The organism is Nonomuraea sp. NPDC048881 (genome assembly GCF_040649795.1).
In the GTDB taxonomy this organism is placed as follows: domain Bacteria; phylum Actinomycetota; class Actinomycetes; order Streptosporangiales; family Streptosporangiaceae; genus Nonomuraea.
The window spans coordinates 441,747-496,824 of sequence record NZ_JBEZGC010000005.1; the positions used below are offsets into that span (position 1 = coordinate 441,747).

General features: G+C 70.9%; 59 protein-coding genes and 1 pseudogene (2 of these 60 only partly in view). 26 read left to right on the forward strand and 34 right to left on the reverse strand.

The genetic code is table 11. The features are described 5' to 3' along the window. The 4 genes from AB0C33_RS20815 to AB0C33_RS20830 form a co-directional block, all read right to left on the reverse strand. Positions 1-1,008, reverse strand: the 5' portion of a protein-coding gene (locus AB0C33_RS20815; RefSeq protein ID WP_358290270.1) for a cytochrome c biogenesis protein ResB. 555 nt of this gene lie to the left of the window's left edge; 1,008 of the gene's 1,563 nt are visible here — the first part of the coding sequence; the start codon lies at positions 1,006-1,008; its stop codon lies beyond the left edge, outside the window. Continuing rightward, the gene (locus AB0C33_RS20820; RefSeq protein ID WP_352322524.1) at positions 1,008-1,730 is read right to left on the reverse strand and encodes a cytochrome c biogenesis protein CcdA; all 723 of its coding nucleotides are present in this window, start codon (positions 1,728-1,730) and stop codon (positions 1,008-1,010) included. Before AB0C33_RS20820 ends, AB0C33_RS20815 begins: the two co-directional genes overlap by 1 nt. Beyond that, complete coding sequence (locus AB0C33_RS20825; protein WP_352322525.1) at positions 1,723-2,286, reverse strand: TlpA disulfide reductase family protein; 564 nt, start codon at positions 2,284-2,286, stop codon at positions 1,723-1,725. The genes AB0C33_RS20820 and AB0C33_RS20825 overlap by 8 nt, the downstream gene beginning before the upstream one ends. Before the next feature lie 71 nt (positions 2,287-2,357). Then, positions 2,358-2,996 carry a histidine phosphatase family protein gene (locus AB0C33_RS20830; RefSeq protein WP_358290273.1) on the reverse strand — a complete coding sequence of 213 codons (639 nt, stop codon included), beginning with the start codon at positions 2,994-2,996 and terminating at the stop codon, positions 2,358-2,360. 241 nt (positions 2,997-3,237) lie between these two features. Here AB0C33_RS20830 and AB0C33_RS20835 point away from each other — a divergent pair, with 241 nt between their 5' ends. Beyond that, on the forward strand, positions 3,238-4,098 hold the full coding sequence (locus AB0C33_RS20835; protein WP_358290276.1) for a DMT family transporter: 861 nt from the start codon (positions 3,238-3,240) through the stop codon (positions 4,096-4,098). Between the two features lie 31 nt (positions 4,099-4,129). On the opposite strand, the gene AB0C33_RS20840 is transcribed toward AB0C33_RS20835, so the two are convergent. Then, positions 4,130-5,050, reverse strand: a complete 921-nt coding sequence (locus AB0C33_RS20840) for a LysR family transcriptional regulator (protein WP_352357281.1) — start codon at positions 5,048-5,050, stop codon at positions 4,130-4,132. 183 nt (positions 5,051-5,233) lie between these two features. Here AB0C33_RS20840 and AB0C33_RS20845 point away from each other — a divergent pair, with 183 nt between their 5' ends. Further along, a complete protein-coding gene (locus AB0C33_RS20845; RefSeq protein ID WP_358290279.1) occupies positions 5,234-6,133 on the forward strand; it encodes an EamA family transporter in 900 nt (299 codons plus the stop codon). Here AB0C33_RS20845 and hemL read toward each other — a convergent pair. From hemL to AB0C33_RS20880, 7 genes are all read right to left on the reverse strand, one after another. Then, on the reverse strand, positions 6,075-7,364 hold the full coding sequence (gene hemL / locus AB0C33_RS20850; RefSeq protein WP_358290282.1) for a glutamate-1-semialdehyde 2,1-aminomutase: 1,290 nt from the start codon (positions 7,362-7,364) through the stop codon (positions 6,075-6,077). The two genes, AB0C33_RS20845 and hemL, sit on opposite strands and share 59 nt — an antisense overlap. A gap of 48 nt (positions 7,365-7,412) precedes the next feature. Next, positions 7,413-8,042, reverse strand: a complete 630-nt coding sequence (locus AB0C33_RS20855; protein ID WP_352357287.1) for a bifunctional DNA primase/polymerase — start codon at positions 8,040-8,042, stop codon at positions 7,413-7,415. A 128-nt stretch (positions 8,043-8,170) separates the two neighbouring features. Beyond that, positions 8,171-9,154, reverse strand: a complete 984-nt coding sequence (hemB, locus tag AB0C33_RS20860) for a porphobilinogen synthase (RefSeq protein ID WP_358290285.1) — start codon at positions 9,152-9,154, stop codon at positions 8,171-8,173. Beyond that, on the reverse strand, positions 9,151-10,656 hold the full coding sequence (locus AB0C33_RS20865; RefSeq protein ID WP_358290288.1) for a bifunctional uroporphyrinogen-III C-methyltransferase/uroporphyrinogen-III synthase: 1,506 nt from the start codon (positions 10,654-10,656) through the stop codon (positions 9,151-9,153). The genes hemB and AB0C33_RS20865 overlap by 4 nt, the downstream gene beginning before the upstream one ends. A 35-nt stretch (positions 10,657-10,691) precedes the next feature. Next, the gene (gene hemC, locus AB0C33_RS20870) at positions 10,692-11,597 is read right to left on the reverse strand and encodes a hydroxymethylbilane synthase (RefSeq protein WP_358290291.1); all 906 of its coding nucleotides are present in this window, start codon (positions 11,595-11,597) and stop codon (positions 10,692-10,694) included. Beyond that, complete coding sequence (locus tag AB0C33_RS20875; RefSeq protein ID WP_358290294.1) at positions 11,594-12,850, reverse strand: glutamyl-tRNA reductase; 1,257 nt, start codon at positions 12,848-12,850, stop codon at positions 11,594-11,596. Before AB0C33_RS20875 ends, hemC begins: the two co-directional genes overlap by 4 nt. Beyond that, positions 12,847-13,524 carry a redox-sensing transcriptional repressor Rex gene (locus tag AB0C33_RS20880; protein ID WP_352322536.1) on the reverse strand — a complete coding sequence of 226 codons (678 nt, stop codon included), beginning with the start codon at positions 13,522-13,524 and terminating at the stop codon, positions 12,847-12,849. Before AB0C33_RS20880 ends, AB0C33_RS20875 begins: the two co-directional genes overlap by 4 nt. A 113-nt stretch (positions 13,525-13,637) precedes the next feature. On the opposite strand from AB0C33_RS20880, the gene AB0C33_RS20885 reads away from it, so the two are divergent. Next, the gene (locus AB0C33_RS20885; protein ID WP_352322537.1) at positions 13,638-13,871 is read left to right on the forward strand and encodes a glutaredoxin family protein; all 234 of its coding nucleotides are present in this window, start codon (positions 13,638-13,640) and stop codon (positions 13,869-13,871) included. 10 nt (positions 13,872-13,881) lie between these two features. Here the strand turns inward: AB0C33_RS20885 and AB0C33_RS20890 are convergent, their stop codons facing one another. Then, a complete protein-coding gene (locus AB0C33_RS20890; RefSeq protein WP_358290298.1) occupies positions 13,882-15,276 on the reverse strand; it encodes an antibiotic biosynthesis monooxygenase in 1,395 nt (464 codons plus the stop codon). Between the two features lie 288 nt (positions 15,277-15,564). Here AB0C33_RS20890 and AB0C33_RS20895 point away from each other — a divergent pair, with 288 nt between their 5' ends. Genes AB0C33_RS20895 through AB0C33_RS20905 form a run of 3 tightly spaced genes read left to right on the forward strand, consistent with a single transcriptional unit; the run spans position 15,565 to position 17,731 of the window. Beyond that, on the forward strand, positions 15,565-16,128 hold the full coding sequence (locus AB0C33_RS20895; protein ID WP_357966288.1) for a sigma-70 family RNA polymerase sigma factor: 564 nt from the start codon (positions 15,565-15,567) through the stop codon (positions 16,126-16,128). Between the two features lie 60 nt (positions 16,129-16,188). Continuing rightward, positions 16,189-16,839, forward strand: a complete 651-nt coding sequence (locus AB0C33_RS20900; RefSeq protein ID WP_358290301.1) for a DUF5667 domain-containing protein — start codon at positions 16,189-16,191, stop codon at positions 16,837-16,839. 22 nt (positions 16,840-16,861) lie between these two features. Further along, the gene (locus AB0C33_RS20905; RefSeq protein WP_358290304.1) at positions 16,862-17,731 is read left to right on the forward strand and encodes an HAD-IB family hydrolase; all 870 of its coding nucleotides are present in this window, start codon (positions 16,862-16,864) and stop codon (positions 17,729-17,731) included. 83 nt (positions 17,732-17,814) lie between these two features. Here AB0C33_RS20905 and AB0C33_RS20910 read toward each other — a convergent pair whose 3' ends face one another. The 9 genes from AB0C33_RS20910 to AB0C33_RS20950 form a co-directional block, all read right to left on the reverse strand. Next, positions 17,815-18,828 carry an LCP family protein gene (locus tag AB0C33_RS20910; protein ID WP_358290307.1) on the reverse strand — a complete coding sequence of 338 codons (1,014 nt, stop codon included), beginning with the start codon at positions 18,826-18,828 and terminating at the stop codon, positions 17,815-17,817. A gap of 2 nt (positions 18,829-18,830) precedes the next feature. Continuing rightward, complete coding sequence (locus tag AB0C33_RS20915) at positions 18,831-19,412, reverse strand: sigma-70 family RNA polymerase sigma factor (protein ID WP_358290310.1); 582 nt, start codon at positions 19,410-19,412, stop codon at positions 18,831-18,833. Between the two features lie 58 nt (positions 19,413-19,470). Continuing rightward, on the reverse strand, positions 19,471-20,256 hold the full coding sequence (locus tag AB0C33_RS20920) for an SDR family NAD(P)-dependent oxidoreductase (RefSeq protein ID WP_358290313.1): 786 nt from the start codon (positions 20,254-20,256) through the stop codon (positions 19,471-19,473). Positions 20,257-20,328: 72 nt separating this feature from the next. Continuing rightward, positions 20,329-21,198, reverse strand: coding sequence for a lysophospholipid acyltransferase family protein (locus AB0C33_RS20925; RefSeq protein WP_358290771.1), 870 nt, complete (start codon positions 21,196-21,198; stop codon positions 20,329-20,331). A 26-nt stretch (positions 21,199-21,224) separates the two neighbouring features. Further along, positions 21,225-22,220, reverse strand: a complete 996-nt coding sequence (locus AB0C33_RS20930) for an NAD-dependent epimerase/dehydratase family protein (RefSeq protein WP_358290316.1) — start codon at positions 22,218-22,220, stop codon at positions 21,225-21,227. A gap of 22 nt (positions 22,221-22,242) precedes the next feature. Beyond that, positions 22,243-22,341, reverse strand: a complete 99-nt coding sequence (locus AB0C33_RS20935; protein ID WP_018654693.1) for an AURKAIP1/COX24 domain-containing protein — start codon at positions 22,339-22,341, stop codon at positions 22,243-22,245. A gap of 175 nt (positions 22,342-22,516) precedes the next feature. Further along, on the reverse strand, positions 22,517-22,720 hold the full coding sequence (locus AB0C33_RS20940; RefSeq protein ID WP_026214222.1) for a helix-turn-helix domain-containing protein: 204 nt from the start codon (positions 22,718-22,720) through the stop codon (positions 22,517-22,519). A gap of 312 nt (positions 22,721-23,032) precedes the next feature. Next, the gene (locus AB0C33_RS20945) at positions 23,033-23,815 is read right to left on the reverse strand and encodes a phosphatase (RefSeq protein WP_358290319.1); all 783 of its coding nucleotides are present in this window, start codon (positions 23,813-23,815) and stop codon (positions 23,033-23,035) included. A gap of 52 nt (positions 23,816-23,867) precedes the next feature. Next, on the reverse strand, positions 23,868-25,031 hold the full coding sequence (locus AB0C33_RS20950; protein WP_358290323.1) for an acetoin utilization protein AcuC: 1,164 nt from the start codon (positions 25,029-25,031) through the stop codon (positions 23,868-23,870). Positions 25,032-25,236: 205 nt separating this feature from the next. On the opposite strand from AB0C33_RS20950, the gene AB0C33_RS20955 reads away from it, so the two are divergent. From AB0C33_RS20955 to AB0C33_RS20970, 4 genes are all read left to right on the forward strand, one after another. Beyond that, positions 25,237-26,286: a histidine kinase gene (locus AB0C33_RS20955; protein WP_358290326.1), complete on the forward strand. Its 1,050-nt coding sequence runs from the start codon at positions 25,237-25,239 to the stop codon at positions 26,284-26,286. Beyond that, a complete protein-coding gene (locus AB0C33_RS20960; RefSeq protein ID WP_358290329.1) occupies positions 26,283-26,942 on the forward strand; it encodes a response regulator transcription factor in 660 nt (219 codons plus the stop codon). Before AB0C33_RS20955 ends, AB0C33_RS20960 begins: the two co-directional genes overlap by 4 nt. 82 nt (positions 26,943-27,024) lie before the next feature. Further along, on the forward strand, positions 27,025-27,915 hold the full coding sequence (locus AB0C33_RS20965) for an ABC transporter ATP-binding protein (protein ID WP_352325260.1): 891 nt from the start codon (positions 27,025-27,027) through the stop codon (positions 27,913-27,915). Next, complete coding sequence (locus AB0C33_RS20970; RefSeq protein ID WP_358290332.1) at positions 27,912-28,655, forward strand: ABC transporter permease; 744 nt, start codon at positions 27,912-27,914, stop codon at positions 28,653-28,655. Before AB0C33_RS20965 ends, AB0C33_RS20970 begins: the two co-directional genes overlap by 4 nt. Positions 28,656-28,689: 34 nt before the next feature. On the opposite strand, the gene proC is transcribed toward AB0C33_RS20970, so the two are convergent. Together proC and AB0C33_RS20980 are read right to left on the reverse strand one after the other, a co-directional pair. Continuing rightward, on the reverse strand, positions 28,690-29,484 hold the full coding sequence (gene proC / locus AB0C33_RS20975; RefSeq protein ID WP_352357328.1) for a pyrroline-5-carboxylate reductase: 795 nt from the start codon (positions 29,482-29,484) through the stop codon (positions 28,690-28,692). A 39-nt stretch (positions 29,485-29,523) separates the two neighbouring features. After that, positions 29,524-30,405, reverse strand: coding sequence for a proline dehydrogenase family protein (locus AB0C33_RS20980; RefSeq protein ID WP_358290335.1), 882 nt, complete (start codon positions 30,403-30,405; stop codon positions 29,524-29,526). Positions 30,406-30,486: 81 nt separating this feature from the next. Here AB0C33_RS20980 and AB0C33_RS20985 point away from each other — a divergent pair, with 81 nt between their 5' ends. From AB0C33_RS20985 to AB0C33_RS21015, 7 genes and pseudogenes are all read left to right on the forward strand, one after another. After that, positions 30,487-30,930 carry a hypothetical protein gene (locus tag AB0C33_RS20985; protein ID WP_358290338.1) on the forward strand — a complete coding sequence of 148 codons (444 nt, stop codon included), beginning with the start codon at positions 30,487-30,489 and terminating at the stop codon, positions 30,928-30,930. 482 nt (positions 30,931-31,412) lie between these two features. Then, complete coding sequence (dnaK, locus tag AB0C33_RS20990; protein WP_358290341.1) at positions 31,413-33,284, forward strand: molecular chaperone DnaK; 1,872 nt, start codon at positions 31,413-31,415, stop codon at positions 33,282-33,284. After that, positions 33,284-33,883 (forward strand): nucleotide exchange factor GrpE, encoded by a 600-nt coding sequence (gene grpE / locus AB0C33_RS20995; protein WP_357966251.1) that lies wholly within the window; start codon positions 33,284-33,286, stop codon positions 33,881-33,883. Before dnaK ends, grpE begins: the two co-directional genes overlap by 1 nt. 21 nt (positions 33,884-33,904) lie before the next feature. Beyond that, positions 33,905-35,086: a molecular chaperone DnaJ gene (gene dnaJ / locus AB0C33_RS21000; protein WP_358290344.1), complete on the forward strand. Its 1,182-nt coding sequence runs from the start codon at positions 33,905-33,907 to the stop codon at positions 35,084-35,086. A gap of 3 nt (positions 35,087-35,089) precedes the next feature. Continuing rightward, a pseudogene (locus tag AB0C33_RS21005) lies at positions 35,090-35,371 on the forward strand (helix-turn-helix transcriptional regulator); the annotation flags it as partial. A gap of 72 nt (positions 35,372-35,443) precedes the next feature. Beyond that, positions 35,444-38,014: an ATP-dependent chaperone ClpB gene (clpB, locus tag AB0C33_RS21010; RefSeq protein WP_358290347.1), complete on the forward strand. Its 2,571-nt coding sequence runs from the start codon at positions 35,444-35,446 to the stop codon at positions 38,012-38,014. 218 nt (positions 38,015-38,232) lie between these two features. Continuing rightward, positions 38,233-38,886 (forward strand): hypothetical protein, encoded by a 654-nt coding sequence (locus tag AB0C33_RS21015; protein WP_358290350.1) that lies wholly within the window; start codon positions 38,233-38,235, stop codon positions 38,884-38,886. A 153-nt stretch (positions 38,887-39,039) separates the two neighbouring features. On the opposite strand, the gene AB0C33_RS21020 is transcribed toward AB0C33_RS21015, so the two are convergent. Beyond that, positions 39,040-39,570: a tetratricopeptide repeat protein gene (locus AB0C33_RS21020; protein WP_352357346.1), complete on the reverse strand. Its 531-nt coding sequence runs from the start codon at positions 39,568-39,570 to the stop codon at positions 39,040-39,042. A gap of 173 nt (positions 39,571-39,743) precedes the next feature. On the opposite strand from AB0C33_RS21020, the gene AB0C33_RS21025 reads away from it, so the two are divergent. Next, positions 39,744-40,037: a hypothetical protein gene (locus AB0C33_RS21025; RefSeq protein ID WP_358290353.1), complete on the forward strand. Its 294-nt coding sequence runs from the start codon at positions 39,744-39,746 to the stop codon at positions 40,035-40,037. A 190-nt stretch (positions 40,038-40,227) separates the two neighbouring features. Here the strand turns inward: AB0C33_RS21025 and AB0C33_RS21030 are convergent, their stop codons facing one another. The 4 genes from AB0C33_RS21030 to AB0C33_RS21045 form a co-directional block, all read right to left on the reverse strand. Continuing rightward, a complete protein-coding gene (locus AB0C33_RS21030; protein ID WP_358290356.1) occupies positions 40,228-40,896 on the reverse strand; it encodes a TetR family transcriptional regulator in 669 nt (222 codons plus the stop codon). 338 nt (positions 40,897-41,234) lie between these two features. Next, entirely contained in the window at positions 41,235-41,390 is a 156-nt protein-coding gene (locus AB0C33_RS21035) for a hypothetical protein (RefSeq protein ID WP_358290359.1), read from the reverse strand. 41 nt (positions 41,391-41,431) lie between these two features. After that, positions 41,432-42,505: a CapA family protein gene (locus tag AB0C33_RS21040; RefSeq protein ID WP_358290361.1), complete on the reverse strand. Its 1,074-nt coding sequence runs from the start codon at positions 42,503-42,505 to the stop codon at positions 41,432-41,434. 59 nt (positions 42,506-42,564) lie between these two features. Next, on the reverse strand, positions 42,565-43,392 hold the full coding sequence (locus AB0C33_RS21045) for a helix-turn-helix transcriptional regulator (protein ID WP_358290363.1): 828 nt from the start codon (positions 43,390-43,392) through the stop codon (positions 42,565-42,567). 109 nt (positions 43,393-43,501) lie between these two features. Here AB0C33_RS21045 and AB0C33_RS21050 point away from each other — a divergent pair, with 109 nt between their 5' ends. Continuing rightward, a complete protein-coding gene (locus tag AB0C33_RS21050) occupies positions 43,502-44,911 on the forward strand; it encodes an MFS transporter (RefSeq protein ID WP_358290366.1) in 1,410 nt (469 codons plus the stop codon). Positions 44,912-45,165: 254 nt separating this feature from the next. Here AB0C33_RS21050 and AB0C33_RS21055 read toward each other — a convergent pair whose 3' ends face one another. After that, positions 45,166-45,387, reverse strand: coding sequence for a DUF397 domain-containing protein (locus AB0C33_RS21055; protein WP_358290369.1), 222 nt, complete (start codon positions 45,385-45,387; stop codon positions 45,166-45,168). 55 nt (positions 45,388-45,442) lie between these two features. Beyond that, positions 45,443-46,306, reverse strand: a complete 864-nt coding sequence (locus AB0C33_RS21060) for a helix-turn-helix transcriptional regulator (RefSeq protein ID WP_352319091.1) — start codon at positions 46,304-46,306, stop codon at positions 45,443-45,445. 667 nt (positions 46,307-46,973) lie between these two features. On the opposite strand from AB0C33_RS21060, the gene AB0C33_RS21065 reads away from it, so the two are divergent. The 6 genes from AB0C33_RS21065 (at position 46,974) to AB0C33_RS21090 (ending at position 52,601) form a co-directional block, all read left to right on the forward strand. Then, positions 46,974-47,189 (forward strand): hypothetical protein, encoded by a 216-nt coding sequence (locus AB0C33_RS21065; protein WP_358290371.1) that lies wholly within the window; start codon positions 46,974-46,976, stop codon positions 47,187-47,189. 1 nt (position 47,190) lies between these two features. Next, entirely contained in the window at positions 47,191-47,841 is a 651-nt protein-coding gene (locus AB0C33_RS21070) for a hypothetical protein (protein ID WP_358290374.1), read from the forward strand. A 119-nt stretch (positions 47,842-47,960) separates the two neighbouring features. Next, positions 47,961-50,177 (forward strand): molybdopterin-dependent oxidoreductase, encoded by a 2,217-nt coding sequence (locus AB0C33_RS21075; protein ID WP_358290377.1) that lies wholly within the window; start codon positions 47,961-47,963, stop codon positions 50,175-50,177. A 1-nt stretch (position 50,178) separates the two neighbouring features. Further along, positions 50,179-50,790 carry an HD domain-containing protein gene (locus tag AB0C33_RS21080; protein WP_358290380.1) on the forward strand — a complete coding sequence of 204 codons (612 nt, stop codon included), beginning with the start codon at positions 50,179-50,181 and terminating at the stop codon, positions 50,788-50,790. A 120-nt stretch (positions 50,791-50,910) separates the two neighbouring features. Next, on the forward strand, positions 50,911-51,732 hold the full coding sequence (locus AB0C33_RS21085) for a Rieske 2Fe-2S domain-containing protein (RefSeq protein ID WP_358290383.1): 822 nt from the start codon (positions 50,911-50,913) through the stop codon (positions 51,730-51,732). Positions 51,733-51,761: 29 nt separating this feature from the next. Then, positions 51,762-52,601, forward strand: a complete 840-nt coding sequence (locus tag AB0C33_RS21090; RefSeq protein WP_358290386.1) for an NAD(P)H-binding protein — start codon at positions 51,762-51,764, stop codon at positions 52,599-52,601. On the opposite strand, the gene AB0C33_RS21095 is transcribed toward AB0C33_RS21090, so the two are convergent. The 3 genes from AB0C33_RS21095 to AB0C33_RS21105 all read right to left on the reverse strand — a co-directional run bounded on the left by AB0C33_RS21095 (position 52,598) and on the right by AB0C33_RS21105 (position 54,690). Next, the gene (locus AB0C33_RS21095; RefSeq protein WP_352319104.1) at positions 52,598-52,828 is read right to left on the reverse strand and encodes a hypothetical protein; all 231 of its coding nucleotides are present in this window, start codon (positions 52,826-52,828) and stop codon (positions 52,598-52,600) included. The genes AB0C33_RS21090 and AB0C33_RS21095 overlap by 4 nt on opposite strands. A gap of 51 nt (positions 52,829-52,879) precedes the next feature. Then, positions 52,880-53,806, reverse strand: coding sequence for an SPFH domain-containing protein (locus AB0C33_RS21100; protein WP_358290389.1), 927 nt, complete (start codon positions 53,804-53,806; stop codon positions 52,880-52,882). Positions 53,807-53,901: 95 nt separating this feature from the next. Next, positions 53,902-54,690, reverse strand: a complete 789-nt coding sequence (locus AB0C33_RS21105) for an ABC transporter ATP-binding protein (protein WP_358290392.1) — start codon at positions 54,688-54,690, stop codon at positions 53,902-53,904. An 89-nt stretch (positions 54,691-54,779) separates the two neighbouring features. Here AB0C33_RS21105 and AB0C33_RS21110 point away from each other — a divergent pair, with 89 nt between their 5' ends. Continuing rightward, a protein-coding gene (locus AB0C33_RS21110) for a hypothetical protein (RefSeq protein WP_358290394.1) crosses the window boundary here: on the forward strand, positions 54,780-55,078 show its 5' portion. The gene runs 418 nt beyond the window's last position; only the first 299 of its 717 coding nucleotides appear in the window; the start codon lies at positions 54,780-54,782; its stop codon lies off the right edge, out of view.

Consider the following 55,078-nt stretch of genomic DNA (forward strand, 5'->3'; position numbering starts at 1 on the left):
GGGCGCCTTGACGACGCACGACGAGGTCAGCGTGGCCTTCTGGTCGATCAGGCAGGCCACGGGCCCTTCGTAGGCGACCTGGCCCTTGCCGTCGGTGACCTTGAAGACGGGCGCGTAGCCGTGGCCGATCAGGTACGTCTGCGTCCCGTCGACCTCCAGCGGGTCGTTGACCTTGAGCTCGTAGTCGCGGGCGGGCGCGCCGGGCTCGTCGTGCACCTTCAGGTAGGCGGAGTAGTCGAGCTCCTGGCCCTTCTTGTCGCCCTCGACCTGGTAGGTGGCCTTGAAGTCGGTCAGCTCGAACGAGAACGGCTGGAGCGACTCGGCCGAGACCCGGCTGCCGGGGATGAACCTGTCGTAGGCGGCCACGGTGTTGGCGAAGCCGTCGCCCTCGACGACCAGGACGTTGCCGCGGTAGCCGTACAGGGAGCCGAAGCCGACCGCGAGCAGGATGCCGATCAGCGCGACGTGGAAGAACAGGTTGCCGGTCTCGCGCAGGTAACCCTTCTCGGCGGCCACCCAGCCGTCGCCGGTGACGACGCGGAAGCGCATCTTGCGCAGCCGCCCTGCGGCCTCTTCCACCGTGAGGTCGCCCTCGAAGGAGTCGGAGTGGGGCAGCCGGGACAGGTTCTTGGGCGCGGCGGGCGGCTTGCGGCGCAGCTCGCGCAGGTAGGTGGCGGTGCGCGGGATGATGCAGCCGACGAGCGAGGTGAACAGCAGCAGGTAGACGGCGGCGAACCAGACCGAGGTGAACACCTCGAAGAGCTGGAAGCGGTCGTACCACTCGGCCAGGGTGGGGTTCTGCTGGTAGAGCTGGGCCACCTTGTCGGGTTCGACGCTGCGCTGGGGCACCAGCGAGCCCGGGATGGAGCCGAGCGCCAGCAGGAAGAGCAGGATCAGCGCGGTCTTCATCGAGGTGAGGGTGCGCCAGCCCCACCGGAGCCAGCCGAGCGGCCCCATCCCGGCCTGCCGCGGCTCGCGCTCCTCGCGCACCAGCTCGTCGACGCTCATCAGATCACCGGCTCGAACGCGCCGATGAGCCCCTGCATGGCCGCGATCATCGCACCCCACAGTCCGGTGACGAGCAGCAGCCCGACGGCCACCATCATGCCCCCGCCGATCCTGGTGATCAGCCGGGTGTGCCGGCGCACGGCCTGGAACGTGCGCAGGGCCTTGCTGTAGGCCAGGGCGGCGGCCACGAACGGCAGCCCGAGGCCCAGCGCGTAGGCCACGGCCAGCAGCGCGCCGCGCGAGGCGCTGCCCTCGTTGAGCCCGAGGGTGAGCACGACGGCCAGCGTGGGGCCGATGCACGGCGTCCAGCCGAGGCCGAACACCACGCCGAGCAGCGGCGCGCCGGCCAGGCCCGCGGCCGGCAGCTTGTGGATGCGCACGTCGCGCATCAGGCCGGGCAGCACGCCGAGGAAGGCCAGCCCAAGCAGGATCGTCAGGACGCCGAGCACCCGCGTGATGACCTGGGCGTTGCCCAGCATGATCGAGCCGAGCCCGCCGAACAGCGCGCCGCTGAGCACGAACACCAGCGCGAACCCGGCCACGAACAGCACCGTGCCGAGCACCAGCCGCCCCCGCTTGGGGTCGGCGCTCATGCCCGTCACGTACGACAGATAGCCCGGCACCAGCGGCAGCACGCACGGCGACAGGAACGACACCACCCCGGCCAGCAGCGCGATCGGCACCGCGAGCAGCAACGAGCCCGAGGCGACGACGTCACTCATCGCGCACCTTGGTCACCGTGTTCATCAGGTCGGTGTACTTGACCGCCCCGAGCGCCCTGGCCGCGATGCGGCCCTGCTTGTCGATGACCAGCGTGGACGGGATCGCCGCGGGCGGCACGGTGCCCTGGAAGGACAGCGCGACCTTGCCGGGCTGGTCGAAGATGTGGGAGTAGCCGGTCTGCTCGGTGCGCTCGAAGGCGAGGGCGTCGGCCTGGCGGTCCTTGAAGTCGATGCCGAGGAACTGCACGTCGCCCTTGGTCTTGGCGGCGACCTCCTTGAGCACCGGCGCCTCGGCCCGGCACGGGCCGCACCACGAGGCCCAGAAGTTGATCACCACGACCTTGCCCTTGTGGGCGGCCAGCGACGCCGTGCCGCCGTCGAGCGTGGGGCCCTCGACCGGCGGGGCCGCCTTGCGGTCGGCGGCGTCGAAGACCTGCATCTTGCCGTCGCCCGCGACGAACCGGGTGTCGCCCACCTGGGGCTGCCCGCTCTGGTTTGCCGCGCAGCCCGCGGCCAGCGCGGCCAGGAGAACGAGGGAGATGGACGTCGCGCGCACGGAGGATGATCTCCTTGTACTACAACCGGTAGAGCTTGCAACTCTACCGGCGGGCAGACATGGCCCGGACATCAGGCCCCTGGTATCGACGGCCCCGAACTCAGCGACCCGGCCGGCTCGCTGTAGCCGACGCTGACCAGGCGGTCGCCCTCGAAGGTGAAGGTGGTGAGGCTGGCCAGCGCGCACTGCCTGCGGCGCGGGTCGTGCCACAGCCGGCGGCCCTCGGCGGCCATCCTGATCGTCCAGATCGGGAGCTGGTGGCTGACCAGCACGGCCTCGTGCCCGCGCGCGGCCGCCCTGGCGTCGTCGACGGCCGCCTTCATGCGCGCCACGATCGCCGGGTACGCCTCGCCCCACGACGGGCGCAGCGGGTTCCAGAAATAGCGGTAGTTGCGCGGGTTGCGAAGGATGGCCAGGCCCTGGCCGACCGGACGGCCCTGCAGCATGTTCGCCGCTTCGAGCAGGCGGTCGTCCTTGGTCACGTCGAGGCCGAGCTTGTCGGCGAGCGGTGCCGCGGTCTCCAGCGCGCGTTCGAGCGGCGAGCTGTGGACGGCGACGATGTCGCGGCCGCCGACGGCCTTGGCGACCGTCTCGGCCATGAGCCTGCCGGTGTCGGACAGGTGGTAGCCGGGCAGCCTGCCGTACAGGATGCCGCCGGGATTGTGCACCTCACCGTGGCGCAAAAGGTGGACGACGGTGGTTTCAGCCATGGTGTGCCACAGCCTATCCGTTTCGATGCCGGTCATAGTCAGGGGCTGCCTGGTCCGGCATTTCGCGCGGAGGTATGGTCGGGACGACTGCGCCTAGGGTTCCGCGTCCGGTCCGCCTCCCCCGTCACACAACCAGGGCCGGAAGACAGGTCCGAGCGGCGCCGCGGCCCGCCGGGCCGTACAGCTGACGGGACAAAAGCCTGGAGGCTCCTCTCCGTCACCCCTGGAAGGAGTCGCCCGGATGAGCCCTTGGGCGCTGGTCCTCATTCTCGTCGCCGCCGTCGCGCACGCCACCTGGAACCTGCTGAGCAAGAAGGCGTCCCAGGCGGACGGCATCGTCTTCCTCTGGCTGGTCGGGGTCGTGGCCACGGTGGTGTGGAGCCCGCTGTTCGCCGGGTTCCTGCTGGTCACGGGCGCCCGGCTGTCGTGGGGCGACCTGGCGGTGATCTGCGGCAGCACGGCCCTGCACCTGGGGTACTTCGTGCTGCTCCAGCGCGGCTACGGCGCGGGCGACCTGTCGCTGGTCTACCCCGTCGCCCGCGGGACGGGGCCGATGCTGGCCAGCCTGGTCGCCGTGTTGTTCCTGGACGAGCACCCGGCGCCGGCCGGCGTGGCCGGGATCGTGCTCGTCGGGGTCGGGGTGTTCATGATGAGCGGCGGCGCGGCCGGGCGGGGCGACCTGCGGGGGCTGGTGTCGGGGCTGGTCGTGGGGCTGTTCATCGCCGGGTACACGGTGTGGGACTCGCAGGTGGTCAGCGCGTTCGCGGTGGCGCCGATCATGCTCAACTACCTCGGGGAGGTCGGGCGGGCGCTGGCGCTCACGCCGTTCGTCGCCGGGGCCAGGCGGCGGCTGGTCGGGTCCGTGTGGCGGGAGCACCGGTCGCGGATCGTGGGGGCGGCGTTCCTGATCTTCCTGTCGTATTTGCTGGTCCTGATCGCGTTCACGATGGCGCCGGTGAGCGTGGTGGCGCCGGCGCGCGAGGTGAGCGTGCTGATCGCGGTGCTGCTCGGCGGGCGGCTGCTGGCCGAGGGCGACCTGCGGCGGCGGCTGCTGGCGGCGGGCGTGATCCTCGGCGGCGTGGTGGCGATCGCGCTCAGCTGAGCGCGGCCCGGCCGGGTGCGCGGCCGGGTGCTCAGCTGACCGCCCAGGCGTTCTCCTGCTCGCGGCTGACGCCGATCAGGGCCTCGACCGTGGCCCTGATCGCCGGACGGCGGGCCGCGTCGGTGCGCCACACCGCGTAGATGCGGCGCGTCTGCCGCGGCATGATCGGGACCAGCCGCACGCCGTCGGGCACGCAGTCGCGGCCCAGGCGCGGCACGATCGCGCAGCCGAGCCCGGCGGCGACCAGCGCGAGCTGCGTGGGGTACTCGTCGGCCATGCAGGCGATCTCCGGCTCCAGCGAGGCGTTGCGCAACGTGAAGACCAGCCAGTCGTGGCAGACCGTGCCGGGCGACGAGCTGATCCATCGCTCGCCGTGCAGCTCGGCCAGCCCCACCTCCCTGCGCCCGGCCAGCGGATGGTCGGCGGGGATGGCGACGTCGGCCACGTCGTCGAGCAGCGTGGCCCTGGACAGGCCCTCGGGCATGGCGATGGGCCGGTTGAGCCAGTCCTGCATCACGCCCAGGTCCAGCTCGCCCCTGGCCACCTCGCGCAGCACCCGCTCGGGCTCGCGCTCGTAGAGCTGCACGTGCAGGTCGGGGTGGTGCCTCTTGAGCTGGACGAGCGCGCCGGGCATCAGGCCGCGGGTCGCGGTGGCGAAGGCGGCGATGCTGAGCCGGCCGACGACCTCGCCGCGCAGCGCCTCGAAGTCCGCCTCCGCGGTCTCGACCAGGGCCAGGATGCGCTCGGCGTGCTCGGCGAGCAGCCCGGCGGCGTCGGTCAGCCGGACGCCCCGGCCGCTGCGCTCCATGAGCCGGGCGCCCGTCTCCCGCTCCAGCTTGGCGATCTGCTGGCTGACGGCCGACGGGGTGACCATGAGCGCGTCGGCCGCGGCGCCGACCGACCCGTACACGTGCACGGCGTGAAGTGCCTTGAGCCGGTTCAGGTCCAACATGTAAGCCAGACTAAAGGGTTTAGCGTAGAAAGTCTCGCTTGTCCTTGTATCTGAAGCAGATGAAAATATATGCATGCGAATCATTAAGAGCAGGAAGCCCGAGACCCGTTCCACCTCGTACCTGAAGGTCCTCGCCGAGCAGGCTCGCGAGCAGCGCAACCGGTACCAGAAGACCCGCTCTGCGTGAGCCCCCGCCACCTCGCCCTCGCCGTCGGCCTCGCGGCCGTGTGGGGATTCAACTTCGTCGTCATGCAGGTCGGCCTGAAGCACTTCCCTCCCCTGCTGTACGCGGGGATCAGGTTCACCCTGGCGGCGTTCCCCGCCCTGCTGCTCGCGGGGCGGCCGGGAGTCCCGTGGCGCTGGGTCGCCGGGGTGGCGGCCACTCTCGGAGTGGGTCAGTTCGGCCTGTTGCTGGTGGGCATGCGAGCGGGCATGCCGGCCGGACTGACCTCTCTCGTCCTGCAGATGCAGGCGTTGTTCACCGTGCTGTTCGCGGTGACGCTGCTCGGCGAGCGGCTCACCGCCCGCCGCGTCCTCGGCCTGGCGGTCGCCTTCGGCGGCCTGGCCCTGGTCGCGTTCGACTTCGGGGTGTCCGGCCCGCTGGGCGCCTTCGCCCTGTGCGTGGCCGCCGCCGCGGCCTGGGGGCTCGGCAACGTGGTGCAGCGCAGGGCCGCGCCGCCGGACTCGCTGCGGTTCATGGTGTGGGTGAGCGCGTTCTCCGCGCCGCCCCTCCTGCTGCTGTCGCTGTTGGTCGAGGGGCCGCCCGTGCTGACGGCCCCCGCCGAGGGCTGGTTGTCGCTGGCCTACGTGGCCTTCGTCTCGACGCTCGGCGGGTTCGGCGTGTGGGGCTGGCTGCTGCGCCGGTACGACGCCTCGACCGTGGCGCCGTACACGCTGCTGGTGCCGGTGTTCGGCATGTCGTCGGCCGCGCTGGTGGCCAGCGAGCCCCTCTCCTGGACCGAGCTCCTGGCCGCGGCCCTCATCGTCGCCGGCGTGCTGTACGCCGGCACCAGGCCGCGCCGGGCTACAGAACCGCCGCGGCCGCCTTCGCCGCTGCCGGCAGGGCCTCGGCGATCCGGTTGAGCGCCTCGTCGTCGTGCGAGGCCGACAGGAACCACGCCTCGTACGCCGACGGCGGCAGGTAGACGCCCTGGTCGAGCATCGCGTGGAAGAACGCGGTGAAGGCCGCCGTGTTCTGCGCCTTGGCCTGGTCGAAGTCGCGCACCTCGCCCTCGGCGAAGAAGATCGAGAACAGGCTGCCGGCACGCTGCAACCGGTGGGGCACGCCCGCCTTCGCCAGCGCGTCGGCCGCCGCGTCGCCCACCGCGAGCGCCGCGGCGTCGATGCGCGCGTAGGCGTCGGCGTCGAGGGCGCGCAGGGTCGCCAGGCCCGCGGCGCACGCCAGCGGATTGCCGGACAGGGTACCCGCCTGGTAGACCGGGCCCTCCGGAGCCAGGAAGGCCATCACGTCGGCCCGGCCGCCGAACGCCGCCGCGGGCAGGCCGCCGCCCATGACCTTGCCGAACGTCATCAGGTCGGCGTCGACCGGGTCGAGGCCGTACCAGCCGGCGGACGAGACGCGGAAGCCGGTCAGGACCTCGTCCACGATGAGCAGCGCGCCGTTGGCCGTGCACAGCTCGCGCAGCCGGGTATTGAACCCGTCGCGCGGCGGGACGACGCCCATGTTCGCCGGGCACGCCTCGGTGATCACGCAGGCCACCTCGGCGGCCGCGAACGCCTCCGCCACCGCCTGGATGTCGTTGTACGGCAGCACGATCGTGTCGGCCGCCGACGCGCCGGTCACCCCGGGGGTGTCCGGCAGCCCGAACGTGACCACTCCCGACCCGGCCGAGGCCAGCAGGGCGTCGACGTGCCCGTGGTAGCAGCCGGCGAACTTGATCACCTTGGACCGCCCGGTGAAGCCGCGCGCCAGGCGAACCGCGCTCATCGTCGCCTCGGTGCCGGAGCTGACCAGGCGCACCTTCTCGACCGGCGCCATCCGGGAGACGATCTCCTCGGCCAGCTCGACCTCGCCCGGCGTGGCGGTGCCGTAGGAGAAGCCGTGGGCGACCGCGCCGGAGACGGCCTCGACGACCGCGGGATGCCGGTGGCCGAGGATCATCGGGCCCCAGGAGCAGACCAGGTCGACGTAGCGGTTGCCGTCGACGTCGGTGATGTACGGCCCCTGGCCCGAGGCCATGAAACGCGGCGTGCCGCCCACCGCGCCGAACGCGCGCACGGGCGAGTTGACGCCGCCGGGCACCACTTCCCTGGCGCGGGTGAAAAGACCTTCGGAGTTCTGTGTACGGCTCACCCGACCCAGGTTAGTCCCGCAGGTCCGTGCCCCCGCCGCGGGGCGTGCTCAGTCGGCGAGCCATTCCAGGATGCGCAGCGGGTCGGGCAGCGGACGGCCGTCCGGGGGCCGGAGCCAGGAGACCGGCTGGCCCGAGGGCAGCATGGAGGGCGGCGCGAGCACGTAGCTGTCGCGGCAGTGCCAGCGCAGGCCCGGCGTGTCGTCGATGGTGGCCGGGTCGCAGTCGAGCTGGCAGGACCACCACTCGTCCTCGTCCTCGGGGTTGCCGCGGGTCGCCACATAAAACAAGACCCGGTCGCCTTGAGCGGCGACCGGGCCTGGGTGGGCTCCGGCGGCGTCGATCCTGGTGAGGGCCGACAGGCCGGCGGCGAGCGGTACGTCGAACACGTCGAACACGCGCCCTGTGGGCAGGATCACGTTGGCCTCCGGCTCGCTCTCCCACCAGCGGGTCAGCAGCGTCGTGTCCGTCGTGGCCTGCATGTGCCAGGCGGGCGAGAGCGGATGGGCGCCGGGGTCGGGACAGCCGACGCGGTCGCACGAACACGCGCGCGGGCCGTGCCGCAGCGGAAAGGCTCCCGGCACCACGGGCCAGCCCAGGGACGCGTACTCCAGCACGGAATCGATGCGTGTCGGCCGCGACCGCTTTCTGGTACGCCGAGCCAGTGGTACCCCCACCATGGTGTCTCCCGTCGAGTCAGCGCCTGAGGAGGTCCCGGCTCCGGGCCGTTCGCACACCCCGGGACACACCAGCACTTGTCATCGCACTCTAACGCACACGCCTCAGGAGTTGACGGGAAACCCCTTGGTTAGAGCTGTCGCGCCACTTCCGTCGCCCAGTACGTGAGGATCATGTCGGCGCCGGCGCGCTTGATGGCGACCAGTGACTCCATGATCGTCCGGTCGCGGTCGATCCAGCCGTTGGCCGCCGCCGCCTCGACCATCGCGTACTCGCCGCTCACCTGGTAGGCCGCCACCGGCACGTCGACCGCGTCGCGCACCCGGGTGATGACGTCGAGGTAGGCCAGCGCCGGCTTGACCATGACGGCGTCGGCGCCCTCCGCCAGGTCGAGCCTGACCTCGCGCAGCGCCTCCTCCAGCGGCCCGGCCGGGTCCTGCTGGTGGGTGCTGCGGTCGCCGAACTGCGGCGCGCACTCGGCGGCCTCGCGGAACGGGCCGAAGAAGGCGGAGGCGTACTTGACGGAGTAGGACAGGATCGGGACGTCGGTGTGGCCGGCCCCGTCGAGCGCGGCGCGGATGGCGCCGACCTGGCCGTCCATCATGCCGCTCGGCGCGATCATCTGGGAGCCGGCGGCGGCCTGGGCCAGCGCTATGGAGGCGTAACGCTCCAGCGTGGCGTCGTTGTCCACCTCGCCGGACGAGGTCAGGATCCCGCAGTGGCCGTGGTCGGTGAACTCGTCGAGGCAGGTGTCGGCCATGACCACGAGGGCGTCGCCGACCTCGGCGCTCACCTCGCGCAGCGCGACCTGGAGGATGCCGTCGGGGTCGTCGGCCGCCGACCCGGTCGCGTCCTTGACCGCGGGGATGCCGAACAGGATCAGGCCGCCCACGCCCGCCTCGGCCGCGTCGTGCGCGGCCTTGCGCAGCGAGTCGCGGGTGTGCTGGAACACGCCCGGCATGGACGACACCGGCTGCGGCGCGTCGATGCCCTCCTTGACGAACAGCGGCAGGATCAGGTCCGCGGCGTGCAGCCGCGTGCCCGACACCATCCGGCGCAGCGCCTGGCTGCGACGCAGGCGCCGGGGACGTGCGACGGGGTACTGGGCGCTCACTTGGCTCTCCTCCTGGCGCCACGGCGGTTCTGGGAGGGCCTGCGCGGGCTGTCACCCGCGGCCACGGCCGCCTGGCGCTGCTTGGCACCGAACTCGGCCAGCGCTGCGGCCAGGGCTGATGCGGATGGCTTGTCGGACATGACGTCGACCCGGAGCCCGAACTCCTCGGCCGTCTTGGCCGTCTGCGGCCCGATCACCGCGATCACGGTGACGTTGTGCGGCTTGCCCGCGATGCCGACCAGATTGCGCACGGTGGAGGACGAGGTGAACAGCACGGCGTCGAAGCCGCCGCCCTTGATCGCCTCGCGGATGGGCGCGGGCGGCGGCGCGGCGCGCACCGTCCGGTACGCCGTCACGTCGTCGCACTCCCAGCCCAGCTCGGTGAGCCCGGCCACCAGCGTGTCGGTCGAGATGTCGGCCCGGGGCAGCAGCACCCGGTTGATCGGGTCGAGCATCGAGTCGTAGGGCGGCCACTCGGCCACGAGCCCTTCGGAGGACTGCTCGCCCGAGGGCAGCAGGTCGGGCTTGACGCCGAACTCGACCAGGGCCCGCGAGGTGGCCTCGCCCACGGCGGCCACCTTGAGCCCGGCGAAGGCCCGCGCGTCGAGCCCGTACTCCTCGAACTTCTCGCGCACCGCCTTGACGGCGTTGGCGCTGGTGAAGGCCACCCACTCGTAGCGGCCGGTGACCAGGCCCTTGATGGCGCGGTCCATCTGCTGCGGCGTGCGCGGCGGCTCGACCGAGATGGTCGGCACCTCCTCGGGCACCGCGCCGTAGGCCACGAGCTGCTCGGACAGGCTGCGGGACTGCTCCTTCGTCCGCGGCACCAGCACCCGCCAGCCGAACAGCGGCTTGGTCTCGAACCACGACAGCCGCTCGCGCTGCCCCACGGCCTCGCCGACCACGATCAGCGCGGGCTCGGTGAACCCGGCGTGCTTCAGGTCGGCCTGCAACCGGCCGAGCGAGGACACGACGGTGTACTGCTCGGTGGTGGTGCCGCCGCTGCTGACGGCGACCGGCGTGGTGTCGGGCTTGCCGCCGGCGATCAGCGCCTTGCCGATGGCGACGGCCTCGGTGATGCCGTTGTAGATCACCAGCGTGCCGCGGGTGGCGGCGTGGGACGACCAGTCCTGCTCCTGAGCGGCGTCGACGACGCGGAACTCGGGCACGGCCGTGGCCGCCGGGATGCCGGCGTAGGTGAGCACGGCGGTCGCGGGCGGCACGCCGGGCACGATCTCGAAGTCCACCTCCGCCGCCACGCAGGCCGCGACCTCGTCGTCGATCGAGGAGAACAGCATGGGGTCGCCCGCGCACAGGCGCACCACGAGCTGCCCGGCCTTGGCCCGCTGGACGTAGTCGCCCTCGGCGACCTCGACGCCCTCGCGGCAGTGCTTGAGCAGCGGGCCGGACTGCTCGTCGTCGAGCACGACGGCGTCCGCCTTGCCGAGAAGTTCGGCGGCGCGGAGCGTCAGCAGGTTGGGGTCACCGGGACCCGCCCCCACGAAGGCGACGAAACCGGAGGTTGGACTATCGGAGCTCAATGGGATTGCTCCCCCATCAATCTGTCGGCCCCTTCGGCGATCATCTCGGCCGCCAGGAGGCGGCCCAGCTGTGCAGCCTCCGAAGGAGAACCGGCGGCGGACTTGCGGACCGCTTCGCGGCCGTCGATGGAGACGACCACTGCGGTCAGGTTCAGAGTGTGCCCGTGATCGGCCGCGAAAGCACCCACGGGTGCGGCGCAGCCTGCTTCCAGGGCGGACAGCACGGCGCGTTCGGCGGTCACCGCGCTGCGCGTGCGCGGGTCGTCGAGCACGGACAGGGTCTCGATCAGGTCGGTGCGCGCGGCCAGGCACTCCACGGCGAGCGCGCCCTGGCCGGGGGCCGGCAGCAGCTCCTCGACCTCGAAGATCTGCGCGATCTCGCCGCCGCGGCCGAGCCTGGTGAGCCCGGCGCTGGCCAGCACGACGGCGTCGAGCTCGCCCGCGGCGATCTTGCCGATGCGCGTGTCGGCGTTGCCGCGGATCGGGACGTACTCCAGGTCGGGGCGGAGCGCGCTCAGCATGGCGACGCGGCGCGGCGAGCCCGTGCCGACCCTGGCCCCGGCGGGCAGGTCGGCGAACTTGTGCGAGCCGATCAGCGCGTCGCGGTGGTCGTGGCGCTCGGGGAGCGCGGCCAGCGTGAAGCGCGGGTCCTGCTTGGTCGGCAGGTCCTTCAGCGAGTGGACGGCGAAGTCGATCTCGCCCTCGACCAGCTTGTCGCGCAGCGCGCTGACGAACACGCCGGTGCCGCCGAGCTGCGCCAGGTGCGCCTTGGTCACGTCGCCGAAGGTCGTCACGCCCACCAGCTCGACCGGGTGCCCGGTGCGCGCGGTGAGGGCGTCGGCCACCATCTGGGACTGCGTGGTCGCCAGCATGCTGCGGCGGGTGCCCAACCGCAGGTTCACAGCTCCACCTCCCTCACGGCCGCGGGCATCTTCGGATCGAGATTGAACAACTCACGCAGGGCTTCCGCATAATGATCGCCCCCTGGACCGGCGGCGAGCTGCTTGACACGCACAGTCGGCTCGTGAAGCAGTTTGTCAACGACCCTCTGCACGGTCATGGCGATTTCGTCCCTGGCCTTGTCGTCGAGATCGGGCATGCGCATCATCAGTCGGCCCAGCTCGGACTCCACCACGCCCGCCGCCTTGCTGCGCAGCGCCACCACGGTCGGGGTGACGCGGGCGGCGCGGGCGGCGTCGAGGTAGGCGTTCAGTTCCTCGGCCACGAGCGCGCGCACGGACTCGACGGCGTCGCCGCCGCGCGAGCCGACGCCGGACTCCTGGATCGTCTCCAGGTCGACCAGCGTGACGCCGGGCACCTCGCGCACGGCCGGGTCGATGTCGTGCGGCAGCGCCAGGTCGAGCAGGAACACGCCCCCGGTCAGCATGTCGGGGGTGATGACGTGCCGCCCGGCGCCGGTGCAGGTGATCACGATGTCGGCGTCCGCCAGTTCCTCGCGCACGGCGGCGAACGCGACGGCCCGGCCGCCGACCGACTCGGCCAGCCGCGCGCCCCGCTCGTACGTGCGGTTGGCCACGACGATGTCGGTGACCCCGGCGCGCTGCAGCGTGACGGCGGCCAGCGAGCTCATCGAGCCCGCGCCCACCACCAGCGCCCGCCGCCCGGCCAGGTCGCCGGCGAGCGCGAGGCCCGCCGTGACCAGCGAGGGACCCGCCTGGTCGATGCCAGTGTCGGTGTGGGCGCGCTTGCCGACGCGCAGCGCCTGCTGCGTCAGCTCGTTGAGGGTCGCGCCGACCGTGCCGTGCTTCTGGGCGAGCTTGAGCGCCTGGCGGACCTGGCCCAGGATCTGGCCCTCGCCGACGGCCATGGAGTCGAGGCCGCACACCATCGAGAACAGGTGCTCGACGGCCCGCTCCTCGTAGTGCACGTAGAGATGCGGGGTCAGCTCGTCGGCCGGCACGCCGGAGTGGACGGCCAGCAGCCCGCTGATCGAGGTGACCGCGGCGTGGAAGCGGTCGACCGTGACGTAGATCTCGACCCTGTTGCAGGTCGAGATCACCATGGCCTCCGCGACGCTGGTGTCCTGCTGCACGTCGTGCAGCAGCTTGACCAGCGCGTCCCCGGTCACCGAGACGCGTTCGAGAAGCGCCACCGGAGCGGTCCGGTGGCTGAGTCCGATCGCCAGAACACTCATTGACCGTCCACCGCCATGAGTGGCCCCCCAGCCTTGCGTTGCTCGTGGAACGCGAGAATCTGCAGTTCGATTGACAGGTCGACCTTCCGGACGTCGACGGTGTCCGGAACGGTGAGAACGACTGGGGCGAAGTTCAGGATGCTGGTCACGCCCACGGCGACAACACGATCGCACACTTCCTGCGCCGCTGCCGCCGGTGTCGCCAGTACCACGATCGAGACTCCACGCCGCTTGATGACGGCTTCCAGTTCGTCGATGTGCTCCACATTCAACCCCGCGATGGTGTCGCCCACGACTTCGGGGTCGGCGTCGAAGAGCGCGGCCACGCGGAAGCCCCTGGAGACGAAGCCGCCGTAGTTCGCCAGGGCGCGGCCGAGGTTGCCGACCCCGACGATCGCGACCGCCCAGTCCTGGGTCAGGCCGAGTTCGCGGGAGATCTGGTAGACGAGGTACTCCACCTCGTAGCCTACGCCGCGGGTGCCGTACGAGCCGAGGTGCGAAAGATCCTTGCGGAGCTTGGCCGAGTTCACGCCCGCGGCCACGGCCAGATCCTCCGAGCTCACGGTCGCGACGCCGCGCTCCGCCATCCCGTGCAGCGCCCGCAGGTACAACGGAAGCCTGGCGACCGTCGCCTCGGGGATGCCGCGGTCACGGGACTGGGACGTGCTCTTCACGTGCCGGAGCTCCAGGGAACGGGCGGTGGGGACCGCTGAACGGATTAGAACCGTCTTTCAGGTTAATCCCTTTGTGAACCGATGCACAAAGTAGGGGCGCTACGGTTGGGGACATGCATCGCATCACCTTGCTCGGCAAACCCGGCTGCCACCTCTGTGACGACGCCCGCGCGGTCATCGCCAGGGTGGCCGGAGAGCTGGGCGTGCCGTGGGAGGAGGTCAGCATCGACTCCTCCGAGGAGCTCAGGGAGAAGTACTGGGAGATGATCCCGGTGACGCTGATCGACGGCGTGCAGCACGACTTCTGGCGGGTCGACGAGGCCCGCCTGCGCGCCGCCCTCGCCTAGGACACGACGGTCAGAACATGACGGTGGGCAGCGGCACCACCTTCGCGGCGTTGACGTTGAGCTCGATGACGTTGGTGGCCAGCACCATCGCCTGACGCTCGTTGAGGAACCGCTCGACGTGCGGCTGGCGCTGGTGGTCGCGGTAGGCGACCTCGTCGCGGTAGAGCTCGTAGACGATGCGCTGCAGGGGCGCCGACTTGACGGCGTGGCAGGCGTAGACGAGCGTGTCGGGCTCGCCGCGGCGCACGGCCTCGACAGTGGCCTCGGCCAGGCGGTCGAACGCGTCGCCGGCGCCGTCCATGATCGTGAAGACGGTGAGCAGGCCGTAGATGCTGGGCGAGGGCCTGCCGCCCGCCTGCTGGGGCTGCGACGGGGTGAACAGCTCGGCGCCCGGGTAGGCCACGCCGGTGCCGGGCATCGAGTAGTCGGGCCGGGAGGGCTGGGCGTCCATGCGCGGGGAGGTGTCCATGCGCGGGGGCGGGGAGCCGTTCATGATGTAGCCGGTCGCGGGGCCCGAGTCGGGCGCGGCCCCCATCCGGGCGGCGTAGTCGACCTGCTGGTCGCCTGCCCGGTATTCGGCCACCAGGTCGCCCAGGCCGGGCGAGCGGCGCGGGGGCGCCACGGGAGGCGGCTCGGCGGCCGGCACCGGCACCGGCACGGGCTCGGGCGCGACCCTGCGGCCCGGCCGGCGCTCCACGTCGTCGTGCGGCGTCTCCAGGTCGTCCTCGTCGTCCTCGTACGGCGCCAGCGGGCGCAGCACGGTGTACCAGATCGCCGCCGCGCCCACCGCGAGCAGCGCGGTGGTGAACAGCGGCGGCACCGAGAACCGCATGGCCCCCACCAGGGCGATGCTCGACGGCGCGATGACCAGGACCGCGTGGAGGTTGTCGGTGTCGTACTCGTCGCCGCCGCGCCACTTGAGCCCGGCCACCACGACGCACGCCAGCAGGACGAGCACGTCGATCGTGTGCACGCCGATGAGCAGCTTGTCCGGGATGAGCCCCCACATGGCCGAGCCGGACGGCAGCGACTTGCCCAGGTCGGTGGACCTGAGCGGGTCGAAGGTCAGGATCGCGACGGAGACGACGGTGAGCGCGATGCCGAACAGCCAGGCCAGGAACCTCGGCGGCACCTTGTCGGACAGCAGCTGGATCAGGCCCACGGCCAGCCAGAGCGGCGCGAGCAGCGACCCGGTCACCTGGTAGAGGCGGAACGTGACCGGCCCGAACCCCAGGACGTAACCGACGCCGATCGCGGCCAGCGACAGGCACAGGGCTCCAGCTGCAACGGTCCAGGCGATCAACCACCCCTCGGGCTCGTCGCGCAGCCGGCGGATCAGGGCTCCGGTCGCGACCGCGGCGAGGAGCGCACCGGCAAGGGCTATGACAGCAACGAGGATCTCCATGGTGACTCCAATGCTGCCGGACGATGCCTCCCGGCCGGTAGCCGAAGAGGAAACAGGCGCTCCATGAGGGGCTTCGCCGCAGGCTGTGGGGTATGCGCCTATACGGTATAGGGCGATTACTCGTAGCCAGGCCAGCAGGCGCGGATTGTGGAATTTCCAGTTGATTTCTAGAGTATTCGAGCACGCCGCACCCCTTACCCCTAGGGATACCGGATGCCTGATTCGTGGCCGTTCGCCGGGCTGCTTGCTCCAGCGGTCGCTGGACCTGCCCGGACGGGCGAGCTTGGCGTGCGCGAAGAAGTGCCCGACGACATCCGCACGCTGGTGCTGCACGCCAAGAACGGATGCACGGACTCCTTTGGCACGCTCTACGACCGCTACGTGGACCTCGTCTACCGCTACATCTACTTCCGGGTCGGCTCCCACCAGCTCGCCGAGGACCTGACCAGCGAGACCTTCCTGCGCGCGCTGCGCAGGATCGGCGACTTCACCTGGCAGGGCCGCGACTTCGGCGCCTGGCTCGTCACCATCGCCAGGAACCTGGTGGCCGACCACTTCAAGTCCGGCCGCTACCGACTGGAGATCCCGACGGGAGAGCTGATCGACGTGCCGCTCGAAGGCGCGCACATCCCGGAGAACGCGGTGGTCACGGCCATCATGAACGACCGGGTGCTGCGCGCCGTCCGCGATCTCAATCCCGACCAGCAGGAATGCGTGGTGCTGCGCTTCCTGCACGGCCTCTCGCTCGCGGAAACCGCGTTGATCATGGGGAAGAAGAGTGGAGCGATCAAAGCGCTGCAGTTTCGGGCCATTCGAACGCTCGCCAGGGCACTCAAGCACGACCTGGCGTAACCTCTCCCACCCGCACCTCGTTAGGCCAGTTGGCACGGCTGGATCCCTCAGGGAGCTGTCATGAGTAGGGCGCGCAGGCGGCGGGAGCTCGTCATCGAGCGTCTCACGGAGCTGCACGGCCCGTCTCTGGGCGGCGGGCCCGAGCCGGCGTTCCGCGAGCGCCTGCGCGCGGACCTGGTCTCCGGCCGCCTGCTGCTGACGGCCCCCGACGAGGAGCGCGCGCCGGGCCCGGACGTCCCGTCCGTACGCCGCCGACGCCGTCCGCTGCTGTCCCAGGTCGCCACGCTCGGCCTGGCGGGGGCCATGATGGTGGCGTCCTTCGCCACGTACCAGGCGGTCCCGGGCGACACGCTCTACCCGCTCAAGAGGGCCGCGGAGAGCACCCTCGTGCACCTGAGCACCGACGACGCCCAACGCGGCGAGCGCGAGCTGGCCTCGGCCGAGACCCGCGCCAAGGAGGTCGCGAGCCTGCTCGGCTCGTCCACCGACAGCCCGCTGGTCGGCCAGACGCTCAAGGACATGGAGGACTCCACCCGCTCCGGGATCAGCCGGCTGACGCGTACGCAGCCCCGCTCGTCCAAGATCAAGAAGTTCGCCCAGAAGCAGCGGGAGACGGTCGAGCCGATGCTGGACCACCTCAACGAGGCACAGAAGGGACAGGCCGCCGGCTACCTCGACTACATCGAGGGGCTCGTGGCACCGGCTAGGTAAGCTGAACCGCATGTGGCGGCTAATGCGACGACGACACGAGGTTGGGGCCGAGGCCGCCGGCGAGGCCGCGGCGCGGGCGGCGGTCACCGTCGCGCCTACCGAGCCGGTCGAGCCGGACCTGGAGGCGGCGGCCTTCTTCGACGTCGACAACACCATGATGCGCGGCGCGTCCATCTACCACTTCGCCCGCGGGCTGGCCACGCGCGGCATGTTCACCACATCCGATCTGCTGAAGTTCGCCGTCGGCCAGGCCGTGTTCCGGCTGCGCGGCAACGAGAACCCGGAGCACATCGCGGTCGCCCGGGAGACCGCGCTCGCCTTCGTCGCGGGCGCCAAGGTCGACGACGTCGTCCGCCTCGGCGAGGAGATCTACGACGAGGTCATGGCCGACCGCATCTGGGGCGGCACCCGCGCGCTCGCGCAGAGCCACCTCGACGCCGGCCAGCGCGTCTGGCTCGTCACTGCCACGCCCGTCGAGCTGGCCCGGGTCATCGCCCAGCGGCTCGGCCTCACCGGCGCGCTCGGCACGGTCGCCGAGACCGCCGGCGGCGTCTACACCGGCCACCTGGTGGGCGACCTGCTGCACGGCCCGGCCAAGGCGGAGGCGGTGCGCGCGCTGGCCCGCCGCGAAGGGCTCGACCTGACCCGCTGCACGGCCTACAGCGACTCGGCCAACGACCTGCCGATGTTGTCGCTGGTCGGCAGCGCGGTGGCGATCAACCCCGACAGCGAGCTGCGCGAGCACGCCAGGAAGCACGACTGGCCGGTCAAAGACTTCCGCACCGGCCGCAAGGCCACCATGACCGCCCTGCCGATCGCGGCCGGGGTCGGCGCGATCGCGGGCGGCGTGGCGGCCGGCATCGCCCTGCGCAGGCACTACCGCTCCCACTGACCGCCCGCGGACGAGGCCGCCGGCGCGGCCCGGCGGCGTGGACGGCTCCTTGACGTCCACGGCCGGGCGCGCGCCGGCGCCGGTCATCGCAGGCGTTCGAACAGCTTCTGGGCGTCCGGCTGCCGCCACTCGATCCGGTTGGGGTCGTCCTGGGCCGGTTTCCAGGGCACGGTGACGAACGCCACCTGCGTCGCGGACGTGGCCCTGGCCAGCTCGACCATGGCCTCCAGGCTCAGGTCCGTCTTGACCGACTTGCGCACCTCGCCGACGAAGTCGCGCAGCCGGCCCGGGTCGGCGGCCGTGCTCCTCGCCTTCTTCAGCATCGCCAGCAGCAGGATCTGCTGCCGCTTGATCCGCTGGACGTCCGAGCCGTCGCCGTAGCGGCGCAGGCGGGCGTAGCCGAGGGCGCTCTCGCCGTTGAGCATGACCTTGCCCGCGGGCAGTTTCAGCTTCGACGCCTTGTCGTCCACGGGCGACCTGAGCGTGATCTGCACGCCGCCGAGCGCGTCCACCATGCCCTTGAAGCCGGCGAAGTCGACCTCGACCGTGTGGTCGATGCGGACGTCGGTGAGCTTCTCCAGCGTCTTGACCAGACAGCCCGCTCCCCCGGTGTTGTACGCCGAGTTGATCATGTCCTTCCGCGCCGGGTCGGACCCGCACGACGGGATCTGCACGATCGAGTCGCGCGGCACGCTGACCCCGACGGCCTGGCCGCGGTCGGCGGGCACGTGCACGAGCAGGATGGTGTCGGAGCGCCTGCCGCCCTGGTCGGGCGTCCTGGCCATGGCGGGGCCGTAGTCGGCGTTGCCCGGCCCGCCGCGCGTGTCGGAGCCGATCACCAGGATGTTACGGGCGCCGGTGATGTCGACCGGCCGCACGCCCGTCGACGGAGCGGCCACGATGTTGCTGTTGACCAGCATGGTCGGCACCGCGACGGCCGCGGCCGTGCCCACCGCGACCAGGCCGGCCGTCCAGTAGGCGTTCCATCGGCGGCGCGGGCGCTCCCGCAGCAGGCGGTCGCGCTGGCGGGCGAGCGCCGGGGGCGGCTCGTGCTCCAGTTCACCGCCGAGGTCGCGGAGCATCCGCAGGTCGTCCATGGTCACTCCTCCGCCAGCATGGGGTTGGTGTCGCCGAGCGCGGCCCGCACCTTCCGCCTGCCCCTGTTGAGGCGGGAGCGCACGGTTCCGATCGGGATGCCGAGGGCCCGGGCGACCTCTTCGTAGGTGAGGTCGCCCCAGGCGATCAGCAGCAGGACGTCCCGGTCCTTGGCGGGCAGCGCGGCCAGCGCGCCCGCCAGGCGGGGACGGGCGGCCTGCGCCGTGACCCCCGCGGCGACGCGGTCGGCGGGCGACTCCACGTCCTGGTCGAGGGGGGACCGCAGGAACGCCCGGTACCGCGCCGCCTCCTTGCGGTGGTGGCGGGAGATGAGCTTGGTGAGGATGCCGAAGAGCCACGGCCTGGCGTCGGGGCAGGACAGGTCGTAGCTCTTGCGGCGGGAGAACGCGACGAGGAACGTCTCGCCGACGAGGTCCTCGGCGGGCTCAGGGCCGAGGCGTTTGGAGACGTACCGGTAGAGCATGGCGGAGTAGCGGTCGAACAGCTCGGCGAACGCCTCCGGCTCGGTCAGGGAGGCGCTCACGAGCTCCGAGTCCGCCCCCCTGGTGGCGGGTTGCGTGATCATCTCCGCCCTTCTGTGAAGAATCGGTCACGGATGTCTTGCCACAACCCGCCAAGAGGGTTCAGATCTCCTTCAGGAACCCGCCGTCCACGGCGATGTCGGCGCCGGTCGTGCTGCCCGAGCGCGGCGAGACCAGCAGGGCCACCATGTCGGCGATCTCCTGCGGGCTCACCAGGCGTCCGGTGGCCAGCTTCATCATGCCGGGGGCGACCTGGGCGATGACGTCCTCCTTCGAGGCCCCGGCCATCCCGGCGATGACGTCGGCGGCGCCGCCGTCCTTGGTCCACCAGTCGGTCAGCACCGGGCCGGGCGAGATCGTGTTCACCCGGACGCCCTGCGGGCCGTACTCCTCCGAGACGGCCTTGCTCACGTGGTTCATGGCGGCCTTGGCCGCGCCGTAGTCCACGTTCATGGCCCCGGGCTGGCGGGCCGAGCCGGAGGAGATGTTCACGATCGAGCCGCCGCCGCGCTCCACCATGAGGGGCACGGCCGCGCGGATCATGCGTACGGCCGCGAACAGGTTGAACTCGAACATGGCCTGCCAGTCGTCGTCGCCCGGCGCCATGAACCCGACCCGGGGCAGCGTCACGCCGGGGGGCGGCCCGCCGGCGTTGTTGACCAGGATGTCCACCCCGCCGAACTCCTCGACGGCTCGGGCGATCACCCGGGCGGGCGCCTGCGGGTCCATCAGGTCCACCGCGACGTGCGTCACCTTGGCGTCGGGCGCGGTCCGCGAGGCCGCCACGACGTGCACGCCCTCCTCCGCCAGGGTGCGCGCGACGGCCAGGCCGATGCCCTTGGACGCGCCGGTGACGACGGCCACACGGCCGGAAAGCTGGAGATCCATCGAAGAGGTTCCTCTCGGGTGTCAATGACTGCACCCGCAGGAACACCGGCCGGACGCGACCGGTTGCACCCTTCACAGGAACGGCGGGAAGGCCGGCCCCCTGCGCAGCCGCAACTCGTTGAGCATCTGCTGGACGACCTCGCGCACGTGGTCGGTCAGGTTGAACACCAGCATCGGGTCGTCGGCCGCGGCGGGCTCGTACTCGTCGGTGCGGATCGGCTCGCCGAACTCGATCATCCACTTGGACGGCAGCGGCACCAGCCCGAGCGGCCCGAGCAGCGGGAAGAACGGCGTGATCGGCAGGTAGGGGACGCCGAGGATGCGGGCCAGGAACTTCAGGTCGCCGATCTTCGGATAGATCTCCTCGGCCCCCACGATGGCCGTGGGCACGATCGGCACGCCCGCACGGATCGCCGAGGCCACGAACCCGCCCCGGCCGAACCGCTGCAGCTTGTAGCGCTCGGAGAACGGCTTGCCCACGCCCTTGAAGCCCTCGGGGAACACGCCGACCAGCTCGCCCTTGCGCAGCAGCCGGTCGGCGTCCTCGGGGCAGGCCAGCGTGTGGCCGGTCTTGCGGGACAGGTGGCCGAGCAGCGGGAGCTGGTAGACCAGGTCGGCCCCGAGCAGGCGGACGGCCCGGCCCGCCTCGTCGTGCAGGGCGACCTGCATCATGAGCGCGTCGATCGGCAGCGTGCCGGAGTGGTTGGCCACCACCAGCGCGCCGCCCTCGGCGGGCACGTTCTTCAGCTCGGCCGTCTCGACCCTGAACCAGCGGTGGTAGAGCGGCCTGATCAGCTCAAGGAGCACCTTGTCGGTCAGCTCGGGGTCGTAGCCGAACTCGTCGACCTCGTACTCGCCGGTGATGCGCCGGCGGACGAACGCCAGCAGCCGGGCCAGCGGATCGGGCTCCTCGTAGGACGGCGCGGCGCTGATCGGGATCACCCGGCCTTCCTCCTCGTGCGGCACGCTCACGGACGCACACCTCCGAACGGATGCATACCCCGTGAACGCACGAAGTCGTCGAAGGCCGCCGCGGTGGTGTACTTGGGCCGCCAGCCCAGCTCGGCCTCCAGCCTGGCGGTGTCGACCGCCCGGCCGTAGCTCATCAGCCGCAGCTGCTCGGGCGAGTACTCGACGAGGCCGAGCCTGCGCACGGTGTTGCCGAGCGTGCGGAAGACGGGCGCGAGCAGCGGCAGCGACGCCCGCCCGGCCCGGCGCGCGCACTGCGACAGCAGCAACACGCCTGCCCCGGCCACGTTGAACGTGCCGGGGTGGTCTTCGTTCGCCATCCTGCGCAGCACCTCGACCGCGTCGTCCTCGTGGACGAACTGCAACCGCGGGTCGAAGCCGAACACCGTCGGCAGGACGGGCTGGGTGAAGTACCGCGTGAGCGGCGAGTCGACGCCCGGACCCATGAAGTTGGCGAAGCGCAGCAGCGACACCGTCACGTCGGGGCGGCGGCGCGCGAAACCGCGCACGTAGCCCTCGACCTCCGCCGCGTCCTTGGCGTAGCCGTGGACCGGGCCGACGTGCGGCTCCAGGTCCTCGGTGAACACCGCGGGATCGCGCGGGGACGAGCCGTAGACGGCGGTGGTGGAGCGCACCACCACGCGCCGCACGGTCGACGACCGCTGGCAGGCACCGAGCAGTTGCATGGTGCCGATGACGTTGTGCTCCTTCATGGCGGCCCTGCCGTCGCCCTTGGACGGGGCGCTGACCAGGCTCATGTGCACAACGGTGTCGATGTCCGCGGCCGCGATCACCTCGGCGATGTCGGGGCTGCGCAGATCGACCCGGACGAATTCCGTCCGGCCCAGAGTGATGCCGCCGTCCCGCGTCAGCGAGGGGGGCGGCACGGTGTCCACTCCGATGACGCGGCTGATCTCCGGGTCAGCCGCGAGGACGCTCGCCACCCGGGCGCCTATGTGGCGCGAGACCCCGGTGACAAGCACGGTGTGGGTCATCAGCGCCTCGCAGCTGCGTCGGTTACTTCTTGTTACGCCGCTGGATGCGCGTCTTCTTGAGCAGCTTGCGGTGCTTCTTCTTGGCCATCCGCTTGCGGCGCTTCTTGATCACAGAGCCCACGGGACCCCCAGGTACTGATAGCAAGTCTGAATCGATGTGCGAGCGCACACCGGGTGACAGACTACCGGCGATCGGGGGTGGATCGCCCCTTGGGGGGTGAAAGCCCGGCCTCGTGGTGCGCAGGCCGGGCTTCTCCCGCGACCGAATTCACGGCGCGTTCGGGCGCGCCGCTACTTCAACCTGCCTCGATGTAGGCCTCCCGCAGATAGTCGTGGACCGCCTGCTCGGGCACTCTGAACGACCGGCCAACTCGGATGGCCGGCAGCTCCCCTGAGTGGACGAGCCGGTACACCGTCATCTTGGACACCCTCATGACCGTCGCGACTTCAGCCACGGTCAGGAACTTCACCTCGCTGAGAGGTCTTTCGCCTGCACCCATCGGACGCCTCTTCCGCACGTGTTTCCGGGTTATCCCCACTGGTGCCATTGCTCACGCACGTGTACTGCCGTCAGCGTAAGTCGGGACTCCGGGTGCGCAAACCCCCTATTTTCTCAGTCCGCGGAGCCACCTGTCAGCCGGACCAGTAAAGTCGCTGGTTAGCAGCCAGGCCGAGCACCTCGCCTGGACCTTGGAACTGTCCAAGTTGCCACACATAAGAGTCGCCCAAGCCCCATCAAAAGTTGGCAAAGGGACAGCGAGCCTCTTGGAATGCAGGCGCGAAAAGACGGTATGGGGAGGGCCGTTTTCGACTCAAAGGGCTCGTGAGACCAGAGTGACCAATCGCTCGGTCAGCGGAGCGTAATAGCGGGGTAGCACATTGTCGTCGAGTGGCACGACGACGTCGATCTTTCCCTCGGCCTCGCCGAGGAACAGGCCGGGGTCGTTGCTGTCGGCGAAGGCCACCGTCGGCACGCCCGCCTCGCCCGCCGCCCCCGCCCAGCCGTGGTCGGCGATCACCAGGTCGGGCAGCCCGCCTTCGAGCTCGTCGAGCATGTGCCGCATCGGGGCCGAGTCGTGGGTGTGCACGAAGCCGCCGCGGTCGTCGAGCATGGCGACGTCCTGGAGGTAGCGGATGCGGCGCGGACGGCCGAAGCCGGAGCCGGCGTACGTCCAGCCCTCGGCCGGGGTGAGCAGGGTCGCGCCGCGCTCGACGGCGAACCTGGCCAGCGGCAGGTGGACGGCGAGCAGCCCGGTCGGGTGTCCGGTGGCGAACAGCACCCGCGGGGCCGGCCGCGACAGCACCGACGCGATGCGCGCCGCCATGGCGTCGATCGCGTCGATCGTCAGGTCGGGGTCGATGGTGTCCTGGCCGCGGCGGTGGCCGGGATCGGCGACCACGCCGGCCGACTTGGCCATCAGGTCGAGGACGTCCCGGAAGGTCCACGGCTGCTCGAACGTCAGGCCGAGCATGTAGTACGGGTCGCGGTTGGCCAGCGAGCTGTAGTGGTCGAGGTTGTTCTCGCGCGACGTCGCGACGTCACCGGCGATACGGCTGTGGATCAGGTGTCGGCGGAGTTCGTCGCGGCTCAGCACAGGTCTTCCTCATCAGGGGCATCGAGGACGTCGAGCGTCGTCGGGGCGGTCGTCAGGGCATCGGGTCGAGGCCGTGCAGAGGGAACACCGCCTGCCGGGTCGCCATGACCGCACGGTCGATGGGGTCCGCTGGGTCATAACCGCCGGAGATGTCGCGAAATTCCGGGTTACGTCCGTCGGTCATGGTCAGCGGGGGCGCCTCGCCGGTGCGCTCCCTGACGTACTGGCGCCAGGCGTCGGGGGTGGGCGTGGCCGGATCGACGGGATGGCCGGCCGCCTCGGCGATGAGGTGCGTCCAGATGCGCGGCACGACCTGGACGAGCTCGTAACCGCCGCCGCCCACCGCGATCCACCGGCCGCCCGCCGTCTCGTGCGCCAGGTCGTGCAGGGCCGCGTAGGCGGCGCGCTGGCCGTCGATGCTGAGCATGAGGTTGGCGAGGGGGTCGAGCGCGTGGCTGTCGCAGCCGTGCTGGGTGACCAGGATCTCCGGGCCGAACTCGCGCAGCAGCGGCGGCACGACCGCGTGGAAGGCGCGCAGCCAGCCGGAGTCGCCGCAGCCGGCCGGGAGCGCCACGTTGACGGCCGTGCCCTCCGCGCCGGTCTCGTGCGGGAAGCCGGTGCCCGGGAACAGCGTGCGCGGGCTCTCGTGCAGGCTGATCGTCAGCACCCGGGGGTCGTCGTAGAAGACGGCCTGCACGCCGTCGCCGTGGTGCACGTCGACGTCGACGTAGGCCACCCGCGTGGCCCCCTGCTCCAGCAGCCAGGCGATGGCCAGGGCCGGGTCGTTGTAGACGCAGAAGCCGCTGGCCGCGGCCGGCATGGCGTGGTGGAGCCCGCCCGCGACGTTGACCGCGTGCTCGGCCGCGCCCTCCCATACCGCGCGCGCCGCCGCCAGGGACGCCCCCGCGATCAGCGCGGACGCCTCGTGCACGCCCTTGAAGGCCGGATTGTCGGTGGTGCCGAGCCCCGCCCGCAGGTCGGGCACGCCGGCCACGGAGACGCCCTTGACCGCCTCGATGTAGCCGCGGTCGTGCACCATGGCCAGCTCGTCGTCGCCGGCGGGCGCGCAGCCGGCCATCTCGACCTTGTCGAGGACGCCGAGCGCGCGGGCGAGCGCGATCGTCAGCTCGACCCTGATGGGCGCCAGCGGGTGGCTCGGGCCGAAGTTGTAGGAGGTGAGAGCGTCGTCCCAGATGACTCGTGCCGTTCGGCTCATGCCCCGCCCTCCGCGCGTCCCTCACCTGGCGCCGACGTTACCGCAGCGCCCTGTTCCGGTTGTAGCCCGGGTGATCGTCGGGGACGGTCTCGGTCGCATCAGAAATTTCGTGACTTAGTGTTTTATGGTGCGCTGGGCGCGACCTTTCCGCAGAATCTTCCATTTCTTCCGACGTCCCCGGGTTTTCGACACCACGATCGTGGTCGTGCTCGCCCTGTTCGCGGGCCTCGGGGTGATCGTGTCGTCCGTCCAGACGGGGGCCGACGGGGCGCTGGGGTCGGCGCACTTCCTGCTGACCAGCGTGCTGCTGCTGGTCCGCCGGAGCAGGCCGGTGCTGGTGGCCGGGGCCGTCACGGCGTTCGACGTGGTCGGCATCGCGGCCGGACTCGTGACGTCGGCCACCATCCCGGAGGGCATCGCCTTCTACAGCCTGGTGCGGCACTCCTCCGGCCGTCCGCCGCTGGTCATGACGGTCGTGGGGATCGTGGTCTACGGCACGGTGATGGAGATCAAGGGGCCGGGCCTCGGGCAGTTCCTGGCCGGCGCCTTCGTCGTCGCGATCCCGGCCGGCATCGGCGCGCTGGTCAAGGCCAGGGCCGAGCTGAACGAGCGCAGCAGGCTGGAGGCCGCCGACGCCGCCGTACAGGCCGAGCGGCGGCGGATCGCCAGGGAACTGCACGACGTCGTCGCGCACCACATCACGGTGATCAACGCCCTGGTCGGCGGCGCGCGGGCGACGCTCGCGCCCGAGCAGGAGGTCACCCGCGAGGCGCTGGAGAGCGCCCAGCAGACCGCCCGCCAGGCGATGTCGGAGATGCGCCGGCTGCTGCACGTGCTGCGGGCCGACGGCAACGACGGCCCGGACGCCGCGACCGGCGTGGGGGCCGACCGCCTGCCCGCGCTCATCGGCGAGGCCAGGAGCGCCGGGCTGCCCGCCAGCCTGACCGTCACGGGCGAGCCGGTGGCGCTGCCCTCGGCCGTGGACCACGCCGTCTACCGGATCGTGCAGGAGGCGCTGACCAACACCCGCAAGCACGCGGCCGGCGCCAGGGCCAGCGTGCACCTGGCCTACGGGTCCGAGGCGGTGGAGGTCGAGGTGCTCGACGACGGCGTGCCGCAGCAGGGCGGCGCGCCGGGGTTCGGGCTGGGCGGCATGGCCGAGCGGGTCGCGTTGTGCGGCGGCCGGCTTTCGACCGGCCCGCGTCCCGGGGGAGGATTCCGGGTGCACGCCCGCATCCCCTTGGAGGCAACATGATCACGGTGCTGCTGGTCGACGACCACGAGCTGGTCCGCAAGGGGTTCCGGCTGATGCTCGACGCGCAGCCCGACCTGTCCGTGGTGGGCGAGGCCGGCGACGGCGAGCGGGCCGTCGAGCTGAGCCGGCGGCTGCGTCCCGACGTGGTGCTGATGGACCTGCACATGCCGGGGCTCGACGGCGTGCGGGCCACCGAGCTGATCACCTCGGAGCTGCCGGGCGTGCGGGTGCTCGCGCTGAGCACCTTCGACCTGGACGAGAACGTGCTCGCGGCGCTGCGGGCGGGCGCCGGCGGCTTCCTGCCCAAGGACGTCTCCCCGGAGGAGCTGATCGAGGGCGTGCGCGTGGTGCACCGGGGCGAGTCGGCGGTCGCGCCACGGCTGCTGACCCGGCTGATCGGCACGTTCGTCCGCGCGTCGAGGCCGCCGGCCGCGCCCGCGCGGCCCGTGCTGGACGCGCTGACCGAGCGCGAGCGGGAGATCCTCGTGCTGATCGCCAGGGGCCGGTCGAACACCGAGATCGCCGGGCAGCTGGCCGTCTCCCCCTCGACCGTCAAGAACCACGTGACCAGCCTGTTCGCCAAGATCGGGGTCAGGGACCGGGCGCAGGCCGTGATCGTCGCGTACGAGGCGGCGCTGATCAAACCTGGAGACTAGGACCAGGCTCCCAGGCCGCGCCCGGCAAGAACGTCCTCACGGCCGAAGAGAACGGCAGGCCCCGGGCGGCACGCTTGGTGACATGACGGCGATTCGCGCAACCAATCTGAGCAAACGCTACGGCGCCACCCATGCCGTCGCGGACCTGTCGTTCGACGTCGAGCCCGGCCAGGTGACCGGGTTCCTCGGGCCCAACGGCGCCGGCAAGTCCACGACCATGCGGATGATCCTCGGCCTCGACCGGCCGTCGAGCGGGTCCGTGCTGGTGGACGGGCGGCCGTACCAGGAACATCGGCACCCGCTGCGCAAGGTGGGCGCGCTGCTGGACGCCAAGGCCGTGCACGGCGGCCGCAGCGCCCGCAACCACCTGCTGGCCATCGCCCAGAGCAACGGCATCCCGGCGGGCCGGGTGAACGAGGTGCTGGAGGCCGTCGGCCTGCGCGAGGTGGCGCGGCGGCGGATCGGCGGCTTCTCGCTCGGCATGTCGCAGCGCCTCGGCATCGCGGCCGCGCTGCTCGGCGACCCCGAGATCCTGCTCTTCGACGAGCCGGTCAACGGGCTCGACCCCGAGGGCATCCTGTGGATCCGCACGTTCATGCGCAAGCTGGCCGCCGAAGGGCGCACGGTGTTCGTCTCCAGCCACCTCATGAGCGAGATGGCCCAGACGGCCGACCACCTGATCGTGATCGGCCGGGGCCGGCTGATCGCCGACACGAGCGTGCAGGAGTTCATCGGGCGCAGCTCGCAGGGCTACGTACGGGTGCGCTCCCCGCGCCTGGCCGAGGTCGCCGACCTGGTCAAGGTGGGCGACCTGTACCCCGACCACCTGCGCGTCACCGCGATGAGCACGCTGGAGATCGGCACCCTGACCGCTCGGGCCGGGATCCCCCTGGAGGAGCTGACGTTCGTGCAGCCCTCGCTCGAAGCGGCGTACATGGAGCTCACCAAGGACAGTGTGGAGTACTCGTCATGACCGACATCCTGAGGTCCGAATGGACCAAGATCCGTTCGGTGCGCTCGACGGTGTGGACGCTCGCCGTCACCGCCGTGCTCCTGATCGGCCTGGGCGGGCTGCTGTCGGTCGCGTCCAAGGCCACGGCCGACGGGCAGCCCATCACCGGTGACCAGGCCGTCATGACGAGCCTGACCGGCATCATGTTCGCCGCGCTGTCCATGGCCACGCTGGGCGTGCTGGTGATCTCCAGCGAATACCGGACCGGCGGCATCCGCACGTCGCTGCTGGCCGTGCCGAGGCGGCTGAAGCTGCTCACCGGCAAGATCGTGGTGTTCACCGTGACGGCGCTGGTCGTCTCCACGGTCGCGGCGGCCGCCGCGGTGGCCGTCGGCGTGGCGATCCTCCGGCCTGACTCGGTCGACGTGGGCGCCGCGGCGCAGTCGGTGTTCGGGGCCGGGCTCTACCTCACCGCCTGCGGCCTGTTCGGGCTGGGGCTCGGCACGGTGATCCGGCACACGCCGGGCGCGATCGTCTCGGCCATCGCGCTGATGATGGTGCTGCCGCAGCTCACCAACGCGCTGCCCGGCGAGTGGGGCAAGGCCGTCTCCGACCACTTCACCACCAACGCCGGTATGGAGATCGTGCTGGACCAGCCCGGGAACCCGCTCGGGCCGTGGAGCGGGCTTGGCGTCTACGCGCTGTGGGTCGCCGTCGCGGTGGCCGCGGGCGCCGTGCTCCTGCAGCGGCGGGACGCCTGAGCCGCACCCGGCGGCCGGGCTCCCCCGCCGCCGGTCAGCCCGAGGCGAGCTGGCGCCCCCGGTCGCGGGCGGCCTCGATGGCGGCCAGGAAGGCGGCGCGCACGCTGTGGCGCTCCAGCTCGGCGATGGCCGCGATCGTGGTGCCGCCCGGCGAGGTGACGGCCTCCCGCAGGATCACCGGGTGCTCCCCGGAGTCGCGCAGCATCACGGCCGCGCCGACGATCGACTGGGTGACCATGTCGAGCGCGGCGGCCCGCGGCATGCCGAGCAGGATGCCCGCGTCGACCATGGCCTCGACCAGGTAGAAGAAGTAGGCGGGGCCGCTGCCGGACAGCGCGGTCGCGGCGTCCTGCTGGGACTCGGGGATGCGCAGCACCTTGCCGACCGGCTTGAGCAGGCCCTCGGTGAGCTTGAGGTGCTCCTCGCCGGCGTGCGCGCCCGCCGAGATCACGCTCATCGCCTCGTCGAACTTGATCGGCGTGTTGGACATGACCCGGACCACCGGCACCTCGACGCCGAGCCGCTGCTCGACGAACGCGGTGGTGATGCCGGCCGCCGCCGTGATGACCAGGCGGTCGGCCGGGACGTAGGGGGCGATCTCCGCCAGCAGGGTCGCCATGTCCTGGGGCTTGACGGCCAGGATCAGGGTGTCGGCCGACTTGGCCGCCTCGGCGTTGTCGACCGTGCGCACGCCGTACGTCTCGCGCAGCGCCTGCGCCCGCTCCGGACGGCGGCTGGTCGCCATGATGTCGCCCGGCTTGAACCCGGCGCGCAGCAGCCCGGACAGCAGGGCCTCGCCCATCTTGCCGGTGCCCAGAATCGCGATCATCTCGACCTCTCGAAGGGGAACGGACGCCGGCCCAGCCTACTAGCCCCGCGACAGCAGCGATCTGAGGAAGAACGCCAGGTTGCGGGGGCGTTCGGCCAGGCGGCGCATGAGGTAGGCGTACCAGTCGGCGCCGTACGGGACGTACACGCGCACCTGGCCGCCCAGCCCGGCCAGACGGCGCTGCTCGCCGGGGCGCACGCCGTACAACATCTGGTACTCGAAGCCGTTGACGTCACGGCCGTCGAGCACGGCCAGGGTGGAGGCGATCTGGATCATCCTGGGGTCGTGCGTGGCGATCATGGGGTAGCCGGTGCCCGCCATGAGGATCTTGAGGCAGCGGACGAACGAGCGGTCGACGTCGGCCGGCCTGCTGTAGGCGCCGGGGGCGGTGTAGGCGCCCTTGCAGAGCCGTACGCGGGCGCCGGCCAGCTTCTCGCAGCGTTCGAGCGCGTCGGGCAGGTACGCCTGGACCACGATCCCGACGTCGGGGTGCTCCTTGCGCAGGGTGGCGTGCACGAAGTGCAGGCCGCCGATCGTGTCGTGCTCCTCGGCGTCGAGCGTGACCGTGATGCCGCGGGCGGCCGCCGCCTCGCAGATGGTGGCCGCGTTGTCGAGCGCGACCTGCTCCGACAGCCGCAGCCCGAGCGCGGTCAGCTTGACCGAGGCGTCGCCGCCCGGCGGCAGCCGGTCGAGCAGCGACAGGTACTCGCGCACCGCCGCCTCGGCCTGTCTCCTGTCGGTCACCTCTTCGCCCAGGTGGTCGACGGTCACGAGCAGGCCCTCGTGGGACAGCCCGCGGATAACCGCACCGACGTCGTCGGCGACGTATCGCTTGACCACGTCCCTGGTCAGCGGCGATGTGGTGATGACGCGTTCGGCGCGTTCGCTCTTGGAGACGGCGAGCATTGCCTGACGGAGCACGTGACCCACACTAACCGCCCACTTCCCGGGTATATCGCTGAACCGCGGACCTGCCCTTTTCGTCTTATGGATATGCGCACAATGACGACAGCGACTCTTCTCGCCGGTTCTCTGGTGCTCGCGACGGGTTGTGCCACATCGCCGCCGGCCGCCCGTCCGCTGCCGCAGACGCCCGCCGAGCACGTCGTGACACCGGTCACCACCGCCCCCAGCAAGGCCCCCGAGCCGGTCAAGCCCACCGGCGACGCCATCAACGTGCACAAGGTCCGCTGGACCAAGGCCACGGCCCTCTCACGCGGCAAGCAGGTCAGGCTCACCTGGTGGTCGGGCGTGGAGCCGTGCACCGTGCTGGACAAGGTCAAGGTCAAGGAGACCGCCAAGAAGGTCACCATCACCCTGTACGAGGGCACGTCCCCCAAGGCCAAGGACGTCTCCTGCATCATGCTGGCCCTGGAGAAGACCACGACCGTCAAGCTCAAGCACGCCCTCGGCAAGCGCAAGCTCGTCGACGGCGCGAAGCCCTAGCGTCCGAGGCGCCGGCGGCCCTCGGGAACGGCCGGGCGCGCGTCGGTCCCGCCGTTCCCGGCAGGTACGGCACGTCCCCCGCGGCCCCGGCCTTGGGCAGGGTCGGCAACCGGCCGACGACGTACGTCAGGAACTGCTCGAACGACCGCTCGGAGCCCAGCTCGCGGTTCTGAGCGTGCAGCTCTCCTCCCCGGCGGGCAGCGCCGCGCCGTCCCCTCCGTCTGCGACCACCGGAGCAGGGACCCGCGGCGTGGTCCCACGGGAACCGCTGATCCTTGCGGCCGACCTGGTGATCAGGTGGAACCACCGAGCGCCCGCCCCCGTTACGCGGGTTGTGGAGAATCACGGTTTGGTGCCCGATTGTCGGGAATGCTGGCACGCTCACAGGGGTTGAGTCGGGTAGGCTCAAGTCGTTTGACAAAGACGACACGAATCCGTAGCTTGAGTCCAACCGACTCAACTTTGACTACAAGGACGTACTCATGGCACGTGCGGTAGGTATCGACCTTGGGACGACCAACTCCGTCGTCTCGATCCTCGAGGGCGGTGAGCCCACCGTCATCGCCAACGCGCAGGGCTCGCGGACCACGCCGTCCGTGGTCGCCTTCGCGAAGAACGGCGAGGTCCTGGTGGGCGAGGTCGCCAAGCGGCAGGCCGTCACCAACGTTGACCGGACGATCCGCTCGGTCAAGCGCGAGATGGGCACCAACTGGTCCCAGGAGATCGACGGCAAGAAGTTCTCCCCCCAGCAGATCAGCGCCTTCGTGCTGCAGAAGCTGAAGCAGGACGCCGAGGCGTACCTGGGCGAGAAGATCACCGACGCGGTGGTCACCGTCCCGGCCTACTTCAACGACGCCCAGCGCCAGGCCACCAAGGAGGCCGGCACGGTCGCGGGCCTCAACGTTCTGCGCATCATCAACGAGCCGACCGCCGCGGCCCTCGCCTACGGGCTCGACAAGGAGCAGGACCAGACGATCCTGGTCTTCGACCTCGGCGGCGGCACCTTCGACGTCTCGCTGCTCGACGTCGGCCAGGAGGACGGCCACGGCTTCGTCGAGGTCAAGGCCACCTCCGGCGACAACCACCTCGGTGGCGACGACTGGGACCAGCGCGTCGTCGACGAGCTGGTCAAGCGCTTCCAGAACGCCCACGGCGTCGACCTCGCCAAGGACAAGATGGCCCTCCAGCGCCTGCGTGAGGCCGCGGAGAAGGCCAAGATCGAGCTGTCCAGCCAGGCCGAGACCAACATCAACCTGCCCTACATCACCGCCTCCTCCGAGGGCCCGCTGCACCTCGACGAGAAGCTGACCAGGGCCGAGTTCCAGCGCCTGACGGCCGACCTGCTCGAGCGCACCAAGGGCCCGTTCCACCAGGTCATCAAGGACGCCGGCATCAAGGTCTCCGACATCGCGCACGTGGTGCTCGTCGGCGGCTCGACCCGCATGCCCGCCGTCACCGAGCTCGTCCGCGAGCTGACCGGCGGCAAGGAGCCCAACAAGGGCGTCAACCCCGACGAGGTCGTCGCCATCGGCGCCGCTCTCCAGGCCGGCGTGCTCAAGGGTGAGGTCAAGGACGTCCTCCTGCTCGACGTGACCCCGCTGTCGCTGGGCATCGAGACCAAGGGCGGCATCTTCACCAAGATCATCGAGCGCAACACGACGATCCCGACCAAGCGCTCGGAGGTCTTCACCACGGCCGAGGACAACCAGCCGTCGGTGCAGATCCAGGTCTACCAGGGCGAGCGCGAGATCGCCTCGTACAACAAGAAGCTGGCCACCTTCGAGCTGACCGGCATCGCCCCGGCGCCGCGCGGCATCCCGCAGATCGAGGTCACCTTCGACATCGACGCCAACGGCATCGTCAACGTCTCCGCCAAGGACCTGGGCACGGGCAAGGAGCAGACGATGACCATCACCGGCGGCTCCGCGCTGCCGAAGGACGACATCGAGCGCATGATGCGCGAGGCCGAGTCGTACGCCGAGGAGGACAAGAAGCGCCGTGAGGAGGCCGAGGTCCGCAACAACGCGGACGGTCTGGCCTACCAGACGGAGAAGTTCCTCCGCGAGAACGACGACAAGGTCCCCGGCGACATCAAGACCGAGGTCAACGACGCCCTGTCGGAGCTGAAGAAGGCTCTTGAGGGCACCGACACCGACGTCATCCGCACCTCCGCGGAGAAGCTCGCCACGGTCAGCCAGAAGATGGGCTCGGCCATCTACGCCGCCAGCCAGGGCCAGCAGGCCGGCCCCGAGGGCGCTCCGCAGGACGCCTCGGCCGGTCAGGGCGCCAAGGCCGACGACGACGTGGTCGAGGCCGAGATCGTCGACGAAGACCAGCCGAAGAAGGACCAGTGATGCCGGCGCGCGACAACGGGCACGAGGAGCCGGTGATCCGCGACAAGCGCAAGATCGACCCGGAGACGGGCGAGGTTCGGGAGACCTCGGGCGAGCAGCCCGAGGCGCCCGCCGAGCAGGCGCCGGCGGCGGCCCACGACGGTGAGCTGGCGGCCCAGCTCGCCGAGCGGACCGCCGACCTCCAGCGCCTCCAGGCGGAGTACACGAACTACCGCAGAAGGGTCGAGCGCGACAGGGTCGCGGTCCGCGAGCAGGCCGTCGCCGGCGCGCTGACCGAGCTCCTCCCTGTGCTCGACGACATCGGACGGGCCCGTGACCACGGCGAGCTGACCGGTGGCTTCGCGAAGGTGGCGGAGTCGCTGGAGTCGGTGCTCACCAAGCTGGGCCTCAGCGCCTACGGCCAGAAGGGCGACCCGTTCGACCCGACGGTCCACGAGGCGCTGATGCACAGCTACTCGCCCGACGTGACCGAGCCCACCGCGATCGAGGTGCTGCAGCCCGGTTACCGGATGGGTGAGCGGGTGCTGCGCCCGGCGCGGGTGGCGGTGGCCGAGCCCGAGGACGCCCCTCCCGCGTCCAATGACGACGAAGCAAACTGACAAAAGGACGAAGGGCCGTAGATGAGCACCAAGGACTACCTGGAAAAGGACTACTACGCCGTCCTTGGTGTGCCCAAGACCGCCACCGCCGACGAGATCAAGAAGGCGTACCGGAAGCTGGCCAGGCAGTACCACCCGGACACCAACCAGGGCGACGCCGCCAAGGAGACCAAGTTCAAGGAGGTCTCGGAGGCGTACGACATCCTGTCCGACAGCAAGCGCCGCAAGGAGTACGACGAGGCGCGCACGCTGTTCGGGTCCGGGGTGGGCGGACAGCGCCCCGGCGGTGGCGGTTTCCCGTTCGACTTCGGCGACCTGTTCGGCGGCACCGCCGGCCAGCAGGGCGGGGGCGCCGGTGAGCGGCTCGGCGACCTGTTCGGCGGGCTGTTCAACCGCGGTGGGGCGGGGGGCTCCACCCGCACGACGAGCGCGACCAGACCGCGCCGCGGCCAGGACGTCGAGTCCGAGGTCACGCTCTCGTTCACCGAGGCCGTCGAGGGCACCACGGTCTCGCTCAGGCTGACCAGCTCGGCCGCCTGCACCGCGTGCAGCGGCACCGGCGCCAAGGCGGGCACGACCCCCCGGGTCTGTCCCACCTGCGAGGGCACCGGCGCGGCCAGCCGCAACCTGGGCAACTTCGCCTTCTCCGAGCCCTGCCGCGACTGCAAGGGCCGCGGGCTGCTCGTGGACGATCCCTGCCCCGTGTGCGAGGGCAACGGCCGGGCCAAGAGCACCCGCACGATCCAGGCCAGGATCCCCGCCGGCGTGGCCGACGGGCAGCGGGTCAAGCTCAAGGGCAAGGGCGCGCCGGGCGAGAACGGCGGCCCGGCCGGCGACCTCTACATCCTGACGCACGTCAAGCCGCACCACGTGTTCGGCCGGACGGGCGACAACCTCACGATCACGGTTCCCGTGACGTTCTCGGAGGCCGCGCTGGGCGCCGAGATCAAGGTGCCGACCCTCAAGGGCATGCCGGTGACCCTGCGCGTCCCGGCGGGCACGCCCAACGGCCGCACGTTCCGCGTGCGGGGCAGGGGCGTCACCCGCAAGGACGGCACCAAGGGTGACCTGCTCGCCAGCGTCGAGGTGCTCGTGCCGAAGACGCTCGACGACAAGTCGCGCGAGCTCCTCACCGAGTTCAACACCGCGACCGCGGGCGACGACCCGCGCGCCGATCTCATTCAGCGAGCCAGAAGCGAGTAGCCGATGGACGCCAACTACTTCGACCTGTCCGACGACACGCCTGTTTATGTGATTTCGGTGGCCGCGCAGCTCTCCGGGCTCCATCCGCAGACGCTGCGCCAGTACGACCGGCTCGGCCTGGTCAGCCCGGGCCGCACCGCCGGGCGCGGCCGCCTCTACTCCACAAGAGACATCATCCAGCTCCGCGAGGTCCAGCGGCTCTCCCAGGAGGAGGGCATCAACCTCGCGGGCATCAAGCGGATCCTCGAGCTCGAGAACGAAGCTCTGCGGCTGCGTGAGGAGGTTCACCGCCTGCGCGCCGAGATGCGGATGGTCAGGGCGCTGATCCGCTACGAGCTGCCACCGGGGGCCTAGGTTATGGACTACAAGCTCACCCAGAAGAGCCAGGAAGCTCTCTCGGGTGCCATGCGGCGCGCCGCCGCCGAGGGCAACCCGGAGATCTCTCCGGCCCATCTGCTCTCCACGCTGCTCTCCCAGACGGGCGGCACGGCCGTGCCGCTGCTCGAAGCGGTCGGCGCCGACTGGCGCACGCTGCGGGCGCGCGTCGAGGAGCAGCTCGCGGCGCTGCCGAAGGCTCAGGGCGCGACAGTGGGCGCGCCGTCGAGCTCGCGGCAGCTGCTCACCGTCATGAACACCGCCGCCCAGCACGCCAACCGCCTCGAAGACCTCTATGTCTCGACCGAGCACCTGCTCGTCGGCCTGGCGGCCGACGGCGGCCCGATGGCCGAGCTGCTCAAGGCGCAGGGCGCGACCCCGCAGGCGCTGCTCGACGCCTTCGAGAAGGTACGCGGCCACGCCCGCGTCACCAGCGAGACGCCCGAGGACACCTACCAGGCGCTGGAGAAGTACGGCGTCGACCTGACCGAGCGGGCCCGCGGCGGCGGCCTCGACCCGGTGATCGGCCGCGACTCGGAGATCCGCCGCGTGGTCCAGGTGCTCAGCCGCCGCACCAAGAACAACCCGGTGCTGATCGGCGAGCCCGGCGTCGGCAAGACCGCCGTCGTCGAGGGCCTGGCCCAGCGCATCGTGGCCGGCGACGTGCCCGAGTCGCTGCGCAACAAGCGGCTGATCTCGCTCGACCTGGGCGCGATGGTGGCCGGCGCGAAGTACCGCGGCGAGTTCGAGGAGCGTCTCAAGGCCGTCCTCTCCGAGATCAAGGAGAGCAACGGGCAGATCGTGACGTTCATCGACGAGCTGCACACCGTCGTCGGCGCGGGGGCCGCCGAGGGCGCCATGGACGCCGGCAACATGCTCAAGCCCATGCTGGCCCGCGGCGAGCTGCGCATGATCGGCGCGACCACGCTCGACGAATACCGCGAGCGCATCGAGAAGGACCCCGCGCTGGAACGCCGCTTCCAGCAGGTCTACGTGGGCGAGCCCACGGTCGAGGACACGATCGCGATCCTGCGCGGGCTCAAGGGCCGCTACGAGGCGCACCACCAGGTGCAGATCGCCGACGGCGCGCTGGTCGCCGCCGCCGCCCTGTCCGACCGCTACATCACCAACCGCTTCCTCCCCGACAAGGCCATCGACCTGGTCGACGAGGCCGCCTCGCGGCTGCGCATGGAGATCGACTCCCGTCCCGTGGAGATCGACCAGCTCCAGCGGAGCGTCGACCGCATGAAGATGGAGGAGCTGGCCCTGACGAAGGAGACCGACGAGGCGTCGGTCCAGCGGCTCGACCGCCTGCGCCAGGAGCTGGCCGACCGCCAGGAGGAGCTCAACGCCCTCGTCGGCCGCTGGGAGCACGAGAAGGCCGGGCTCAACAAGGTCGGCGAGCTGAAGAAGCAGCTCGACGAGGCCAGGGGCGCGGCCGAGCGGGCCCAGCGCGACGGCGACTTCGAGGCCGCCTCCCGGCTCATGTACGCCGAGGTGCCCCGGCTGGAGCAGGCCCTCCAGGCCGCCTCCGACGCCGCGCCGCCGGACAACGCCATGGTCAAGGAGGAGGTCGGCGCCGACGACATCGCCGAGGTCATCTCCTCCTGGACGGGCATCCCCGCCGGCCGCCTGCTGGAGGCCGAGACGGCCAAACTGCTGCGGATGGAGGAGGAGCTGGGCCGGCGGCTCATCGGCCAGCAGCAGGCCGTACAGGCCGTCTCCGACGCCGTGCGCCGCAGCAGGGCCGGCATCGCCGACCCCGACCGTCCCACGGGCTCGTTCCTGTTCCTCGGGCCCACCGGTGTGGGCAAGACCGAGCTGGCCAAGGCGCTGGCGGAGTTCCTGTTCGACGACGAGCGGGCGATGACCCGCATCGACATGAGCGAATACTCCGAGAAGCACAGCGTGGCCAGGCTCGTCGGCGCGCCTCCCGGCTACGTCGGCTACGAGGAGGGCGGCCAGCTCACCGAGGCCGTCCGGCGGCGGCCGTACACGGTGGTGCTGCTGGACGAGGTGGAGAAGGCGCACCCGGAGGTGTTCGACATCCTCCTCCAGGTGCTCGACGACGGACGGCTGACCGACGGCCAGGGCCGCACGGTCGACTTCCGCAACACGATCCTGATCCTGACCTCCAACATCGGCTCGCAGTTCCTGGTCGATCCGAAGCTGGAGAACGACGCCAAGCGCGAGGCCGTCATGGGGGCGGTGCGCGGCTCGTTCAAGCCGGAGTTCCTCAACCGGCTCGACGACGTCATCCTCTTCGACGCGCTCGGCTCCGAGGAGCTGGCCCAGATCGTCGACCTCCAGGTCGACCGCCTGGCCCAGCGGCTGGCCGACCGCCGCCTGACGCTGGAGGTCAGCCCGGCCGCCCGCGAATGGCTCTCGCTGACCGGCTACGACCCCCTGTACGGCGCCCGTCCGCTGCGCCGCCTGGTCCAGTCAGCCATCGGCGACAAGCTGGCCAAGGCCGTGCTGTCCGGCGAGATCGCCGACGGCGACAAGGTCAGGGTGGAGCTCGGCGACGACGAGCTGCTCATCCAGCGCGGCTGAGGCGGCGCCGTCGAGCCCGGAGATCCGCGCGGATCTCCGGGCTCCGGCATGTCATGCCAGGGTCATATCCCGTCGCCGCGGGGTAAGGTTCCCGCCACCCTTCGGACAAGCCGCACGCGACCGGCCGGACAGGTGGCTAGCTTCGGCGTTCGTCAGATCACCGATTCCGATCAGAGGGACGTGCGGTGTCATCTCGTAAGATCCGAAGCATCCTCACGGTGGCCGTTCTGACCGTGGGCGTCACCTGGCCGGTCGCCGGTCCTTCGGTGGCCGACACCTGCCGGCCGCGATCCGAGGCGGTCGCCTCGTACTGCGACGGCCACGCCAAGCTCCAGCTCAACGAGGGCAGGACGAACGGCCACCGGGTCGTCACCGAGGAGGTCGGCAAGCTGGCCATGGCCGCCGGCGACATGGCCAGGCGGCTCGGCCTGACGGGTCTGGCGGCCGCCAGGTCCGCCATGGGCCCGCTGGCCGACCTCGGCGGCGTCGGGGCGACGTGGGGCATGCCCTCGCTGAACAGCGCCTCGCCCGCGCTGTTCCCCGCGGCCTCCGGCAACAGCGGGATGCGTGATCTGGCCACGACGCTGCAGGTGCCCGCGCTGCCCGCCCTCCCCGCGCTGCCGCAGGCGCCCGTCGCGGCCCGGGTGCCGGCCGAGACGACGCTCGGCGAGAGGCCGACCGCCCCGGCCTCGGCCCGCGCCGCGAAGTCGCCGGGCCGGGCGCGGCAGCCGGTGCGGGAGGTCGGCGGCGATCTGATCTCGAACCTGTTGCCCAGGGCCGTGGAGAGCATCGAGGGCGCCTCGACGCTGCCCGGCGGCTACCCCGCGATCGACGGCTTCAGCCGCCTGCTGCCCGGTCTCGACCTGCACTGAGCCAATGTGTCCGGGCGCGGGTCGTGCCTGCCGCGCCCGGCTTCCTCAACCGGAGGGGCCGTGGCCGCGCACTGTCGCGGCCCCTCCGGCCCGGCTTCGCGGGCACGCGACAAGCCGGGCCCCGCGCGGGGGCCCGCCGGCCGGCCCCCGCGACTAGGAGACGAGCTCGTCGAGCTCGTCCTCCGGAAGGCCGAGGTCGACCCTGATCCGGTATCGCGTCCGCAGCAGCGCCACCTGCTCGGGGTCGCCCTCCTCGCAGCCCAGCACGGCCTGGGTGGCCCATTCGAGGCCGCCCCGCAGATCGCCGTAGGCGACCAGGGTCTCCGCGATGGTGTGGGCCGTCGCCGTGGAGACGTCGCCCTCCGCGCGGATGGTCTCGATGAGCTCCCGGGCCTCGTCGGGCCGTTCGAGCTCGAAGAGGGTGTCGGCGATGCCCGCGCGCGGGTCGAAGCCCGCGTCGCCGCCGTCCTCCACGGCGCGCTGGAAACACTCCATCGCGCGTGCGGGCTGTCCCGCCGCTCGCCACTCCTCGGCGGCCAGGACGAGGATGGACGCCCTGGAGACGTCGCCGGACGAATAACCGAGCGCGACGTCGTACAGCCGACTGGCCAAGGAACTGTGGTCGTCGGCCAGCAGGGCCTGCTCCAGCAGACGATCAAGGTGCTCTCGGGTCACATGCGCCACACCCGCGAGACTACCGAGCCGCCAGGCGGTTTGCCCGGTCAATGCGCATCGCCGGTCACATGCAAATTCGGCAACGTCTCGTCCAAGGCTGGTCACGCTGCGCGTGTATGCGCAGGTCAGCGGGCATATACGGCATGCTTTGCGGTACGCGGGCGGAGGGGGCTGTAATGGGCATGTCCAGGCAGATGACCTTCACGCTGGCTTGCGCCGTCGTTCTCTCGGCCCTCGGGCCCGGCGTGGCGGGGTACCTGTCGGCCCGTCTGGAGGCGATCCGCACGGCCGAACGCAACCTGCACGCGCTGCAGGCCAGGCTCGACGTCCGGCAGGCCCGGGACGTCCGGCCGGTGTCGTTCCCCCTGCCCTGCCTGCGTACGCCGGTGACGCCGCGCATCCAGCAGGTGCCCGAGGCGCGGCAGCGGGCCGCGCCCGGCGCCCGGCGGCCGGTCATCGCCGGTACGGCCCGGTGATCCGGCCGGCGACCACGGACCGCACGGCCCAGGCGAGCCCGAGCGCGACGCGGACCGGCCCACGCCTGTGGCGGGGGTCGAAGGGGGCACTGCGCTTGAAGGCGGACGGCGGAAGATCGTACATCTTCACCTCCGGAAGACCCGTGACGGACAGTGACGATCGCTCGTCGCTGTCATGCCCAGATCTCGGTCAGCGTCCCCCCTCGCCCTCGGTCAGCACGTGCGGCGACCACGACTTGAGCTGACGCGACAGGAACCCCCGCATCAGGTGCTTGGCGGCGTCGATGATGTCGGGCGCGCCGGCGGGGTCGCGCCGGAAGGCCAGCTTGAGCACCGCGTCGCCGGCCTCGACCGCGACCAGCACGGCCAGGTCGAGCGTCTCGCTGTCGGCCAGGCCGAACTCCTTGAGCAGCAGGCCGCGCAGCCTGCCCGCGATGACCGTGTTGTTCTCGGAGTCGGAGTCGAGCAGGTTGAGGTCGACGACGTCGCCGAAGTGCAGGCTCCGGAAGCCGGGGACCGTGCGGTGCATGTCGACGTACTCGTCGATGATCGCGTCGACGGCCTCCCACCAGCCGCGGTACTCCTCCTCCATGAACCGCAGCCCCACCCGCGCCACGAACTGCTCGACGTTGCGCCGGGTGAGCTCCTGGGTGATGGCCCGCTTGTCGGGGAAGAACTGGTAGACCGAACCGATCGCGACGCCTGCCCGCTCGGCTATGCGGGTGGTGGACAGGGCCTCGTAGCCGGTCTCGTCGAGGAGTTCGGCGCAGGCGTCGAGCATGCGCTCGACGCGCCGGGCGCTGCGGCGTTGGGCCGGCTGCCGCCGGAGAGCTTTGGGGTGGACGCAGTCATCATCCATTTGCGGCGAAGACACGGATTCATCTTCTCTCGTCTGCACGATCGTTACCTACTCATTTGCGGGATTTCTCGGATGACTGCCCGCCGGGCCGCCCGTGGCGAAATCCACGGGCCGGCATAACCGAATTTCCGTACTGGTCGGCGCGCCGAATCCGGCCCGCCGCGCGACCCGCGGCCCAGCGCGGACGCCTGGTGGCCCGGCGCGGCTCCTGCGAGACGAGGCCCCGGATAACACCCCGCCGATGATATGTTCGATAAACGTTCCCCGACGGGGACCGTCATATTGTTCGACACAATCCCGGCACACTATATTGCGAGACGATATTTCGCGAATAATCTTCAATTCGAGCGATATCGGCGACGCCGGGCCGCGCCGTCGTCGCGCGGGTGGCTGCGCTGCGTCCAGTGGCCGGCCTCGATCGTGCGGCGCAACGGCCGACCGGCCCGCCGGGCGGTCGCCGCCGGCCGCACCCCGCCGGACTCGACCTGCCGCATGGCGACCTCCTATTGGACGGGCTGTCCAGACGATAGATCGATCATGGCCGCGCGGCCAGCCCCGAGCACGCGCGCAGCGCCTTCCAGTCGCTCACGGCCTGGGTCCTGGCCGTGCCCGTCATGGGGATGGGGATGCCGCCCTGGATCGTGGCCGGGGTCCACTGGTCCTTGAGCACCTTGCGGCCGTTGATCGTCAAGGTCAGCACGCCCGTCCTGCCCGTGGTGCCCGGGGTGGAGTTGTAGAACACGAAGTTGCCCATGCCGTAGCTGACGTAGGCGTTGTCCAGGTATCCGGCGCCGAGCAGGATGTGCGCGTGCCCGCCGACCACGACGTCGGCGCCCGCCGCGACCAGCTTGGGGGCGAGCGAGCGCTGGGCCTCGTTGGGGCACTTCTGCATCTCGGTGCCCCAGTGCAGGTGCACGATGACGGTGTCGGAGTTCTTGCGCGCCTGGCGTACCGCCTTCAGCAGGCTCGCCTCGTCCTTGGCCGAGGCCAGTCCGCCCTTGTCGGCCGTGGCCGTCCACGACTGGATGAACTCGGCGTCGAGCACCTGCGTCGCGCCGATGATCGCCACCCGGTTGCCGTTCACCGTCCTGCGGAAGGGCTTGTAGGCCTGCGCGGCGTTCGCCCCGATGCCCACGATGGGGAACTTGCTGCGCTTGATGGCCGCCAGCGAGTCGGCCAGGCCGCTCTCCATGTAGTCCATGCCGTGGTTGTTGGCCATGGACGCGACGTCCACCCCGGCCGCCTTGAGCGCGTTGAACGCGGTCGCCGGCGCGCGGAAGGTGAACTGCTTGCCGGGCGCGGGCGTCCCGGCCGTGGTGATGGCGGTCTCCAGGTTGACCATCGTCAGGTCGGCCTTGCGCAGCACGTTCGCGATGGGTCCGAGGGCGGTGCCCGGGTTGGCGAGCCTGCCGCGCAGGACGCCCTCGAAGTGCACGTCGCCGCCGAAGGAGATGGTGAACGGCCGGCGCGCGGGCTTCGGCTTCGAGCTCGGCGACCCGGCCGCCTGCTGCTCGACCTGCTTGCTCTGCGGCTCTTTGTCAGGTGCCGACGAACATGCCGCGAGGGAGGCGGCGACGACCAGCACCGGTAGGACACGGGGGAGTCTCATCTACCGCCATTTCCGCTCGATCCAGACTTTTACGGATCGAGCATTCTATGGGCGGCGGATTAGGACTTGGTACCCATCAACCAGGTCAAAGCGGACCTGGTGGCGTCGTCCTTGGGGCTGTAGACGATCAGCCGCGTCTCCGGGGTGGCGGAGACGTTCAGGCTGGTCGTGCTGAAGCGGAGGTCGCCGGCGACCTCGTGCTTGAAGACCTTCACGCGGGGGCCCGGCTCGGCCACGTCCTGCCTGGCCCACATGCGGGCGAACTCGGCGCTCTCCGCGCTCAGCCGCCGCACGAAGTCCTGCCAGCAGGGGTCGTCGGCGTGCCGGCTGTAGGCGCCCCTGAAGACCGCGACCGCGCGCGGCAGCTCCGACTCGCGGTTGACGAGGGTGGTCGCGGCGTGCGTGTTGACGAACGTCTGCCACAACGAGTTCCGCTCGCCGTCCGGGGCCTCGACGACGTGCGGAAACAGGGTGGCGTAGGCGGCGTTCCAGGCCAGCAGGTCAGAACGGCTGTTGGTGACGGAGGCGGGCATGTCGCCGAGCTGGTCGAGGATGCCCTGCATCTCGGGCGGCATGCGGCTGGCGTCGGCGACGGCGGGGGGCTCGGCCTGGCCGGTGAGCCGGTAGAGGTGCTGACGCTCGGCGTTGTCCAGCATGAGCGTACGGGCGACGGCGTCGATCACCTGGCCGCTGACGTTGATCGGCCGGCCCTGCTCCAGCCACGTGTACCAGGTGACGCCCACCCCGGCGAGCTGGGCGACCTCCTCGCGGCGCAGCCCCGGCGTACGCCTGCGGGGGCCCGGCGCGAGGTTCACCATCTCGGGGGTGATGCGCTCCCGGCGGGTCCGGAGGAACGCCGCCAGATCCGTACGTCTTGCCTCGGTCACGGTCACACCTCCACTATGGGGGCATCCGCGCACACTTATCCAGGTGCCGCCAATACCAGTATAAAGGGACTCTCGTTACTGGTATCGGATTCGCACAATAATGAAACACATGACCGAATCCGCCACTGTCACCACTCCTGTCCAGGTCACCCCACCGGACAGGGCCAAGGCCAGCGGTCTGCTCCTCGCAGTGATCCTCGTCGGGCAGTTCCTGGCCATCCTCAACGTCAACATCGTCAACGTGGCCACCCCGACCATCGAGGCGGACCTGCACTCCTCCGGCGCGGGGCTGCAGATGATCGTCGCCGGTTACACCATTGTCTATGCCGTCCTCTTGATCACCGGCGCCCGGATCGGCGACCTCTTCGGTTATCGCAACGCCTTCCTCGGCGGTCTGGCCGTGTTCACCGTCACCACGCTCGGCGCCGGTCTCGCGCCCTCGACGGGCTGGCTGATCGGCTTCCGCCTCGCCCAGGGCGCTGGCGCGGCCATGATGATGCCGCAGGTGCTGACCCTGATCCAGCGCAACTACCAGGGCGCGGCCCGCGGACGGGCGATCGGGCTCTGGTCACTGGTGATCAGCGGCGGCATCGTCGTGGGCCAGGCGCTCGGCGGCATCCTGCTCGGTTTCGGCGCCGGCTGGCGGGTGGTGTTCCTGGTGCTCGTGCCGGTCGGGGCGGTGCTGCTCGGCATCGGGTTCCGCGCCCTGCCCGCCGACGAGGGCGGCGGCAGGACCGGGCTCGACCCGTGGGGCCTGGTGACTCTGTCGGCGGCCGTGCTGCTGTTCGTGGTGCCGCTGGTGCTCGGACGTGACCTGGGCTGGCCCGTCTGGGGCTGGGTGTCGATGGGGCTCAGTGTCGTGATGTTCGTGGCGTTCGTCCGGGTCGAGCGCTGGGTGACCGGCCGGGGCGGGCGTCCGCTGGTGGACGCCAAGGTGCTGGCCGCGCCGGGCATGCGTCCCGGCCTGGCGATCCTGCTGTTCGGGCCGGCGACGTGGGGCGCGTTCCTGTTCACCTCGGCCCTGCACCTCCAGGGCGACCTGCACCTGTCCCCGCTCGGCTCGGGCATGATGCTGGTGCCGTGCGCGCTCGCCTTCGGCATCGTCGGCCTGCTGTGGCCGCGGCTGCCGGCGGGGCTGCAGCGCCCGCTCGTCCCGGTCGGCTACGTGGTGGCCGCGCCCGCCTACCTCGGCCTCGGCCTCGCCGCCGACGGCGGCGTCCTGTACGCCGTCATGAGCGCCCTCATCGGCGCCGGGCTCGGCGTGCAGGTGGCGGTGACCAACATGGCGACCGAGCAGGTGGACGGCGCGTACGCGGCGGACGCGAGCGGCGCGCTGCTCACCGTGATGCAGCTCGGCCAGGTCATCGGCGTCTCGACCGTGGGCACCCTGTTCATCTCGCTGAGCCAGGGCCACGGCACCGTCTCGGCCTCCCTCATGGCCGCCGTCGCGATGGCGGGCCTGGCCGTCCTGGCGGGCCTGAGCAGCCTCTTCCTGATCCGCCGCCGGGCCACGCGCTGACCGTCGGTCCGGTGCACGGGCGTACGCGATGCTTCGGGGAGGGAGGGGCCCTGGGGCTCGGCGGCGCAAGGGCCAGGGCCGTTCGTCACCTCGGGCGGGCGCAGACCTTGATCACCCGGGTGATCCTCATGCGATGATGCAGGCGTCTTCACTGCTCACAAGCTGGGCGACCGAAGTACGGTCGTGGCCGTCTCGGCCTCGTCCGGAGCGGCCCTGGGCTAGAGGTTGTGCCACCAACGCGCCAGGGCCGCTTTTCACGCGCTGGCGGCCAGGGAGTCCAGGTCGAACTCACCGTCGCGCACGCCGGCCGTGAAGGCGGCCCACTCGGACGGCGTGAAGACGAGCACGGGGCCGTCCTCCACCTTGCTGTCCCGCAGGGCGACGTTGCCGTCTGCCAGCGGAGCAACCTCGACACAAGCGGTCGCACCATTACAGAAGGTGCTCTTTCGCCAGCTCGGGATCGTACTGGTGTGCATTTTCTCCCCAAAAGGATATAAGCGGGCCCCATTGCCCGCCTACTGAGACCGCGCTCTAGCGCCGCCACAACATGGCTTTGCGTTGGATGAGTACGCGGGATTCGTCCTCGTCGAGCGCCTCTGCCCACATGTGGTCAAAAGCGTTCTCATAACCGGCGACTCGTTCGAGGTCCTCTACGAAGTGAGCGGTGTACAAGTGCTCCAAATAGACGACATCGTCGAAACCGGTGAACTTCAGGTGAATGAACGCCCCGGTATTGACCGGATGGAGCGAGTCCAGCGGCAACACCCGGACGTTGACGTGCGGCAACAGGGAGACCTCGATGAGGTGTTCCATCTGCTCCCGCATGACCGAGGGCTCCCCGAAGCGCCGCATCAGCACCGCTTCGTCGAGCACCACGTTGAGGCGGCAGGGATCGGGCCGGTGCAGAACCCGTTGCTGCCGGTCGAGGCGGGCCTCGACGCGACTGCGCACGCCGCTGTGCGTGATCCGGACGATTCCGCGCGCGGAGAGGATGACCTCTCGCGCGTAGTCCTCGGTCTGGAGGAGACCGGACACCAACTGGGGTTCCCAGTTGCGCTGAACCGTCGCCTCCGCCTCCAGCCCGAGAAGCCTGATGTACTCCTCGGGAAGGGAGTCTTCATAATCTTCCCACCACCCACGCTGCTCCGCATCTCGCAGGAGGCCGAAGAGTTCGTCAAGTCTGTCGCCGTCGAGGCTGTAGAGCTCGCCCAACGCCTTGATGTCGGCGGCGCTGGGCATGGTCTTCGCGGCTTCGATGCGGCTGACCTTGCTGGCCGACCAGCCGAGCTCGCGCGCCGCCCGGGCCCCGGTGAACTTCCGTCGTTCGCGAAGGAGGCGCAACTCCTGGCCTAGGCGGAGCCTGCGCACTGTCGGACTGCCCTGCTGCGATGGCACCGTCCACTCTCCTTGTCGGGAATGAAGGTGTGGCGGGAACGGATCGTTTGGCAACCCGGTTTGTGGGCCGTTCACTCAATCTTACACTGCAACTTGCACGAACTCTGCCGCATGGGGTTGCCCGAAGGCTTTCACGGAGAGAGCGTGGGAGCAAGACAATGCTTCACGTAGGTATAGAGGTCAGGAGGAGGATTTACGGCCCTCCCGGAGGTCTCGTGTGCCCCCGACAGAACGCGTGCAAGTTGCACAGCAACTAGAACGGCAATCTGCGAAGAAACTTAATTCTTCCCTTGCTCGATGTATTGCAGCATCACCGAACGCGGAGGACGATCGAGCCAGGAGGGTTCTCGTCCGACGAGGGGAGGCCGGGATGACGAAACGGCCCCGCACGTCGGGCTCTCCGCTCACGATCGGGCGCCCGTGCGAGGGCCGCCTCACCGGCAACGGAGCCGTCCCGGATACGAATGTCCACCCAAGGGAGGCCGCTTGCCGGAAGGACCGTCCCATCGCCTGAAAAGCGTGTCGCTCATCGGAGCACGAAGAAATTGCCGGGCCGAGACCGGATCCGCGTTCGCCGCATATGGGCTGCCACCCTGCGGCGGGACGGGACCCGACCTGCGACCCGGCGAAGAAGCCACCTCTGGAAATGCCGCGAAAGGGGTCTTCTATGTACTCACAAGGTACCAAGGGGCTCGGCCGAATCAAGTCCCGGATCCGGGATCTGATCGCATGGACGGACCGCGAGATCTGCATGGAGCCGGACGAGTTCGCCATCTACCGGGGCTGGACGGTCACCAGGACGGGCTTCGGCGCCCGCGCCTACCGCGACCCGCGCTTCGACCAGCTCACGGTGGCGTCACGGGTGCCCGAGGAGGTGTCCTGACGTGTCGAGGAACCCGCGCAACCAGATCTACCCGGCCGTCGAGGACCTCCCGGGCGCGGGCGGCGGGGGCCCGCTGACGCGGATCTGGCGCGTCCGCAGCGAGCTCATGGCGCTCGGCGGGCTGGGGCTGTTGGTCCTGGCACTGTCGGCCGCCGCGCGGGGCGGCCACTGGGTGCCGTTCGTCCTGCTGAGCAGCGCCGTCTCCGTGCCCGCCGCCACCAGGGCCGGCCGCAACCGGGCCCTGGCCCACTTCTGGTGCGTGGTCTCCCGCCACCGCCTGCAGCGGGTCTGCCTGGAGACGACCATGCACACCCGGTCGGGACGGATCCCGCTGGTGCTCTGGATCACGCCGTCGGCCAGGGGTGAGAAGGCGCTGGTCATGACGCGGGCGGGTATCTCGGCCGAGGAGTTCGACGCGTACGCCGAGGAGATCGCGGCGGCCTGCTGGGCCAGGAGCGCGACCGTCCACAGGCACCGCGACCGGGCCCACCTGCTGCTGGTGGAGATCGTCCGGCGGGACGAGCTGCCCGGCGTGACCGCTCCCGGCCTGGACCGCCTGTACGGCCGCCGCTCCTGGACGCCGCTGCGGTCCGGCCTTGAGGAGCCGCACGATCTGCGCACGTCGCCGGCGTTGCCGCAGGTCGTCCGATGACCTAGGGAAAGCGGGACATCTCCCTAGGAACGGCCCCGGGGACCGCGGGGGCTCCCGGGGCTTCCCCATGCGGACGGGACGGGCCAAGATGAGTTCACCTGGCGAACTCAGGAGTCGCGATGACCTCGACCGTCCACCGCACCTGTCCCCTCTGCGAGGCCGTCTGCGGCCTGACGCTCACCCTCGACGACGGCGGCCACGTCACCGGCGTCCGCGGCGACCGGGACGACCCGTTCAGCAAGGGGTTCATCTGCCCCAAGGGCGCGAGCCTGGGCCGCCTCGACGAGGACCCCGACCGCCTGCGCGAGCCGCTGATCCGCGAGGGCGACCAGTGGCGCGAGGCGAGCTGGGAGGAGGCGTTCGAGGCCGTCCGGCAGGGCCTGGCCCGCGTCACCGAGCGGCACGGACGCCGGTCGGTGGCGGTCTACCTGGGCAACCCCAACGCCCACACGATGGCCGGCGGCCTCTACGCCGGGCCGCTGGTCAAGGCGCTCGGCACCCGGAACGTCTTCACCGCCGCCACCGCCGACCAGATGCCCAAGCACGTCGCCAGCGGCCTGATGTTCGGCCACCCGCTGGCCGTCCCGGTGCCCGACCTGGACCGGACCGACTTCCTGCTGATGCTGGGCGCCAACCCGCTGGAGTCGAACGGCTCGCTGTGCACCGCCCCCGACTTCCCCGGCCGGCTGAAGGCCCTGCGCCGGCGCGGCGGCAGGCTCGTCGTGGTGGACCCGCGCCGGACCAGGACGGCGGCGCTGGCCGACGAGCACGTCTTCGTCCGGCCGGGCTCGGACGCGTACCTGCTGTTCGGGATCGTGCACACGCTGTTCGCCGAGGACCTGGCCAGGCCGTGGCACGAGGTCAACGGGCTGGCCGAGGTGCGCGAGGCGGCCAAGCACTTCCCGCCGGAGGCGGTCTCCCGGCGTACCGGCGTGCCGGCCGCGACGATCGTCCGGCTGGCCAGGGAGCTGGCCGGCGCGCGGACGGCCGCCGTGTACGCCCGGATGGGCACGTGCACGACCGAGCTCGGCACGCTGGCCCAGTGGCTCGTGGACGTGCTCAACGTGCTCACCGGCAACCTCGACCGGCCCGGCGGGGCCATGTTCCCCAAGCCGGCGACCGAGTTCGGGGCGCGGCGGCGGCCGTACGCGGTGGGCCGGTGGCGCAGCCGGGTGCGGGGGCTGCCCGAGGCCAACGGCGAGCTGCCCGTGGCCACGCTGGCCGACGAGATCGAGACGCCGGGCGAGGGCCAGGTCAGGATGCTGGTCACGATCGCGGGCAACCCGGTGTTGTCCGCGCCGCACGGCGACCGGCTGGAGGCGGCCTTCGCCGGGCTCGACTTCATGGTGAGCGTCGATCCGTACCTGAACGAGACCACCCGGCACGCGCACGTGATCCTGCCGCCGCCGCGCGTGCTGCAGTCGGGCCACTACGACTTCGCGCTGCTCGGATTCGCCGTACGCAACTACGCCCGTTACTCGCGCCCCGCGCTGCCGCTGGACGGACGGCCCAGCGAGGCCCGGATCCTGGCCGGACTGGCCGTGATCGCGTCCGGCCTGGACGGGCCGGCAGGGCCGGACGGCCCGGCAGCGGACCTGGACGAGTTCCTGATCGGCGAGATGCTGCGCAAGGCCGTGCAGACGCCCGGCTCCGGCGTCGAGGGACACGACGTGGCCGCGCTGCGGGCCGCGCTGGAGGGCGAGACGGGCGCCGAACGCAGGCTGGACCTCATGCTCCGGCTCGGCCCGTACGGCGAATGGGCCGGCAAGGGCGACCTGTCGCTGCGCAAGCTGCTCGACCACCCGCACGGCCTGGACCTCGGCGCGCTGGAGCCCCGGCTGCCCGAGGTGCTGAAGACCGCCTCCGGCGTGATCGAGCTGGCCCCGCCGCAGCTCCTCGACGACGTCGAGCGCCTGCGCGGCGGGCTGGCGGCGGAGCCGCCGGACATCGTGCTGATCGGGCGGCGGCACCTGCGCTCCAACAACAGCTGGCTGCACAACGTGGGCCCGCTGGTCGGCGGCACCAACACCTGCACGCTGCAGATCAACCCCGCCGACGTGGCCAGGCTGGGCCTGGCCGGCCAGGCCGTGGTCACCTCGGCCACCGGAAGTCTCACGGTGACGCTGGAGCCCACCGACACGATCATGCCGGGCGTGGTGAGCCTGCCGCACGGCTGGGGGCACGCGGGCAGCACGCAGCAGGTGGCGGCCCAACACGCCGGTGTCAACACGAACGTGCTGACGGACGAATCCGCCCTGGATATCCCAAGTGGTAACGCAGTGTTCAACGGAGTTCCGGTCACGATTTCACCAACCGGGGTGATCACCGCACATTAGGGTGTCGCGCGTGACTATCGCGCCAGAAGAGGACCGCCTGTACGCCCAGATCGCGTTCGCCGTCGAGATCGACAAGTTGAAGCGGATCATCCGCCGCAACCATCTGATCGACGGGTCGCGGCGGGAGAACTCCGCCGAGCACTCCTGGTACGTGGGCACGCTGGCGATGGTCCTCGGCGAGCACGCCCCGCCCGGAACGGACCTCCAGCGGGTGGTGGCGATGTTACTCGTGCACGACCTGGTCGAGATCGACGCCGGCGACACCTTCGTCTACGACCACGTGGCGGTCGCCGCCCAGGCCGCCGCCGAGACCGCCGCGGCCGACCGCATCTTCGGCCTGCTCCCCGCGGAGCAGGGCGCCCGGCTGCGGGAGCTCTGGGACGAGTTCGAGGCCAGGCGGACGCCGGAGGCCAGGTTCGCCAAGGCGCTCGACCGGTTCGCGCCGATCCTGGCCAACCACCACACCGAGGGCGGCACGTGGCCGCTGTTCAAGGTGACGGCCGGCGAGGTCAGGGAGAAGGTGCGGATCATCCAGGAGGGATCGGCCTCTCTCGGCGCGTACGCGCTGGAGCTGGTAGAACTCTCCGTGGCCAGGGGACACCTCTCCGAGTGATCCCGTCAAGGCCGGGGTAGGGGACTTGTCGTGAAAGAGACAGTGCGAGCGAGACGTCGGCAATTGCGGGGTTTCGTCGGTCCGGTTGACCTCGCCGATCGACTTGAGAAGTCGAAGGCGATGGACAAACCGATCCGGGGGCTGGCCAAAGTCGTCCGCGAGCGCCTGCGTCAGGGCACTCTGCGCGACCTGCTGCACGGCGTGCCCACGGGGAAACCGCTGCACCCGCCGCTGGCCACGGTCACGCTCGGCTGCTGGCTGTCGGCCGCCGTGCTCGACCTGGCCCACGCCGACCCCAGGGCGAGCAGGCTGCTCCTGGCCACGGGCATCGTCAACGCGCTGCCCACGGCGGCGGCCGGGCTGACCGACTGGTCCTCGCTCCACCGCGAGCAGCAGCGCGTGGGCTTCGTGCACATGGCCGCCAACATGACCGCCCTGGGCCTGATGTCGGCCTCGCTGGTGGCCCGGCTGCGCGGCGCCGAGCGGGCCGGGCGCGTGTTGTCCTACGTCGGGCTCGGGCTGGGCGGGCTGGGCGGCTACCTCGGCGGCCACATGGCCTACCGGCAGGCCGCGGGGGCCAACCACGCGCCGCAGGTCGCCCATCTCGTACCGCTGGGCTGGCACGACCTGTGCCCGCTCAAGGACCTGCCCGACGGCAGGCCGGTCGCGCGCCGGCTCGGCTACATCCAGCTCTTCGTGCTGCGCCAGGGCGACGGGGTGACCGTGCTGGCCGACCGCTGCCCGCACCTGGCCGGCCCGCTGCACCAGGGCCGGCTGGTCATGGAGGACGGCGAGGCGTGCGTGGTCTGCCCGTGGCACAGCAGCACGTTCCGGCTGGCCGACGGCTCGGTGAAGCACGGTCCCGCGACCGCGCCCGCGCCCATGTTCGAGACCCGCGTCCGCCGCGACGGCACGATCCAGGTACGGCCGGGATTGACCTGAACTTAACTTGAGGTCCTACCGTCGGGGCCATGAGCAAAATTCTGGTGACCGGCGCGACCGGCAATGTGGGCAAACATGTGGTCTCCCAGCTCGCGGAGGCGGGCCTGGACGTGCGGGCGCTGGTCAGGAACCCCGACAAGGCCCGGCTCCCCGAGGGCGTGGAGGCGGTGCGCGGCGACCTGACCGTGCCCGAGACCCTTGAACCGGCGTTGCGGGACGTCGAGAGCGTCTTCCTGCTGTGGCCCGGCTACTCCGAGGCGGCGACCGCGGGCGCGGTGACGGCCCTCGCCAGGCACGCCCGCCGCGTGGTCTACCTGTCCGCCGACGTCGAGGACCTGGCCGACGGCGAGGAGCCGACGCTGTTCCACCAGAGTGTCGAGCGGCTGATCCGGCATTCCGGCCTGGCCTGGACGTTCCTGCGGCCCGGCGGCTTCGCCGCCAACACGCTGGGCTGGGCCGCCCAGATCCGGCAGGGCGTCGTGCGCTGGCCGTTCGGGCAGGCGGTCAGGGCGCTGATCCACGAGAAGGACATCGCCGCGGTGGCCGCGCACGTGCTCACCTCGGCCGGCCACACGGGCGGCAAGTACGTGCTCTCCGGCCCCGAACAGCTCACCCAGGCCGAGCAGGTGCGGATCATCGGCGAGGTGGCCGGGCACGAGGTGCGCTGGGAGGAGCAGCCGCTGGACGAGGCCCGCGCGCACCTGACGGCCGCCTGGGGCGATCCCGGGTTCGTGGAGGCCGCGCTGAAGGGCTGGGGGGCGGCGGTGCACAACCCCGAGCGGGTGACCGACACGGTGGAGCGGCTGCTCGGCCGGCCCGCGCTGACCTTCCGCCAGTGGGCCGAGGACCACGTGGCGGACTTCCGCTAGTCGTCGCCTGCGGCTTCGTCGGCCGGATGCTCCACGAGGGCGAGGATCCGGCTGGACATGAAGCGGGCCGTGCGCACCGGCGTGCCGCTCCGGGTGACCTCGCTCACCTCCACCAGCCCGCGCCGGTTGGCCACCTCGACGCGCCGGCCCGCGCGGGTGGCCGTGACCTCGTAGGTTCGCGGGGAGCCGCCCGCGTCGATGACGATCTCCACCCGATCACCCTTCATGTACTGATTTATACCCACTTGAGCCGGTATTTATCCGTACATGTGTTTGAGTTATTCCTCGGGGTTCTTCGGCGCGGGCGGGGCGAACAGCCCGCCCAGCCCTTCCAGCACCTTGCCCATCTCCGAGGGCACGATCCAGACCTTGTTGGCGTCGCCCTTGGCGATCTCGGGCAGGGTCTGGAGGTAGTGGTAGGCCAGCAGTCGCTGGTCGGGCTTCCCGTCGTGGATGGCCTTGAAGACCATGCCGATCGCGTCCGCCTGGCCCTTGGCGCGCATGGCCTGGGCCTCGGCGTCCGCCTGCGCCCGCAGCACGGCGGCCTCCGCCTCGCCCCTGGCGCGCAGCACGGCGGCCTGCTTGTCGCCCTCGGCGGCCAGGATCGCCGCCTGGCGCTGCCCCTCGGCGGCCAGCACGGCGGCGCGCTTGTCCCGGTCGGCGCGCATCTGCTTCTCCATCGAGTCCTGGATGGAGACGGGCGGGTCGATGGCCTTCAGCTCGACCCTGTTGACCCGGATGCCCCACTTGCCGGTGGCCTCGTCGAGGCTGCCGCGCAGCTCGGTGTTGATCTCCTCGCGCGAGGTCAGCGTGCGTTCCAGGTCCATGCCGCCGACCACGTTGCGCAGCGTGGTGACGGTGAGCTGCTCGACGCCGATCAGGAAGTTCGCGATCTCGTACGTGGCCGCCTTGGGGTTGGTGACCTGGAAGTAGATCACCGTGTCGATCGACACCACCAGGTTGTCGGACGTGATCACCGGCTGCGGCGGGAACGAGACCACCTGTTCCCGCAGGTCGATCAGGTCCTTGATGCGGTCGACGAACGGGACCACCATGTTGAGGCCGGGCGTCAGCGTGCGGTGGTAGCGGCCCAGCCGTTCGATGATGGCGGCCGTGGCCTGCGGGATGATGCGGATGCTGCGGGCCACCACGAAGCCCATCGCCGCGACCACGACGAGGGCGACGACGAGCTGCTCGGTCGACATGGCGAAGCTCCGGAGTCGAGGGGACCGACTCGGTGCATGATATTTCGTTTCACCTTTAGGCGACCGATATCCGCATAAATGGTGATCCAGTGAGGTCAGTATGCCCGGGCGTACCAGCGGCCCTCGGCACTCCGGTCGAGCGTCAGCGGCACCCCGAACGTACGGGACAGGTTGTCGGCCGTCATCACGTGGTCGAGCGGCCCCTGCGCCACCACGGACCCGTGCCGCAGCAGCAGGCCGTGCGTGAACCCGCTCGGCACCTCCTCGACGTGATGCGTCACCAGCACCAGCGTCGGCGAGCGGTAGTCGCCGGCCAGCGCCGACAGCCGGCGCACCAGGTCTTCCCGGCCGCCCAGGTCGAGGCCGGCGGCCGGCTCGTCGAGCAGGAGGATCTCCGGGTCGGGCATGAGCGCGCGGGCGATCTGCACCCGCTTGCGCTCGCCCTCCGACAGGGTGCCGAACCGCCGCCTGATCAGGTGGGCCGCACCCATCATGTCGATCAGCTCGACGGCCCTGGTCACGTCGTTGGAGTCGTACTCCTCCGTCCAGCGGCCCATGATGGCGTACGAGGCGGTCAGGACGAGGTCGATGACCTTCTCCTCCGGCGGGATGCGCTCGGCCAGCGCGGCGCTCGCCAGCCCGATGCGCGGCCGCAGGTCGAACACGTCGGTCTGCCCCAGCCGCTCCCCCAGCACCTCGACCACGCCCTCGGTCGGATAGAGCAACGTCGCGGCGACCTGCAACAACGTGGTCTTGCCCGCGCCGTTGGGACCGATGACGACCCAGCGCTCGTCCTCGTTGACCGTCCAGTCGATGCCGCGCAGCAGGGCCGCTCCGTCGCGCCTGACGGCGACGTCCTGGAGCCGCAGCACCTGACCACCCATCCCCGTTCCCTCCCTTGGAGTCACCCTGGGGACCTTTGGAGTCGCCCTGGGGACAAACCTATTGCAGGGCGAGCGCTTATCGTGGATCGGTGCACCCTGAATCACCTGTCTGTCCCTCGCTCGTCGCCTGGGGCAACGCGTGGCTCTCCGGTCACGTCGGCCTCGACGAGGCGGCTGACCACGTGGAAGCCGTCGCGGGGCCCGTCGTCGCCGGTGACGTGCCGCTGCGTAAATACCTCGCAAACCTGCGGTCCGACGGCCTGCACGAGTTCCGGCTCGCCCTTCCCGCGCCCGGCGACCCGCTCGGGCTGTCCGGGCCGGCGACGTTCAACTCCTCCGCCGTCGACGCCGGGCAGGCCGCGGTCGCCGTGCTGCGCGACCGGCGGCT

Coding starts and splice junctions, on each gene's coding strand:
- AB0C33_RS20820 (WP_352322524.1), bottom strand. CDS start 1,730: ATGAGTGACGTCGTCGCCTCGGGCTCGTTGCTGCTCGCGGTGCCGATC.
- AB0C33_RS20830 (WP_358290273.1), bottom strand. CDS start 2,996: ATGGCTGAAACCACCGTCGTCCACCTTTTGCGCCACGGTGAGGTGCAC.
- AB0C33_RS20835 (WP_358290276.1), top strand. CDS start 3,238: ATGAGCCCTTGGGCGCTGGTCCTCATTCTCGTCGCCGCCGTCGCGCAC.
- AB0C33_RS20840 (WP_352357281.1), bottom strand. CDS start 5,050: ATGTTGGACCTGAACCGGCTCAAGGCACTTCACGCCGTGCACGTGTAC.
- AB0C33_RS20855 (WP_352357287.1), bottom strand. CDS start 8,042: ATGGTGGGGGTACCACTGGCTCGGCGTACCAGAAAGCGGTCGCGGCCG.
- AB0C33_RS20875 (WP_358290294.1), bottom strand. CDS start 12,850: ATGAGTGTTCTGGCGATCGGACTCAGCCACCGGACCGCTCCGGTGGCG.
- AB0C33_RS20885 (WP_352322537.1), top strand. CDS start 13,638: ATGCATCGCATCACCTTGCTCGGCAAACCCGGCTGCCACCTCTGTGAC.
- AB0C33_RS20890 (WP_358290298.1), bottom strand. CDS start 15,276: ATGGAGATCCTCGTTGCTGTCATAGCCCTTGCCGGTGCGCTCCTCGCC.
- AB0C33_RS20900 (WP_358290301.1), top strand. CDS start 16,189: ATGAGTAGGGCGCGCAGGCGGCGGGAGCTCGTCATCGAGCGTCTCACG.
- AB0C33_RS20905 (WP_358290304.1), top strand. CDS start 16,862: ATGCGACGACGACACGAGGTTGGGGCCGAGGCCGCCGGCGAGGCCGCG.
- AB0C33_RS20910 (WP_358290307.1), bottom strand. CDS start 18,828: ATGGACGACCTGCGGATGCTCCGCGACCTCGGCGGTGAACTGGAGCAC.
- AB0C33_RS20915 (WP_358290310.1), bottom strand. CDS start 19,412: ATGATCACGCAACCCGCCACCAGGGGGGCGGACTCGGAGCTCGTGAGC.
- AB0C33_RS20920 (WP_358290313.1), bottom strand. CDS start 20,256: ATGGATCTCCAGCTTTCCGGCCGTGTGGCCGTCGTCACCGGCGCGTCC.
- AB0C33_RS20930 (WP_358290316.1), bottom strand. CDS start 22,220: ATGACCCACACCGTGCTTGTCACCGGGGTCTCGCGCCACATAGGCGCC.
- AB0C33_RS20940 (WP_026214222.1), bottom strand. CDS start 22,720: ATGGGTGCAGGCGAAAGACCTCTCAGCGAGGTGAAGTTCCTGACCGTG.
- AB0C33_RS20950 (WP_358290323.1), bottom strand. CDS start 25,031: ATGAGCCGAACGGCACGAGTCATCTGGGACGACGCTCTCACCTCCTAC.
- AB0C33_RS20960 (WP_358290329.1), top strand. CDS start 26,283: ATGATCACGGTGCTGCTGGTCGACGACCACGAGCTGGTCCGCAAGGGG.
- AB0C33_RS20965 (WP_352325260.1), top strand. CDS start 27,025: ATGACGGCGATTCGCGCAACCAATCTGAGCAAACGCTACGGCGCCACC.
- AB0C33_RS20970 (WP_358290332.1), top strand. CDS start 27,912: ATGACCGACATCCTGAGGTCCGAATGGACCAAGATCCGTTCGGTGCGC.
- proC (WP_352357328.1), bottom strand. CDS start 29,484: ATGATCGCGATTCTGGGCACCGGCAAGATGGGCGAGGCCCTGCTGTCC.
- AB0C33_RS20985 (WP_358290338.1), top strand. CDS start 30,487: ATGACGACAGCGACTCTTCTCGCCGGTTCTCTGGTGCTCGCGACGGGT.
- dnaK (WP_358290341.1), top strand. CDS start 31,413: ATGGCACGTGCGGTAGGTATCGACCTTGGGACGACCAACTCCGTCGTC.
- grpE (WP_357966251.1), top strand. CDS start 33,284: ATGCCGGCGCGCGACAACGGGCACGAGGAGCCGGTGATCCGCGACAAG.
- dnaJ (WP_358290344.1), top strand. CDS start 33,905: ATGAGCACCAAGGACTACCTGGAAAAGGACTACTACGCCGTCCTTGGT.
- clpB (WP_358290347.1), top strand. CDS start 35,444: ATGGACTACAAGCTCACCCAGAAGAGCCAGGAAGCTCTCTCGGGTGCC.
- AB0C33_RS21025 (WP_358290353.1), top strand. CDS start 39,744: ATGTCCAGGCAGATGACCTTCACGCTGGCTTGCGCCGTCGTTCTCTCG.
- AB0C33_RS21030 (WP_358290356.1), bottom strand. CDS start 40,896: ATGGATGATGACTGCGTCCACCCCAAAGCTCTCCGGCGGCAGCCGGCC.
- AB0C33_RS21035 (WP_358290359.1), bottom strand. CDS start 41,390: ATGCGGCAGGTCGAGTCCGGCGGGGTGCGGCCGGCGGCGACCGCCCGG.
- AB0C33_RS21040 (WP_358290361.1), bottom strand. CDS start 42,505: ATGAGACTCCCCCGTGTCCTACCGGTGCTGGTCGTCGCCGCCTCCCTC.
- AB0C33_RS21050 (WP_358290366.1), top strand. CDS start 43,502: ATGACCGAATCCGCCACTGTCACCACTCCTGTCCAGGTCACCCCACCG.
- AB0C33_RS21055 (WP_358290369.1), bottom strand. CDS start 45,387: ATGCACACCAGTACGATCCCGAGCTGGCGAAAGAGCACCTTCTGTAAT.
- AB0C33_RS21065 (WP_358290371.1), top strand. CDS start 46,974: ATGTACTCACAAGGTACCAAGGGGCTCGGCCGAATCAAGTCCCGGATC.
- AB0C33_RS21075 (WP_358290377.1), top strand. CDS start 47,961: ATGACCTCGACCGTCCACCGCACCTGTCCCCTCTGCGAGGCCGTCTGC.
- AB0C33_RS21085 (WP_358290383.1), top strand. CDS start 50,911: ATGGACAAACCGATCCGGGGGCTGGCCAAAGTCGTCCGCGAGCGCCTG.
- AB0C33_RS21090 (WP_358290386.1), top strand. CDS start 51,762: ATGAGCAAAATTCTGGTGACCGGCGCGACCGGCAATGTGGGCAAACAT.
- AB0C33_RS21095 (WP_352319104.1), bottom strand. CDS start 52,828: ATGAAGGGTGATCGGGTGGAGATCGTCATCGACGCGGGCGGCTCCCCG.
- AB0C33_RS21100 (WP_358290389.1), bottom strand. CDS start 53,806: ATGTCGACCGAGCAGCTCGTCGTCGCCCTCGTCGTGGTCGCGGCGATG.
- AB0C33_RS21105 (WP_358290392.1), bottom strand. CDS start 54,690: ATGGGTGGTCAGGTGCTGCGGCTCCAGGACGTCGCCGTCAGGCGCGAC.